This is a genomic window from Bordetella genomosp. 12 (genome assembly GCF_002261355.1).
Lineage (GTDB): Bacteria > Pseudomonadota > Gammaproteobacteria > Burkholderiales > Burkholderiaceae_B > Bordetella.
The window spans coordinates 1,369,220-1,424,918 of record NZ_NEVU01000003.1; the positions used below are offsets into that span (position 1 = coordinate 1,369,220).

Annotated in this window: 54 protein-coding genes (2 of these 54 cut by a window edge); 35 read left to right on the forward strand and 19 right to left on the reverse strand. The window is 66.6% G+C overall.

Going from position 1 to position 55,699, the window contains the following annotated elements; genetic code table 11:
* The 3 genes in view from CAL22_RS18360 to CAL22_RS18370 are tightly spaced (at most 22 nt apart) and all read left to right on the forward strand, a layout consistent with a single transcriptional unit that may run on beyond the window.
* Window positions 1–1,027: the 3' portion of a FecCD family ABC transporter permease gene (locus tag CAL22_RS18360; protein WP_094815665.1), read on the forward strand. 5 nt of this gene lie to the left of the window's left edge; 1,027 of the gene's 1,032 nt are visible here — the last part of the coding sequence; its start codon lies beyond the left edge, outside the window; it ends in the stop codon at window positions 1,025–1,027.
* A 22-nt stretch (window positions 1,028–1,049) separates the two neighbouring features.
* Window positions 1,050–1,499: an azurin gene (gene azu / locus CAL22_RS18365; RefSeq protein WP_094815666.1), complete on the forward strand. Its 450-nt coding sequence runs from the start codon at window positions 1,050–1,052 to the stop codon at window positions 1,497–1,499.
* A 7-nt stretch (window positions 1,500–1,506) separates the two neighbouring features.
* A complete protein-coding gene (locus CAL22_RS18370) occupies window positions 1,507–2,268 on the forward strand; it encodes an ABC transporter ATP-binding protein (RefSeq protein WP_094815667.1) in 762 nt (253 codons plus the stop codon).
* A 4-nt stretch (window positions 2,269–2,272) separates the two neighbouring features.
* Here the strand turns inward: CAL22_RS18370 and CAL22_RS18375 are convergent, their stop codons facing one another.
* The 3 genes from CAL22_RS18375 to CAL22_RS18385 all read right to left on the reverse strand — a co-directional run bounded on the left by CAL22_RS18375 (window position 2,273) and on the right by CAL22_RS18385 (window position 4,659).
* Complete coding sequence (locus CAL22_RS18375) at window positions 2,273–3,247, reverse strand: Bug family tripartite tricarboxylate transporter substrate binding protein (protein WP_244193940.1); 975 nt, start codon at window positions 3,245–3,247, stop codon at window positions 2,273–2,275.
* 96 nt (window positions 3,248–3,343) lie between these two features.
* The gene (locus CAL22_RS18380) at window positions 3,344–4,249 is read right to left on the reverse strand and encodes an NAD(P)-dependent oxidoreductase (RefSeq protein WP_094815669.1); all 906 of its coding nucleotides are present in this window, start codon (window positions 4,247–4,249) and stop codon (window positions 3,344–3,346) included.
* Entirely contained in the window at window positions 4,246–4,659 is a 414-nt protein-coding gene (locus tag CAL22_RS18385) for a carboxymuconolactone decarboxylase family protein (protein ID WP_094815670.1), read from the reverse strand. Before CAL22_RS18385 ends, CAL22_RS18380 begins: the two co-directional genes overlap by 4 nt.
* Before the next feature lie 258 nt (window positions 4,660–4,917).
* Here CAL22_RS18385 and CAL22_RS18390 point away from each other — a divergent pair, with 258 nt between their 5' ends.
* Complete coding sequence (locus CAL22_RS18390; RefSeq protein WP_094815671.1) at window positions 4,918–5,673, forward strand: GntR family transcriptional regulator; 756 nt, start codon at window positions 4,918–4,920, stop codon at window positions 5,671–5,673.
* Between the two features lie 30 nt (window positions 5,674–5,703).
* Here the strand turns inward: CAL22_RS18390 and CAL22_RS18395 are convergent, their stop codons facing one another.
* Entirely contained in the window at window positions 5,704–6,348 is a 645-nt protein-coding gene (locus tag CAL22_RS18395; protein WP_094815672.1) for an FMN-binding negative transcriptional regulator, read from the reverse strand.
* Window positions 6,349–6,566: 218 nt separating this feature from the next.
* Window positions 6,567–8,876, reverse strand: coding sequence for an acyl-CoA dehydrogenase (locus CAL22_RS18400; RefSeq protein WP_094815673.1), 2,310 nt, complete (start codon window positions 8,874–8,876; stop codon window positions 6,567–6,569).
* A 178-nt stretch (window positions 8,877–9,054) separates the two neighbouring features.
* Here CAL22_RS18400 and CAL22_RS18405 point away from each other — a divergent pair, with 178 nt between their 5' ends.
* The 8 genes from CAL22_RS18405 (at window position 9,055) to CAL22_RS18440 (ending at window position 17,299) form a co-directional block, all read left to right on the forward strand.
* Window positions 9,055–9,999 carry a Bug family tripartite tricarboxylate transporter substrate binding protein gene (locus tag CAL22_RS18405; RefSeq protein ID WP_094815674.1) on the forward strand — a complete coding sequence of 315 codons (945 nt, stop codon included), beginning with the start codon at window positions 9,055–9,057 and terminating at the stop codon, window positions 9,997–9,999.
* On the forward strand, window positions 9,996–10,931 hold the full coding sequence (locus CAL22_RS18410; RefSeq protein ID WP_094815675.1) for a LysR family transcriptional regulator: 936 nt from the start codon (window positions 9,996–9,998) through the stop codon (window positions 10,929–10,931). Before CAL22_RS18405 ends, CAL22_RS18410 begins: the two co-directional genes overlap by 4 nt.
* Window positions 10,932–10,975: 44 nt before the next feature.
* Window positions 10,976–11,932 (forward strand): Bug family tripartite tricarboxylate transporter substrate binding protein, encoded by a 957-nt coding sequence (locus CAL22_RS18415; protein ID WP_094815676.1) that lies wholly within the window; start codon window positions 10,976–10,978, stop codon window positions 11,930–11,932.
* A gap of 14 nt (window positions 11,933–11,946) precedes the next feature.
* Entirely contained in the window at window positions 11,947–13,167 is a 1,221-nt protein-coding gene (locus CAL22_RS18420) for a CaiB/BaiF CoA transferase family protein (RefSeq protein WP_094815677.1), read from the forward strand.
* A 16-nt stretch (window positions 13,168–13,183) separates the two neighbouring features.
* A complete protein-coding gene (locus tag CAL22_RS18425) occupies window positions 13,184–13,966 on the forward strand; it encodes an enoyl-CoA hydratase/isomerase family protein (RefSeq protein ID WP_094815678.1) in 783 nt (260 codons plus the stop codon).
* Between the two features lie 197 nt (window positions 13,967–14,163).
* On the forward strand, window positions 14,164–14,751 hold the full coding sequence (locus tag CAL22_RS18430) for a cysteine dioxygenase family protein (RefSeq protein WP_208622027.1): 588 nt from the start codon (window positions 14,164–14,166) through the stop codon (window positions 14,749–14,751).
* The gene (locus CAL22_RS18435) at window positions 14,748–16,346 is read left to right on the forward strand and encodes a rhodanese-like domain-containing protein (protein ID WP_094815679.1); all 1,599 of its coding nucleotides are present in this window, start codon (window positions 14,748–14,750) and stop codon (window positions 16,344–16,346) included. The genes CAL22_RS18430 and CAL22_RS18435 overlap by 4 nt, the downstream gene beginning before the upstream one ends.
* Window positions 16,347–16,429: 83 nt before the next feature.
* Complete coding sequence (locus CAL22_RS18440; RefSeq protein WP_094815680.1) at window positions 16,430–17,299, forward strand: LysR substrate-binding domain-containing protein; 870 nt, start codon at window positions 16,430–16,432, stop codon at window positions 17,297–17,299.
* On the opposite strand, the gene CAL22_RS18445 is transcribed toward CAL22_RS18440, so the two are convergent.
* The 3 genes from CAL22_RS18445 to hutG all read right to left on the reverse strand — a co-directional run bounded on the left by CAL22_RS18445 (window position 17,296) and on the right by hutG (window position 20,125).
* A complete protein-coding gene (locus CAL22_RS18445; protein ID WP_208622028.1) occupies window positions 17,296–18,423 on the reverse strand; it encodes a metallophosphoesterase in 1,128 nt (375 codons plus the stop codon). The genes CAL22_RS18440 and CAL22_RS18445 overlap by 4 nt on opposite strands.
* Window positions 18,424–18,510: 87 nt before the next feature.
* Window positions 18,511–19,212, reverse strand: coding sequence for a glutathione S-transferase N-terminal domain-containing protein (locus CAL22_RS18450; RefSeq protein ID WP_094815682.1), 702 nt, complete (start codon window positions 19,210–19,212; stop codon window positions 18,511–18,513).
* Window positions 19,213–19,333: 121 nt separating this feature from the next.
* Window positions 19,334–20,125 carry an N-formylglutamate deformylase gene (gene hutG, locus CAL22_RS18455; RefSeq protein ID WP_094815683.1) on the reverse strand — a complete coding sequence of 264 codons (792 nt, stop codon included), beginning with the start codon at window positions 20,123–20,125 and terminating at the stop codon, window positions 19,334–19,336.
* Between the two features lie 316 nt (window positions 20,126–20,441).
* Between hutG and CAL22_RS18460 the strand changes: the two genes are divergently transcribed.
* From CAL22_RS18460 to CAL22_RS18475, 4 genes are read left to right on the forward strand one after another with little or no spacing between them, the layout of a single operon-like run.
* Window positions 20,442–21,302 carry an ABC transporter substrate-binding protein gene (locus tag CAL22_RS18460; RefSeq protein WP_094815685.1) on the forward strand — a complete coding sequence of 287 codons (861 nt, stop codon included), beginning with the start codon at window positions 20,442–20,444 and terminating at the stop codon, window positions 21,300–21,302.
* 14 nt (window positions 21,303–21,316) lie between these two features.
* Window positions 21,317–22,249, forward strand: a complete 933-nt coding sequence (locus tag CAL22_RS18465; RefSeq protein ID WP_094815686.1) for an NAD(P)-dependent oxidoreductase — start codon at window positions 21,317–21,319, stop codon at window positions 22,247–22,249.
* The gene (locus CAL22_RS18470; protein ID WP_094815687.1) at window positions 22,246–23,226 is read left to right on the forward strand and encodes a PhnD/SsuA/transferrin family substrate-binding protein; all 981 of its coding nucleotides are present in this window, start codon (window positions 22,246–22,248) and stop codon (window positions 23,224–23,226) included. Before CAL22_RS18465 ends, CAL22_RS18470 begins: the two co-directional genes overlap by 4 nt.
* A gap of 19 nt (window positions 23,227–23,245) precedes the next feature.
* Entirely contained in the window at window positions 23,246–24,034 is a 789-nt protein-coding gene (locus CAL22_RS18475; protein ID WP_094815688.1) for a class II aldolase/adducin family protein, read from the forward strand.
* 83 nt (window positions 24,035–24,117) lie between these two features.
* Here CAL22_RS18475 and CAL22_RS18480 read toward each other — a convergent pair whose 3' ends face one another.
* The 5 genes from CAL22_RS18480 to CAL22_RS18500 all read right to left on the reverse strand — a co-directional run bounded on the left by CAL22_RS18480 (window position 24,118) and on the right by CAL22_RS18500 (window position 28,473).
* A complete protein-coding gene (locus tag CAL22_RS18480) occupies window positions 24,118–24,864 on the reverse strand; it encodes an ABC transporter ATP-binding protein (RefSeq protein WP_094815689.1) in 747 nt (248 codons plus the stop codon).
* On the reverse strand, window positions 24,861–25,679 hold the full coding sequence (locus CAL22_RS18485; RefSeq protein ID WP_094815690.1) for an ABC transporter permease: 819 nt from the start codon (window positions 25,677–25,679) through the stop codon (window positions 24,861–24,863). The genes CAL22_RS18480 and CAL22_RS18485 overlap by 4 nt, the downstream gene beginning before the upstream one ends.
* On the reverse strand, window positions 25,680–26,651 hold the full coding sequence (locus CAL22_RS18490; protein ID WP_094815691.1) for an ABC transporter substrate-binding protein: 972 nt from the start codon (window positions 26,649–26,651) through the stop codon (window positions 25,680–25,682).
* Between the two features lie 41 nt (window positions 26,652–26,692).
* Window positions 26,693–27,613 (reverse strand): TauD/TfdA dioxygenase family protein, encoded by a 921-nt coding sequence (locus CAL22_RS18495; RefSeq protein WP_094815692.1) that lies wholly within the window; start codon window positions 27,611–27,613, stop codon window positions 26,693–26,695.
* 65 nt (window positions 27,614–27,678) lie between these two features.
* Window positions 27,679–28,473: a sulfurtransferase gene (locus CAL22_RS18500; RefSeq protein ID WP_094815693.1), complete on the reverse strand. Its 795-nt coding sequence runs from the start codon at window positions 28,471–28,473 to the stop codon at window positions 27,679–27,681.
* A gap of 158 nt (window positions 28,474–28,631) precedes the next feature.
* Between CAL22_RS18500 and CAL22_RS18505 the strand changes: the two genes are divergently transcribed.
* Complete coding sequence (locus CAL22_RS18505; RefSeq protein ID WP_094815694.1) at window positions 28,632–30,065, forward strand: MFS transporter; 1,434 nt, start codon at window positions 28,632–28,634, stop codon at window positions 30,063–30,065.
* A complete protein-coding gene (locus CAL22_RS18510) occupies window positions 30,062–30,613 on the forward strand; it encodes a MarR family winged helix-turn-helix transcriptional regulator (RefSeq protein ID WP_094815695.1) in 552 nt (183 codons plus the stop codon). The genes CAL22_RS18505 and CAL22_RS18510 overlap by 4 nt, the downstream gene beginning before the upstream one ends.
* A 6-nt stretch (window positions 30,614–30,619) precedes the next feature.
* On the opposite strand, the gene CAL22_RS18515 is transcribed toward CAL22_RS18510, so the two are convergent.
* Window positions 30,620–31,354 (reverse strand): nitroreductase, encoded by a 735-nt coding sequence (locus CAL22_RS18515; protein WP_432264320.1) that lies wholly within the window; start codon window positions 31,352–31,354, stop codon window positions 30,620–30,622.
* A gap of 342 nt (window positions 31,355–31,696) precedes the next feature.
* On the opposite strand from CAL22_RS18515, the gene CAL22_RS18520 reads away from it, so the two are divergent.
* Complete coding sequence (locus CAL22_RS18520; protein ID WP_094815696.1) at window positions 31,697–32,659, forward strand: Bug family tripartite tricarboxylate transporter substrate binding protein; 963 nt, start codon at window positions 31,697–31,699, stop codon at window positions 32,657–32,659.
* A 48-nt stretch (window positions 32,660–32,707) separates the two neighbouring features.
* Here CAL22_RS18520 and CAL22_RS18525 read toward each other — a convergent pair whose 3' ends face one another.
* Window positions 32,708–33,499 carry a flavin reductase family protein gene (locus CAL22_RS18525; RefSeq protein WP_094815697.1) on the reverse strand — a complete coding sequence of 264 codons (792 nt, stop codon included), beginning with the start codon at window positions 33,497–33,499 and terminating at the stop codon, window positions 32,708–32,710.
* 10 nt (window positions 33,500–33,509) lie between these two features.
* On the reverse strand, window positions 33,510–34,574 hold the full coding sequence (locus CAL22_RS18530) for an LLM class flavin-dependent oxidoreductase (protein WP_094815698.1): 1,065 nt from the start codon (window positions 34,572–34,574) through the stop codon (window positions 33,510–33,512).
* Between the two features lie 103 nt (window positions 34,575–34,677).
* Between CAL22_RS18530 and CAL22_RS18535 the strand changes: the two genes are divergently transcribed.
* Window positions 34,678–35,622, forward strand: coding sequence for a LysR family transcriptional regulator (locus CAL22_RS18535; RefSeq protein WP_094815699.1), 945 nt, complete (start codon window positions 34,678–34,680; stop codon window positions 35,620–35,622).
* A gap of 7 nt (window positions 35,623–35,629) precedes the next feature.
* Here CAL22_RS18535 and CAL22_RS18540 read toward each other — a convergent pair whose 3' ends face one another.
* On the reverse strand, window positions 35,630–36,508 hold the full coding sequence (locus CAL22_RS18540; RefSeq protein WP_094815700.1) for an SMP-30/gluconolactonase/LRE family protein: 879 nt from the start codon (window positions 36,506–36,508) through the stop codon (window positions 35,630–35,632).
* Window positions 36,509–36,762: 254 nt separating this feature from the next.
* On the opposite strand from CAL22_RS18540, the gene CAL22_RS18545 reads away from it, so the two are divergent.
* From CAL22_RS18545 to CAL22_RS18575, 7 genes are read left to right on the forward strand one after another with little or no spacing between them, the layout of a single operon-like run.
* The gene (locus CAL22_RS18545; protein WP_094815701.1) at window positions 36,763–37,533 is read left to right on the forward strand and encodes an enoyl-CoA hydratase/isomerase family protein; all 771 of its coding nucleotides are present in this window, start codon (window positions 36,763–36,765) and stop codon (window positions 37,531–37,533) included.
* A gap of 2 nt (window positions 37,534–37,535) precedes the next feature.
* A complete protein-coding gene (locus tag CAL22_RS18550) occupies window positions 37,536–39,668 on the forward strand; it encodes an acetate--CoA ligase family protein (protein WP_094815702.1) in 2,133 nt (710 codons plus the stop codon).
* Window positions 39,669–39,676: 8 nt separating this feature from the next.
* Window positions 39,677–40,882, forward strand: a complete 1,206-nt coding sequence (locus CAL22_RS18555) for an acyl-CoA dehydrogenase family protein (RefSeq protein WP_094815703.1) — start codon at window positions 39,677–39,679, stop codon at window positions 40,880–40,882.
* Window positions 40,879–41,823, forward strand: a complete 945-nt coding sequence (locus tag CAL22_RS18560; protein ID WP_094815704.1) for an acyl-CoA dehydrogenase family protein — start codon at window positions 40,879–40,881, stop codon at window positions 41,821–41,823. Before CAL22_RS18555 ends, CAL22_RS18560 begins: the two co-directional genes overlap by 4 nt.
* Before the next feature lie 4 nt (window positions 41,824–41,827).
* Window positions 41,828–42,592 (forward strand): SDR family NAD(P)-dependent oxidoreductase, encoded by a 765-nt coding sequence (locus tag CAL22_RS18565; RefSeq protein WP_094815705.1) that lies wholly within the window; start codon window positions 41,828–41,830, stop codon window positions 42,590–42,592.
* A complete protein-coding gene (locus CAL22_RS18570; protein ID WP_094815706.1) occupies window positions 42,592–43,755 on the forward strand; it encodes an SDR family NAD(P)-dependent oxidoreductase in 1,164 nt (387 codons plus the stop codon). Before CAL22_RS18565 ends, CAL22_RS18570 begins: the two co-directional genes overlap by 1 nt.
* A complete protein-coding gene (locus CAL22_RS18575; RefSeq protein WP_094815707.1) occupies window positions 43,752–44,471 on the forward strand; it encodes a carboxymuconolactone decarboxylase family protein in 720 nt (239 codons plus the stop codon). The genes CAL22_RS18570 and CAL22_RS18575 overlap by 4 nt, the downstream gene beginning before the upstream one ends.
* Window positions 44,472–44,498: 27 nt before the next feature.
* Here CAL22_RS18575 and CAL22_RS18580 read toward each other — a convergent pair whose 3' ends face one another.
* Window positions 44,499–45,467, reverse strand: coding sequence for a tripartite tricarboxylate transporter substrate binding protein (locus CAL22_RS18580; RefSeq protein WP_094815708.1), 969 nt, complete (start codon window positions 45,465–45,467; stop codon window positions 44,499–44,501).
* Window positions 45,468–45,632: 165 nt separating this feature from the next.
* Here CAL22_RS18580 and CAL22_RS18585 point away from each other — a divergent pair, with 165 nt between their 5' ends.
* From CAL22_RS18585 to CAL22_RS18595, 3 genes are all read left to right on the forward strand, one after another.
* Window positions 45,633–46,619 (forward strand): Bug family tripartite tricarboxylate transporter substrate binding protein, encoded by a 987-nt coding sequence (locus CAL22_RS18585; RefSeq protein ID WP_094815709.1) that lies wholly within the window; start codon window positions 45,633–45,635, stop codon window positions 46,617–46,619.
* Window positions 46,620–46,691: 72 nt separating this feature from the next.
* On the forward strand, window positions 46,692–47,477 hold the full coding sequence (locus CAL22_RS18590; protein ID WP_094815710.1) for an SDR family NAD(P)-dependent oxidoreductase: 786 nt from the start codon (window positions 46,692–46,694) through the stop codon (window positions 47,475–47,477).
* 169 nt (window positions 47,478–47,646) lie between these two features.
* Window positions 47,647–49,776 carry an esterase/lipase family protein gene (locus CAL22_RS18595; RefSeq protein ID WP_143276998.1) on the forward strand — a complete coding sequence of 710 codons (2,130 nt, stop codon included), beginning with the start codon at window positions 47,647–47,649 and terminating at the stop codon, window positions 49,774–49,776.
* A gap of 79 nt (window positions 49,777–49,855) precedes the next feature.
* On the opposite strand, the gene CAL22_RS18600 is transcribed toward CAL22_RS18595, so the two are convergent.
* The gene (locus tag CAL22_RS18600) at window positions 49,856–50,368 is read right to left on the reverse strand and encodes a DUF1269 domain-containing protein (protein ID WP_094815711.1); all 513 of its coding nucleotides are present in this window, start codon (window positions 50,366–50,368) and stop codon (window positions 49,856–49,858) included.
* Window positions 50,369–50,867: 499 nt separating this feature from the next.
* Between CAL22_RS18600 and CAL22_RS18605 the strand changes: the two genes are divergently transcribed.
* The 5 genes from CAL22_RS18605 to CAL22_RS18625 form a co-directional block, all read left to right on the forward strand.
* Entirely contained in the window at window positions 50,868–51,770 is a 903-nt protein-coding gene (locus tag CAL22_RS18605; protein WP_094815712.1) for a LysR family transcriptional regulator, read from the forward strand.
* Between the two features lie 107 nt (window positions 51,771–51,877).
* Window positions 51,878–53,206: an arylsulfatase gene (locus CAL22_RS18610; protein WP_094815713.1), complete on the forward strand. Its 1,329-nt coding sequence runs from the start codon at window positions 51,878–51,880 to the stop codon at window positions 53,204–53,206.
* A complete protein-coding gene (locus CAL22_RS18615) occupies window positions 53,203–54,435 on the forward strand; it encodes an aromatic amino acid transaminase (RefSeq protein ID WP_094815714.1) in 1,233 nt (410 codons plus the stop codon). Before CAL22_RS18610 ends, CAL22_RS18615 begins: the two co-directional genes overlap by 4 nt.
* A gap of 34 nt (window positions 54,436–54,469) precedes the next feature.
* Window positions 54,470–55,456: a Bug family tripartite tricarboxylate transporter substrate binding protein gene (locus tag CAL22_RS18620; RefSeq protein WP_094815715.1), complete on the forward strand. Its 987-nt coding sequence runs from the start codon at window positions 54,470–54,472 to the stop codon at window positions 55,454–55,456.
* A 9-nt stretch (window positions 55,457–55,465) separates the two neighbouring features.
* Window positions 55,466–55,699 carry the 5' portion of a phosphosulfolactate synthase gene (locus CAL22_RS18625; protein WP_094815716.1) on the forward strand. It continues 582 nt past the right edge of the window, so 234 of the gene's 816 nt are visible here — the first part of the coding sequence; its start codon is at window positions 55,466–55,468; its stop codon lies beyond the right edge, outside the window.

Below are 55,699 nucleotides of genomic sequence, written 5' to 3' on the forward strand. Positions count from 1 at the left end.
CGCCACGATTGCGCACTATCGCCACACCCAGCGCCGCCGTCTCGCCCTGACGCTATCGCTGGCGCTGGCCATCCTGGCCGCCCTGCTGCTGGACATGGCTACCGGCCCGTCGGGGCTGAGCCTGAATGCGCTGGCCAGCACCCTGTTGCATCCCGGACAGGCCGACGCCGCGACCCGTGTGATCGTCTGGGACTTCCGGCTGCCCTATGCCTTGACCGCCGCGCTGGTCGGCATGTGCCTGGGGCTGGGCGGCGCCGAAATGCAGACCGTGCTGGATAACCCCCTGGCCAGCCCCTACACCCTGGGCGTGTCGGCCGCGGCGGCCTTCGGCGCGGCGCTGGCCATCACGCTGGACTGGCATCTGCCGCTGCTGCCGCCGGCGCTGACGGTCTCGGTGTGCGCCTTCGCGGCCGCGCTGCTGTCCGTGCTGGTGCTCGAACGCGTGGCGCGCGGCGGCAGCACGCTGGGCGTCGTGCTCTTTGGCATTGCCCTGGTCTACAGCTTCCAGGCGCTCATCATGCTGCTGCAGTTCGTCGCCACCGAAGAAGCCTTGCAGGGCATTGTGTTCTGGACCATGGGCAGCCTGGCGCGCGCCAGTTGGCTGTCGACCGCCGTGCTGGCCCTGGCTCTGGCGCTCGCCGCGCCGTTTTCGGCGCGCGATGCCTGGAAACTGACGGCCTTGCGCCTGGGCGAAGAGCGCGCCGCCAGCCTGGGCGTGGACATAGGCCGGCTGCGTCTGGGCAGCCTGCTGCGCGTGAGCGCCCTGGCCGCGCTGGCGGTGTCCTTTGTGGGCACGGTGGGCTTCGTCGGCCTGGTCGCGCCGCATATCGCCCGCGTGCTGGCCGGCGAAGACCACCGCTACTACCTGCCGGCCAGCGCCCTGGCCGGCGCGCTGATCATGTCTTTGGCCTCGGTGGCCTCCAAGACGCTGCTGCCCGGCGTACTCGTGCCGATCGGCATCGTCACCGCCCTGGTGGGCATTCCGTTTTTTCTCACCATCGTCGTGCGCGCCATGCGGCGTGGCTGACGTCTTGTCTTCTGGAGCAAGCATGAAAGCACTGATCCTCGGCCTGACGGCCCTCTGCCTGAGCGGCGCGGCGCATGCCGGCGATGCCTGCAGCATCGATGTCGAAGGCCGCCCGGGCAAGAAGTTCTCGCCCGACCACATCGCGGTGCCCGCGCAATGCGAGTTCTTCACCGTGCGCCTGGTGCACGTGGGCCACAACAGCAAGGAAAAGGCCGGGCACAACTGGGTGCTCACGCGCAGCGAAGACACCGATGCCGTCATGCTCGACGGCATGCGTGCCGGCCCGGCGAGCGATTGGCTGGCCCCGGGCGATGCGCGCATCCTGGCCAAGACGCCCATGCTCGGCGGCCAGGAAACCGCCACGGTGACCTTCCCCGTCAAGCGTCTGGCGGCGGGGCAGTCCTATACCTATTACTGCTCCTTCCCGGCCCACGCCGAGAAGATGCGCGGCACGCTGGTATTGGGCAACTGAGCCGCCCATGCTGCACATCCAGGGCCTGAGCGCCCGCTACGGTTCGCGGCCGGTGCTGCATGAGGTCAGCGCAGCCGGTTTGCAACCCGGCCGTCTGAGCGCCTTGCTCGGCCCCAACGGCAGCGGCAAGTCCACCTTGCTGCGCGCGCTGGCCGGCCTGCTTCCCGCGCAGGGACACCTGAGCCTGGATGGGCAGGACCTGGCGCGGCTGCCGCCGGCCGTGCGCAGGCAACGCCTGGTGTACATGCCGCAGGCATTGCCCCGGGCGGTGCGCTTGTCGGTCTTCGAGGCCGTGCTCATTGCCTGCGGACAGCGCCGGCAAGCGGAGGCGCCGCAGCGCGTGGCGGCGCTGCTCGAACACCTTGGCATCGCCGCGCTGGCCGACCGCACGCTGGATGCCTTGTCGGGCGGCCAGTTGCAGTTGGTGGCGCTGGCCCAGGCCTTGTTGCGCCGGCCCCGGGTGCTGCTGCTCGATGAGCCGCTCTCGGCGCTGGATTTGAACTTCCAGTTTCACGTGATGGACCTGCTCAAACGGGAAACGCGCGAGCATGGTCTCATCACCCTGGTGGTTCTGCATGACCTGAACATCGCCTTGCGCCACGCCGATCATGCCCTGATGCTGCGCGCCGGGGCACTGCTGGCCGAAGGCGCGCCGCGCGAGGTCATCCAACCCGAGGTGCTGGAGCGCGCCTATGGCGTGCGCGCCAGCCTGCAGGGGCAAGCCAGGCCCTATCTCTATATCGAAGGCCTGGCCCGCACGCCCCTGTGACCCCTTAGTTGACGGTGACGTTGGCCACGCGGATCAGCTCCTCGTAGCGCGGCACATCGCGGGCGATCAGCGCCTGGAACGCCGCGGCGCCCTCCTGTTGCGGCGTGGGAGCCTGCGCGGCGAGCTTGTCCAGCGATTCACGCACCGCGGGATCCTTCAACGCAGCGGCCAAAGCCGTTTCCAGACGCTTGACCACGGCAGCCGGCGTGCCCGCCGGCGCGGCGATGCCGTTCCACACACTCATATCGAAAGCCGGCACGCCGGCTTCGGCGAAGGTCGGCACATCGGGCATCTGCGGCAGACGCGCCGGGCTGGCCACGGCCAGCGCGCGCACCCGGCCGCCCTCGTGCAGGGGAATCATGGTGACCGTCTGGTCGATCACCGCATCCACCGTACCGGCCATGAGATCGGAGATGGCGGGCCCGGCCCCCCGGTACGGAATCTGCATGCCTTGGCTTTGCGTGACATGCAGGAAGTTGGCCGCGGCAATGTGGCTGGTGGATCCCGAGCCGGCATTGCCGACGTTCAGAGAGTTGGGCTTGGCATGCAGGCGGGAGACAAACTCCGGCAACGTCTGGATGCCGCTGGCCTTGCTCACCGACAGCACCATGGGCACCGTGGCCACCAGACCCACGCCCACCATGTCGCGGCGCGGATCGAAATTCGATTTGGGATAGAGCGACGGCGCGATCGCCAGAGAACCCATGTTGCCGAACGTGATGGTGTAGCCGTCGGGCGTGGCGCGCGTGACCTTCTGGTTGCCGATCATCGTGCCGCCGCCGCCGAGGTTCTCGACCACGACGGTCTGACCCAGGTTCTTGCTCATGGCGTTGGCCACGATGCGGGCCAATCCGTCGGTGGAACCGCCCGGGGCATAGGGCACGACCATGGAGATCGCGCGGGTGGGATAGTCCTGGGCGCTGGCGCCCGTCGATGCGAAGGCCATGCAGGCCGCTGCCAACCAGATTGCTTTCATCATTGTCTCCAGGGCGCAGAACGCCCTCCATCCTTGGGACGGATATCGTTGTCGGTAGGTAGGTAGGTAGGTAGGCGGCGGGGCGAGCCCCGCCTGCCATCAGGCTTTGGGCTTGAGCTCGACGCCGGCCAGGTCTTCGGACAGCCGCGCCACGGCGGTGTGGTCCTGCCCCTGGCCCAGCGACTTGCCCGCCGAGGCCCACATCTGGCGGCACAAGGCCGCGAACGGCGTCGGCGTGCCGGTGTCATCGGCCATGCCCAGCGCAATGCCCAGGTCTTTGACCATCAGATCCAGGCCGAAACCGGAATTAAAGGCCCGCGACAGCACGAACTGCTTGAACTTCTTTTGCGTGGAATTGTTCATGCCGGTGGAGGCATTGAGCACGTCCACGATGACCTCGGGATCCAGCCCGAACTGCTGGCCGATCAGCATGGCTTCGACGCCGATCAGAAAGCCGCCGGCCGACACGAGGTTGTTCAGGGCTTTCATGGCATGCGCGCTGCCCACCGCGCCGGTGTGCAGCACGGAGCTGCCCATGGCCTGCAATAGCGGGCGCAGGCGCTCCAGCGTGGCGGCTTCACCGCCGAACATGATGGCCAGCTCGCCGGTGCGCGCGCGCGGCACGCCGCCCGATACCGGCGCGTCGACCAGCTCGCCGCCGGCCGCCGCTACGCGCTGGGCGAGCTGTTGCGTCTGCGCCGGTACGCCGGAGCTCATCTCGACGATGACCGCGCCGGGCTGCAGCCCGGCCAGGACGCCCTGGGCCCCGCTCAAGACCTGCTCGACGATGGCGCTGGTGGGCAACATGGTGACGATGATGTCGCTCTGGCGCGCCAGCGCCGCGCAGTCGGCCGCCGCCTGCCCGCCGACCTCGGCCGCAAAGCGGTCTGCCTGACCCGCAGCCGCGTCAAAGACCGTGAGCGCAAAACCGGCCTGATGCAGCTGGCTTGCCATGGGCCAGCCCATGCTGCCCACGCCGATGAAACCTACGCGAGGCGCGCTCATGCCTGTTGCGCCTTGAAGGCGCCCTCTTCTTCCAGCACTTGATTGGCGACCTTGAACGCGTCCAGACCGGCCGGGATGCCGCAGTACACCGTCGCGTGCAGCAGGATCTCCTTGATCTCTTCGGCGCTCACGCCATTGGTGAGCGCGCCCTTGACGTGCAGCTTGATTTCGGCCGGGCGGTTCAGCGCGGTGAGCATGGCCAGATTGAGCATGCTGCGCGTTTTTTTCTCCAGACCCGGGCGGCCCCAGGCATAGCCCCAGCACCACTCGGTGGTGATGCGCTGAAACGCCATCATGAAGTCATTGGCGCGGGCCAGCGACCCGTCGACATACTCCGTGCCCAGCACTTCGCGGCGCAGTTCCAGCCCTTGATCAAAGAGCGCTTGGACGGGGTTTTGCTTGTCTGCCATGGAAAATCCTCCTCAGGTCGTGGCGGCCGGGCCGTTTGGCGGCATCTCCGGCCTCATGGTTGTCGTGATTCACCGTCATATTGTCAGACAATCTTATTGACAGTCAATAGTGCAAAAACCATAATCCCGACATGGGCTCGGCCGCCGGGGGGATGCGCGCTGCCGGGCAAGGCGCCCGCCGTCCCTGCCGGGCGTGAGCGTGCGACGGGATATAGTTCGGCCTTATTCGTGCGCGGCCGCTGCCCGGCCCGCCATGACATGTATGCCGAGGAAACCATGGCCCGCCCGTCCGATACCGTTTTCGAGAAACCCAGCACATTGCGCTCGCGCGTCGAGGAATACTTGCGCACCGCCATCATGCAGGGGCGTATCAAAGGCGGCGACCGATTGCGCGAGCATGAACTGTGCGAGCAGCTGAGCATCAGCCGCCCCACCTTGCGTGAGGCCCTGCGCACGCTGGAAGCCGAGCGCCTGATCACCATCGAACCGCATCGCGGCCCGACCGTGGTGCGCATCACGGCCAAGGCCGCACGCGACCTCTATGCCTTGCGCGCCCTGCTTGAAGGGTATGCGGCGCATGAGTTCGCGCGGCTGGCCAGCGAGGCCGACATGGAACGTCTGCGACTAGCGGTGGCCGCCTTGCGCGAGCAAGCCGGCAAGGGCGATCAGGCCGGCCTGCTCACGGCCAAGCGCGAGTTCTATGACGTGCTGCTCGACGGCTGTGACAACGCGCTGGTCAAGGACATGCTGCCGGGCCTGTTGTCGCGCATCAATCTCTTGCGGGCCACGTCGTTTGGCAGCCCGCAGCGCCTGCCGCAAAGCCTGACCGAGATCGATCGCATCTTTGCCTGCATCAAAGCCCGCGACCCGGAAGGCGCGCAAGCCGCGGCGCGCGATCACATCGTCAACGCCGAGCGCACTGCGCTGGATGTCTTGCGCCGGCAAGAGGCCGAAACGGCGCAGCAAGAGGCCGAGCTCGCTGCCGAGGCCCCGCGCCCGGGCGCGGCGAGGTAACGCCGTGGCGGGTGCGGCCCGCCAGACAAACTAGTCGCCGCGCGTCTTGGCCTGCGCACAGGCCTGCATCACTTCGCCCAGACCAGGCGCGCCACGCTCGATCAATTGCCGCGCCGCGCCCTCGATATCGCGGGCCGCTTTGTTCTGGCTCAGCTTGAACTTGCCTTCGAGCGAGGTGAGCGTGATCTCGATGCCGACCACGGCGCGCAACATGCCATCGATGAAGTCCGGCGCGCTGTCGGTCATTTTCCAGGGCCGCGGCTCCGCGGCCTCGTGCTGGCGTGTCAGCCGGGCGACGACGCCGCGCACGAAACGCGCATCGTCCTTGATCGCGAGCCGTCCGCGCGCGTGCACCACGCGGTAGTTCCAGGTGGGCACCTGCTTGTGCGCCTCGTGCTTGCTGGGATACCAGTTGGGCGAGATATAAGCCTGCTCGGCCCGGAACACCACCAATACCTCATCGCCATCGGCCGCCTCTTGCCAGAGCGGATTGGCGCGCGCGACGTGCGCATTGAGCACCCCCAGGCCGCCGGCGCTCTCGTCCAGCTCGAACGGGATATGGTTGGCATCCAGCCCCGCGGCGCCGTGCGTGATGAGCACCCCCAACGGAAACTCCCGGATCAAGGCGACGAGCGCAGCGCGATCCTCGATGTTGAAGTGGGCGGGGATATACATAAGTGCGGTCCGGGACAAGAAGGCCCTTATTTTGCGCGGCAGGCGGCGCAAACGATAGGGCCAGCCCCGGCCTTTTGGCAGGAGCCAGAGCCGGACGCGGCTCACGCCGCATCGCCGCCGCGACAGGAGGCGCCTGCCCGCGCGCCGCGCCGTCCCGGGTCAGGGAGCAGGGCGGCATCCCCTGCCGCCGCGGGCAGGGGCGCGACGGGCTGGCGTGCTCAAAGCCCGAGCACGGCCTTGGCCACGATATTGCGCTGGATTTCGTTGGAACCGCCGTAGATGGTGGTCACCAAAGACTGCAAAAAGGGCGCGCCGGGAATGAGTTGCGTGCCGTCGGCCATGGGCACGCCGCTCCAGGTGCCGCCAGCCTCGTCGGCCCACCGCACGATCTCGCGCGCGATGCCGACGTAAGTCTCGGTGGCCAGGACTTTCAGGCCGGAGACCGAGGCGGGCAGCAGCTCGCCGCGCCGCACCACATCGGCAAACAGGCCATAAAGCGCTTCCAGTTCGGCCACCTGTCCCAGCAGGCCGGCGTACGCCTGACTGAACTCGGGCAGCTCGAACAAGGACTGGCTGTGCGCCAATTGCTCCAGATGGTGCAGCGCCTGCCGCGATTGCTGCGGACTGCCCGCAAAGACGCGCTCGTAACCCAGCAGATCCTTCGCGATCGCCCAGCCCTGGTTCAGGCCGCCGACCAGGTTCTCGGCCGGCACAGCGACGTTCTCGAAGAAGACTTCGCAGAACTCCTGTTCGCCGATGATGTTGGTGATCGGGCGGATGGTCACGCCCGGCGTGGCCAGATCAATGAGCAAAAAGCTGATGCCTGCCTGCGGCTTGCCGCTGGTGTCGGTGCGCACCAGCGCGAAAATATGATTGGCGTCATGCGCCAGCGTGGTCCAGATCTTCTGGCCGTTGACGATGAACTGATCGCCCTCGCGCCGCGCCTCGGTGCGCAGCGACGCCAGATCCGACCCGGCATTGGGTTCGGAGTACCCCTGGCACCAGATATCCTGCCCGGAGAGGATGCGCGGCAGATAGCGCGCCTTTTGCTCGGCGGTGCCATGTTGGATCAACACCGGCCCCAGATTGATGATGCCCTGATCGGGCAGCCGCGCCGCTCCCCAGCCTTCCATCTCTTCGAAGAAGATGAGCAGTTTGGCCGGCGACAGCGCCATGCCGCCATGCTCGCGCGGCCATGCCGGCGCCAGCCAGCCATGCCGCGACAGGGTCAGATACCAGTCGCGCACTTCGGCCAGCCGCAAGCGGCGCGGCACATGCCGCAGGGCCTGGGGATAATGCTGCCGCAGAAAACCGCGCACCCGCTGGCGGAAGGCCTCGTCGCTCATGGCGTTGTAGTCGTCGCCGAGCGCGACAGGCCCGTCCTGCACCGTGTCGCGTTGCGGCCGCAATGCGTAGTAGCGCGCCAGCAGTGTCCGCGGGCTGCCCAGCCAGCTGGCGGTCTGCAGCGCGCGCTTGAGATACAGCCCGATGTCGTACTCGTCGGTGTAGCCGATGGCCCCGTGCAACTGCACCGCCTCGCGGCACAGGGCGATCACGCGCTCGGCGATCCGGGCTTTGGCCAGCGCCGCCTGGCGGCCCAGGGACTGCGGAAACCGCTGCGCCTGGCGATAGCTGTCGGCCAGCAACGCCCCGCAGACCTGCACACTGACGTAGGCGTCCACCATGCGGTGCTGAATGGCCTGATTGGCGCCGATCGGGCGGCCGAACTGCACCCGCGTTTTCAGATAGTCCAACGTCAGGGTATAGACCCGGCGGGCAATGCCATAGAGCTCGCTGCATTGCAGCAGCCGGGCGGTCTCCAGCGCGCGGGCGCACACCACATCGACTTCGGCGCCTTCGCCCAGCATGCGCGAGCCGGGGATCACGGTGTCCAGATGCAGCGAGCACAGCATACTGCCGTCGACCCGCAGCTCATTCTCGACCCGCACGCCGGGATCGTCCGGGCGTACCCAGACCAGCGTCGGTGACTCGCCCAGGCGCGCGTGCACCAGCCAGCCGGCCGCGCCCGCCGGCGCCACCCAGCGTTTGGCGCCGATCAGATGGATGCGGTCGCCCTCGCGCGCCACCGAGGTCGACACCGAGTTGGGCAGCAGTTCACCGGGCTCTTCCTGCCAGGCCAGCCCCACCACCGTCTCCCCGCTGATCACACTTTGCAGCAGCTCGGCGGCCAGCGGATGCGCGGCAAAGGCCGGCAGCACGAGGGCGGGCAAGGCGCCGGCGCCCAGATAGGGTTCGGGCACCGGGGCCTCGCCCACCGCCGTAGCCATCGCGCCCAGCACTTCCATATCCAGCCCCAGGCCGCCCAGCGGCTCGGGCACCGTGGCCGACGTCCAGCCGGCCTCGGCCAGCCGGCGCCAGGTGTCCGCCTCCCAGCCCGGGCAGGTGGCGCGCAGAGCGCGCAACCGCTTCATGGGCGAGACCTGCGCCAGGATGCCTGCGGCGGCCTCCATGAATTCGGCCTGCCGCGGCAGCGGCCCGAACAGCGAGTAAGCGTCGAATACCTTCATCGTGATCCTTGGTCATGAGGACATGCCTGCAATGGGCCAAATTCTAGGTTTGGCGCGGCCGCTGGTTCATAACGCAACGCTGAGAGCAGCTATTAGCGAATCCCTGTGATGCGGGCCAAATTTCCTTCCTAGAATGCGTCTACACCAAGAAGCGCCCCCCAAAGGCGAGGAGACATCCATGCAGGTTATGAAGTGCTGGCTGGCGGCCGCTGCCCTGACCGCCGCGTCCCTGGCGCATGCCGCCGACCCCGAGCGTATCGTCGTGCCCTACGCGGTCGGCGGAATCACCGATCTGTATGGCCGCGTGCTGGCCGAGAAGCTGCAGGCCGGCCAGTCTCACCCCATCCTGGTGGACAACCGCCCGGGCGGCGGCGGCGCCATCGGCACCGCCTTTGTGTCCAAAAGCGCCGGCGACGGCAAGGTGCTGTTGCTGGGCAGCGTCGGCACCGCCACCAACCCGGCCATGATCAAGGCGCTGCCCTACGATCCCAAGGACCTGCAGCCCGTGGCCCAGGTCGCCATCAGCCCGCTGGTGCTGTATGTGCGCGCCGATCTCGCCGACACGCTGCCCAAGCTGGTGGATTACGCGCGCCAATCGCCAGGCCGGCTGTCCTTCGCCAACTCCGGCGTGGGTTCCAGCCCGAATCTGGCCGCCGCGCTCTTTGCCCGTGAGCTGGGCCTGAAGGTCACGCATGTGGCCTATCGGGGCACCTCGGCGGCGATCAACGATCTCCTGGGCGGCCAGGTCGACGCGTATTTCGACACCCCGCAAGCCATGAACCACGTGACCACCGGGCGCATCCGCGCGCTGGCCGTCGCCGGCCCGCAGCGCCTGCCCCAGGCGCCGGACGTGCCCACGCTGGACGAACTCGGCACCCCCAATGTGCACGCCTCGAGCTGGTGGGGCATCTTCGTATCCGCCAAGACACCGCCCGCCGAGGTCCAGGCCCTGCAGCAGAAACTCGCCAAGGTCGTCGCCGATCCGGCCGTGCAGCAACGGGCCAACGAAATGGGCGCCATCGCCGTCTACCGCGACCAGGCGGCATTCCAATCCTTCTTCGATAGCGAAGTGCAGCGCTGGAGCGCCATCATCGCGGCCGAGCATCTCTCCGCACAACCATGAGCACAAGCCAAGACGGCGCCGGCTGGGACCTGCGCGCGCTGCGTATTTTTTCGCTGGTGGCGCGGCATGGCAGCATCACCAAAGTCGCCATCGATCTGGGCGTGAGCCAGCCGGCGGTCAGCCGTTATCTGTCCATGCTGGAAAAGCAATGCGGCGGCTATCTGTTCACGCGCAACGGGCGTGGCGTGAGCCTGACCGAACTCGGCAAACAGGTGCTGCCCATGGCCGAACAGGTACTGGCCAGCGCCGACGACCTCAATGATGTGGTCGCCGCCGCGCAGGGCCGGGTGACCGGGCTGGTGCGCATCGGCACCCTGCCCTCCCTGAGCGAAGCGCTCATCATTCCGCTCATCCTGCGCGTGCAACGGGAGCACCCGGGCATCCAGCTGCAGATCGTCGAAAGCGCGGCCGGCCAGATCGAGAGCTGGCTGCAACGCCGCGAAATCGATATCGGCCTGCCCTACCGCAGCCACGATGCCCTGGGCAATGACGAGGACGTGCTGCTGCGGCTGCCGTCGTATCTCATCGGCCCGCCGGGCGATCGCATCACGGCCGCCCCCCAGGTGCCCTTCGCGCGGCTCGACGGCCTGCCGCTGGTGCTCTCGCGCAAGCCGTCGTCGGTGCGCATGATGCTCGACGAAATGGGCCGCCGGCACAACATCGAGATCCGCCTGCTGGTGGAGGCCGACTCGGGCTTCATCCAGAAGCAGATGGCCGTCAAGCGCGCCGGCTACACCGTCTTGCCGTGGCATGTGGTGGCCGCCGAAGTCGGGCGCGGCGAGCTGCAGGCCGCCGAGATCGTCGAGCCCTCGGTGCTGCGCATCGTTTCGCTGATGCTGACCGATCGCCCCACCCAGGCCGTCAAGGTGGTCGCCACCTTGCTGCGCGATATGGCCCGGGAAGCCACGCCCCGACTCGCCGTCCGACCCTGACAACAAACAGCCCGCCGCGCGGGCAAGCACACGAGGAGACTTTCATGAAACGCGTACTTCCGGCCGCTTTGCTGGCCCTGGCCGCATGGTTCCAACCCGCCATGGCCGCCTACCCCGATAAACCCATCAGGCTGGTCGTGCCCTTCGCGCCTGGCGGCGGCGCGGACCTGACCGCGCGCGTGGTGGCCGAGAGCCTGAGCAAACGCCTGGGTCAGCCCGTGGTGGTCGAGAACAAGGCCGGCGCCGGCGGCGTGATCGGCGCCGGCGCCGTGGCCCGTTCCGACCCCGACGGCTACACCCTGCTCTACACGACGCCGGGCCAGCAGATGACGCTGCCCTATCTCATGAAGAACATGCCTTACGACCCGGCGGACCTGCGCCCGGTGTCGCAGGTGTCGCTGGCGCCCAGCGTGCTCGTGGTCAACGACAAACTGGGCGTCAAGACGCTCGATGAGCTCATCGCGCTGGCCAAGAAACGCCCGGGCGAACTGAACTTCGTGTCGGCCGGCATCGGCGCCTCCAGCCACCTCAACGGCGAGCTGCTGCAGATTCTGGCCGGCATCAAGCTGCAGCACGTCCCGTACAAAGGCACGGGCGAAGCGGTCAAGGACCTGGTCGCCGGCAATGGCGATCTGGCCATCGACACAGTCGGCATCTATACCTCCTTCATCAAGGACAAGCGGCTGATTCCGCTGGGTGTGACCACCACCAGCGAGATCGCCATCCTGCCCGGCGTGCCGCCCATGTCGCGCTCGCTGCCCGGCTATGACGCTTCGCCGGTCAATTACATCTCGGTGCCCAAGGCCACGCCGGAGGCCGTCGTGCAGAAACTGGCCAGCGCCATCCAGGCCAGCATCGCCGAGCCTCAGGTCAAAGCCAAGATGCTCGATCAGGGCATCCTCGCCATCTCCAACACCCCCGAAGAAATGGCCGAACTGCTGAAGAAAGAGCAGGCGCGCTGGCGCGAGGTCATCAATCAAGCCGGCATCGCCGAACAGTAGTCCCTGGAGTCTCCATGCCTCATCCGCTTTCTCACATCCGCGTCCTCGACCTGAGCCGGGTACTGGCCGGCCCCTGGGCCAGCCAGACCCTGGCCGACCTGGGCGCCACCGTCACCAAGATCGAACAGCCCGAAGTCGGCGACGATACCCGCGCCTGGGGGCCGCCTTTCCTGAAGCGCGAGGACGGCTCGCGCACGGGGGAATCGGGCTATTACCTCATCTGCAACCGCGGCAAGCGCTCGGTGACGGTCAACCTCAAGTCGCCCAAGGGCCAGGCCCTCATCCGCCGCATGGCGCGCGAGGCGGACGTGGTGCTGGAGAACTTCAAGGTCGGCACACTGGACCGCCTGGGTCTGGGCTATGAAGACTTGAAGCGCGAAAACCCGCGCCTGATCTATTGTTCGGTCACGGGCTTCGGGCAGACCGGACCACGCGCGCAACAACCGGCGTATGACTTCATGATCCAGGCCATGAGCGGCCTGATGAGCATCACCGGCGAGTCCGACGATCGTCCCGGCGGCGGCCCCATGAAGATCGGTGTGCCCATGGTGGATCTGATCACCGGGCTGTACGCGGCCACCGGCATTCTGGCCGCGCTGGCGCGGCGCGAAGTCAGCGGAGAAGGCGAGCATGTGGATATGGCCATGCTGGACGTAGGCGTCACCCTGCTGGCCAACCAGGCCATGAACTACATGCTGTCGGATCAGGTTCCGCAGCGCCGGGGGAACCGCCATCCCAACATCCAGCCGCAGCGCGTCTATCAGTGCCGCGACGGGCGCATCATCCTGGCCATCGGCTCCGATTCGCAATTCGTCAAACTGTGCCGGGTGCTGGGCCATCCCGAGATGGCGCAGGACGAGCGATTCCGCAGCAACGCCGGGCGGGTGACCAATCTGAGCGAACTGGACCCCTGGCTGGACGAGCAACTCATCCGCCACGACAAAGCGCCGCTGCTGGCGGCCCTGGAGGCCGAGGGCGTGCCGTCGGCGCCCATCAACACCATCGCCGACGTCCTGCAGGACCCGCAGGTGCAGCACCGCGAAATGCGCTTCGACGTGCCTCACCCGGACGGAATGTCCATGCCCCAGGTGCGCAGTCCCATGCGTTTCCGCAACACCAGCCTGCGCCTGGATCAGGGCCCGCCCACGCTGGGCCAGCACACCGACGAAGTGCTGACCGAGCTCGGCCTGTCGCCCACGGACATCGCGCAGTTGCGCGCCGAACAAACCATCTGAAATCAGGAAACCCTTGATGCCTGCCTATGATTTCTCCACCTTGCGCATCGCGCAAGAAGGCCATGTCGCCACCGTGTGGCTGGCCAACCCGCCGGTCAACGCCGTGAACACCGCCCTCATCCAGGAGCTCACGCTGGCGCTGGACATGTTTGGCGAAGACCCCGACGTGCGGTGCGTCATCCTCACCGGCGAAGGCAAGGTGTTCTGCGCCGGCGCCGATCTGAAGGGCCGCGCGCAGATGCTGGCCGAGCCGGCCGGCCTGCCGCAACACTCCCGGCGCACCCGCGAGCTGTTCCATGCCCTGCGCGAGTGCCCCAAGCCGGTGATCGCCGCGCTCAACGGCCCGGCATTGGGCGCGGGGCTGGGTATCGCGGCCAGCTGCGACATCCTGATCGCCGCCGATACCGCTTGCCTGGCGCTGCCAGAGGTCGATGTCGGACTGCTGGGCGGCGTCAAGCACGCGCAGCGTCTGTTCGGCCACTCGCGCCTGCGCCGCATGATGCTCACCGGCATGCGCGTCTCGGCTCAGGAGCTGTATCGGCTGGGCGTGGTCGAGGCCTGCGTACCGGCCGCGGAACTGCTGGCCGCCGCCGGCGACATCGCCCGGCAGATTGCCAGCAAGAGCCCGATCTCGGTACAGCTGATGATCCAGACGGCCAATGCCATCGAGGACATGAGCCTGCGCGATGGCTATCGCTATGAACAGGACATGACCGCCCAGGTGGCCAAGACCGAGGATGCGCAGGAAGCCCGGCGCGCCTTTCTGGAAAAGCGCGCCCCGGTTTTCACCGGCCGCTGACCCCGCCGCCGGGCGCGCCCGGCCTCGGGATTTACCCTCAGACAGCGCGCGGGCGGCCCGGGCCACGCGCGCCGCGGCGCTCGGGCGGCGGGCAATTCATTAGCAACGCTTATGGGTTGCCCTGCAATCCTAATTTGAATCCCCCGCCCAAGCTCTTTAAGGTGGGCGCCTGTTCCCCTTGAGCGCAGGAGCCGCCCATGCAGCACGCCCACCCGGCCGACGGAGAGATCCGGGCGGCCATCACCGAGATCAAGACCCTGCTCGACCAGCAGGGCGAGAGCCGCGCCACCCTGGCCACCGCCCTGGACAAGCTCATCGCTCTGGCTGCGCGCAAGGACTGGTGGGATGCGACGCGCTACGCGCCGCCGCAGGCCGGTGAGCTGCAGGCACGCTACCTCATCCATGCCGATCCCGATCAGCGTTACGCGCTTTATCTGAACGTCATGCGCCCGGGCAAAAAAATCGTGCCGCACAACCACACCACCTGGGCCTGCATCGCCGCCGTCGAAGGCGTGGAACTGAACTACACCTATGACCGCCAGGACGACGGCAGCCAACCCGGCCGCGCCCACCTGGTCCAGACCGGCACCGTGGTCGTGGCGCCGGGCAGCGGCATCGCACTCATGCCCGAAGATATCCACGCGGTTCATATCGAAGGCCAGGATGTCATCCGGCACTTGCATATGTATGGGCGTGCGCTGGAGACGCTGGACCGGCGCGTCGCCTTCGATCTGGCGCAAGGCACCTGCCAGCCCATGGCGATCGGTGTGCAAACGCGCCAATGACGCCTAACCCGCAGCCCGAGGCACCGGCCCGGCCGACGACCGCGCAGGCCAGCATCGCGCGCGTCACCCCGGACACGCTCAAAACCTGGCTGCACGACGGCCAGGAGCTCGCGCTGCTGGACGTCCGCGAACATGGCCAGTATGGGCAGGCGCATCTGTTCTACGCCGTCAACACGCCCTACAGCCAGCTCGAGTTCGAAGCCGGCCGACTGGTGCCGCGCCGCGGCACGCGCCTGGTCGTCTACGACCAGAACGACGGTCTGGCCGAGCGCGCCGCGCGCGCACTGCGCGCACAGGGGTACGGACGGCTCGCCGTGCTCGACGGCGGCCTGCCGGCTTGGCAACGACAGGGCTACGCGGTCTTTGCCGGCGTCAACCTCCCCAGCAAAACCTTTGGCGAACTGGTCGAACAGCATCTCCATACGCCCACCATGAGCGCCGATGAACTGCACCAGCGGCAGGCCCGGGGAGACAAGCTCGTACTGCTGGATGGCCGGCCTTATGCCGAGTATCAGAAGATGAGCCTTCCGGCGGCGATCTGCTGCCCTAATGGTGAACTGGCGCTGCGCATCGACTCGCTCGTCCCGGATACCGCCACCCCCATCGTGATCCACTGCGCGGGCCGCACGCGCAGCATCATCGGCGCGCAGACCCTCATCAACCTCGGTCTGCCTAACCCCATTTACGCCCTGGAGAACGGCACCCAGGGATGGTTTTTGCGCGACTATGCGCTCGAACACGGCCAGACCCGCCGCCATCCGGCGGCCCCTTCACCGGTGCAAACCCGCCACGCCCGGCAACGCGCCCTGGCGCTTGCCCGACGCCACGGCGTGCCGCTCATCTCACCCGCCGCCTTGCGTGCGCTGCAGGCCGACCCGGCGCGCACGACCTACGTCCTGGATGTGCGCACGGCGCAGGAGTTTGCCGACGGGACCTGGGCCGGCGCCGAGCATGCGCCAGGCGGGCAACTGGTACAGGCCACCGATCAATTCGTCGGCACCCGTGGCGCCCGTCTGGTGCTCGTCGACGGCGAAGAAGTCCGGGCCCCCGTCGTGGCGAGCTGGCTGCGCCAACTCGGTTGGGAGGCCTGCGCCCTGCAGGCCGGGCCGCTCGCGGCCGCGCCGCGCGCCCTCCCGCCGCCGGTCCCCGGGCTGCCGCGCATCGACAGCGTCCAGGCGCGCGCACGCCTGGACGAGGGCCGCAGCTTCATCGACCTGCGCCCCAGCATGCACTACCGTCAGAGCCATATCGCCACCGCGCAATGGCGGATCCGCAGCCGGGGTGAGCCATTGGCCCCGGGCGCTGTCCTCATCGCCAGCGACGCGCGTGTGGCCGCGCTGTATGTCGGCGAGCACGGCCGCTCCGATGACGCCGAACTGCTGCTGGACACCCCCGATCAATGGCGAGCCGCCGGCCTGCCCATACAAAGCACTCCGGCCATGCCGCCCGACGAGGCCTGCATCGATTTCCTCTTCTTCGTGCACGACCGGCACAGCGGCAATAAAGCTGCGGCCAGGCAATATCTGCAATGGGAAATGGAGCTTGTGCGGCAGATCGATGCCCAAGAGCGCGCCGCTTTCCGCATCCAGGCCTGAGCGCGCGGCCCGGCAGGCTGGCGGCGCACGCGGCCGAATTGCGCTAAGGTCGGCCCTGCACCGTCCCAACATCGAGAACCGCCATGCGCAACCTGGACCTCGACCTGCTGCGCACGCTGGTCGCCATTGCCGAACACGAGTCGTTTTCCCAGGCCGCCGACAGCCTGCACAAGACGCAATCGGCCATCACCCAGCAAATGCAGCGGCTCGAACAGCTCATCGACCTGCCGCTGTTCGAAAAACGCGGCCGCAACAAGCGCCTGTCCTCGCACGGTGAAAAGCTCGTCACCTACGCCAGGCATATGCTGGCCATCAATGACGAAGCGCTGCGCGCTCTGCAGGACAGCCTGCTCGAAGGCGAATTGCGCCTGGGCGCGCCGCACGATGTCGCCGACAGCATTCTGCCCAGCCTGCTCACGCATGTGGCGCGCACGTTCCCGCGCATCAAGCTCGAAATCCGCGTCGACCGCAGCCCGCATCTGATGACGGCCCTGCGCAACGGCGAGCTGGATCTGACCGTCTCCACGCGTTTCGATCCCGAGTTCGATGGCGTGGTGTTGCGCACCTCGCCCACCGTATGGCTGTGCTCAGCCGATTACGTTCACGATCACCACGCCGCCGTGCCGCTGGTGCTGGCCGACGAGCCCAGCATTTTTCGGCGCCTGGCGCTCAATGCGCTGGAGCAGTCGCAAGTCCGTTGGCAGACGAACTACGTCGCCCCCAACCTGGTCGGCATCAAGGCGGCGCTGCGCGCCGGGCTGGGCATTACGGCGCGCAGCGTCGAACTGCTGGGCCCGGACATGCGTGTCCTGGGCGAAAAAGACGGCCTGCCCCCGCTGCCCGACGTGAATTACTTCCTCTGGAAACGCCGCGACCTCATTCATCCGCTGACGCGGCATGTCTATGACATGCTTAAAACTCAGTTGCGCCTGTCGGCCAACGACGCCGCCTAAGGCGCCTCACGCAAGGTGAACACGGTGATTTCCGACGGGCGTCCAAGACGCAGCGGAAACCCGGGCCACAGGCCGGCGCCGTTGCTCACATAGAGCTGGCCGCCATCCACGCCATACAGGCCCGACACAAAGCCCCCGTTAAAGCGCGCCACCAGCCTGTCCATGCCGAGGATATGCCCGCCATGCGTGTGCCCGGACAGCTGCAGATCCGCGCCGGCGGCGCGATTGGCCCGCGCCGCGCCCGGCCGGTGATCCAGCAGCAAGACCGGGGCGTGCGCGGGGCGGCCGGCCAGCGCCTGGACGACATCCGGCCCCGGCGCATCGCGCGTGGGCGCCACCTGATCGGTCACGCCGGCCACCACCAGGGCCGACGGCCCGCGCCGCAGCACCACATGCTCGTTCATCAGCATGCGCACGCCTTGCTGGCCAAAGACGTCCAGCCACTGCGGATAGCCCTGGTAATAATCATGGTTGCCGGTCACGCCGAACACCCCATCGGGCGCGGCCAGGCCGGCCAGTGCCGGATAATCCTGCGCACGCGCCTCGGGGGTGCCGTCGACCAGATCCCCCGAAATCACGATGACATCGGGCCGCGCGGCGTTGGTGCGTTCTACCACCTGCGCCAACCACGGGCCGGGCAGCAGGCGGCTGGTGTGCAAATCGGTCAGATGGGCGACGCGGTAGCCGTCGAACGCCGGCGCCAGACCCGGAATGGCCAGTTCTTCATGCCGCAACTGCGGCTGGCCCGTGCCCTGCCACACGCCGATGCCGGACAGCGCCAAACACACCAGCGCCAGGCCGTGGGCCCAGGGGCCGGGGCGCCGCCGCAACAGGCCCGCGTGACGGGTCAGCAGCCATTGCAGCACGCCGGCCACATCCCTGATCAGCAGCAGGCAGGCCAGCATCATCAGCGCGCCGAACACGGTCGCCAACACCATGATGGCCGCGCGCGGGATTTCGGGCGAGGCGATCGTGCCAAAGACGCGGCTCACCAGCCAATGGTGCTCGATGAACACTAGCAGGACGGCCGACAGCAGCCAGCGAGCGCCCAGGCCGATCTGCAGGCGGCTGATGTAGCGCCAGACGAGGTAGAGGCCAACCAGGCCGGGAACGAGCGGAAACACCTTGATCCTCTCCAGAAATGCACGCTGCCTCCAGGCGGGCGGCAGCGCAGGGTGGCCCGGGGGAGGGCCGCCTGCCGGCGGCCTGCCTCAGGCCGCCGGGATACTCAGGCCGCGCTCGACCGCGGGCCGCGCCACAAAGGCGTCCAGCACGCGCTGCACCTGGGTAAACCGCTCGAACTGCACCAGCTCGCCGGCGCCATAGAAGCCGATCAGATTGCGCACCCACGGAAAAATCGCGATATCGGCGATGGTGTACTGATCGCCCATCACCCACTGGCGGCCCTGCAGACGCTGATCCAGCACGCCGAGCAAGCGGGCGGACTCGGCCACATAGCGGTCGCGCGGACGTTTGTCTTCATAGTCCTTGCCGGCAAACTTGTGGAAGAAACCGAGTTGGCCGAACATCGGGCCGACACCGCCCATCTGGAACATCAACCACTGCAAGGTTTCGAATCGGCCCGCCGCGTCGGCCGGCAGCAGGCTGCCCGTCTTGCTGGCCAGATACACCAGGATCGCGCCCGACTCGAACAAGCCCAGCGGCTTGCCGTCAGGGCCGTGCGGATCGAGGATGGCCGGGATTTTGTTATTCGGGCTCAGCGACAGAAACTCGGCGGAGAACTGATCCTGCGTATCGAAACTCACGCGATGCGCCTCGTAGGGCAGCCCCGTCTCCTCGAGCATGATGGATACTTTCACGCCGTTGGGCGTGGGCAGCGAATACAACTGAATGCGGTCCGGATGCAGGGCGGGCCACTTGCGGGTGATGGGGAAGGCGTCCAGGGCGCTCATGCGTGATCTCCAGGTGAAGGATGGCCAACATGCTAGCGCATGGCGCGGCCGTGCGCCTGGCCGGCGACGAGCAAAAAAAGGACTGCCGCGCAGTCCTTTTTGCTTCAGCCAGGGCGTGGCCTCAGAGCTTTTCGAACGCCTTGCTCACCAGCGCCTCGACGAGCGCGCCCACCCGGGCCGCCTCGGCGTCCACCCAGGGATAGGGATAGTGCTCGGCCATATAGGTGGACTGGCACATCTCCAGCTGCACCGCATGGATGTGATCGGCCGGGTTGCCATAGTGCCGGGTGATATAGCCGCCCTTGAAGCGGCCATTGATCGCCCAGGTGTAATCCTGCTGGGCGCCAAGCTGCTGTTCGATGGCCTCCTGAATCGCCGGCGCCGCGCTGGCGCCACTGGAGGTACCGATATTCAGATCGGGCAGCTTGCCCTCGAACAGACGCGGGATGACGCTGGCGATGGAGTGCCCCTCCCAGAGCATGACCTTGCCATGCTGCGCGCGCAGCCGGTCGATTTCGGCGCGCAACTGGTCGTGATAGGGCTGCCAGTACTGCCGCCGCCGCGCCTCGCGCTCGTCCTCGGTCACGCTGTCGCGGCCGTCCAGATAAAGCGGCTGGCCATCAAAGGTATGCGTGGGGCACAGGCCGGTCTTAGCCTGGCCGGGGTAGAGGCTTTCATCATTGGGCGGGCGATTGAGATCCACCACGTAGCGCGAGTAGCGCGCCCACAGAAAGGAAGCGCCCAGCTTCTTGCCAAAGGCATAGAGGCGGTCCAGGTGCCAGTCCGTGTCGCCCGACCGCAGGCCGAGTTCCGTCATGAGCGGCTTTTGCGCCTCGGGGATCAGACTGCCCAGATGGGGAATGGAAATCAGCAGCGGCGCGGTACCGGCTTCGAAATGAAAAATGTCGCTCATGAATGCTCTTTGGGATCCCTGCGGGCAGGGCTTATACGAAAAAATCCTGCACCCATGATACTAAAACCGGTCATCGCGCCCGTTTCTCTCAATAAGTGAGAATCATCAGCCGCGAGCGCGCCGCGCTGGTTCTACGCCCCCCGGACGCAGCGGCTTATTAGGTCATGAGCAAAAGGTATTGGCCCGGCTTCGCCTGCCGCTCCTAGACTGCATAACTAGACAGTGCGCTAACTATTTATCGTTAGCCTGCTGATTATCCTGTCGCGCCGCGCACGCGGGCGCGCTCGGCCTCATCGACCTTTTCTCGCCTACCGTCATGACCCAACTGCATACCTTGCGCCTGGCGCCGAATGTCCCGGTTTTCGATCTCCCCATCACGGTGGCCCTGGAGCACGGGCTGTTCGAACAACGCGGCCTGCGCGTCGAGTTCGTCGATCGACACGACCCGCTGACCTCCAGCAAGGACGCCTTCGCGCGCCAGAAAGAATCGCTCTACGAGTGCGGCAAGGCCGACGCCTACAACCTGTGCGAGTGGGCCGGCCTGGACCGCTCCGACCGCAGCGGGCGCGGCAGCCGCGTGTTTGCCTTGCGGCCCGCCGTCGTGGCGCAGGTCATCCTGTCTTTCGATCCGGAGATCCAGGAGCTGCGCGACCTGGCGGGAGTTCCCATCGGTATCAACGAATTCACGGGCTCTCACTACACCGCGCTGCAATTCCTGGACGGCGCGCTGCCACGCGAGCAGGTCGTGCTCGAACACGTGGGCGAACCCTATGTCCGCTATGAGCAGCTCAAGGCCGGTACCTTGCGCGCGGCCTCGCTGATGGAGCCCTATGTCAGCCTGGCGCTCAAAGAAGGCGCGCACATCATCGGCGCGAACTTCTATCGCGGCGCGGAGGTAATTTCCCCCGACTTGCCGCTGGACCTGCGCCAGGCCTATCTGGCTGCCGTCAACGAGGCCTCGGCGCTCATCCAGGCCGACCGCGGCCGCTACAAGCACCACCTCATCACCGAGCCCATCCGCGGCCGAATCCAAGCGCACGAAATCGGCGACCAGTTCTTCCGTTATGCGCCCAGCCGGCCCATGGACGAAGACCGCTTCGCCTTCACCGCACAATGGATGGGCAGTTGGGGGCTGGATCTGCAACGCGCCCAGTATCAGGACCTCGTCGTCCTTTAACCGCGGGCACTCCCATGCAGATCGCAAGTCAACTGGAGCCCGACTTCAACGCGGCTCTGGCGCAAGCGCTCGGCCTGCCGGTGCTGGCCGTGCCGCGCGGCGTGCCTCAGCACCTGCCGGCCACGGTGGCCCTTCTGGTGGCCGCGCCCATGGACGCGGACCAACCGCCACCGGCGGGCTGGCCCTTCGGCCTGGAATGGGTGCAGCTGGTCACTTCCGGCACCGACAAGCATCCGCGATGGCTGTCTCAAAGCCTGCCGACGGCCACGGCGCGCGGCGTCGCGGCCAATCAGATCGCCGAATATGCCTTGGCCGCCATGCTCTATCAGGCCAAAAGCCTGGCCGACCTCTGGGTGCAGAGTCCCGCGGACTGGCAGGCGCGCGCGCTAGGCAGCCTGGCCGGGAGCACCGTCGGCGTGGTCGGGCTGGGCGCCATCGGCAGCGCGCTGGCGCGCAGACTGCTGGCCCTGGATGTCCGGGTCATCGCCTTGCGCGCGCGCCCGCTGCCCTCGCCCGTACCCGGGGTCGACATCCAGACCGACCTGGGCGCCCTGCTGGCCGCCTGTGACCATGTCGTGCTGGCCGCGCCGGCCACCGCGGCTACCCGGCACCTGCTCAATCGCGACACCTTGGCCCGGGCCAAACCGGGCCTGCATATCGTCAACGTGGCCAGGGGTGAACTGATCGACGACCAGGCATTGCTGTGGGCGCTGGAACAAGGCCTTGTCGCGGCCGCCACCCTGGACGCCACAGACCCCGAACCACTGCCGCCGGGGCACCCCTATTACACCCATCCCCGCGTGCGCTTGAGCCCCCACACGGCCGCCATCGGCCGCATTTCGCGTCTGGCGCTGGCGCACAAGACCGCCCAGAACCATCGCCGCTGGCTGGCGGGCCAAGGGCTGCTGGACCGCGTCGGCGCCCACCCTGACACCCCTGCATCATGACCCCAATGCCGCGGCGTCGCCGCCTTCTGAAAAGTGCCGCCCTGATCGGCGCCCTGCCGCTATTGCGCCTGGCCCGAGCCCAGACGCCCCTGCGCATCGCCCTGCCTTCGCCCGGGACTGCCGGCTCCGTGTGGCGGCCCATGCTGGAGCGCCTGCGGGTCGCTGACCTGCCGGCCCTGCAATGGACCGTGTCGGACCCCGGCAAAATGCAAGTGCAACTGATCGCGGGCTCCCTGGATGTGGGCTTTTTCGGCCCCATCGGGCTGGCGGCGCTGCGTGCGCGCGGCAACGACATCCTGCTGTTCGGCCCCGGCACCCACAATCACTCGGTCTGGCTGGTCAAGGCCGACAGCCCTTATCAACGGCCCGCCGATCTGATCGGCCACAAGATCGCCACCCAGCCGGAAACCGCCGAAACCTATCAACAGGCACGCACGGCCGCGTCGCTGGCCGGTCTGGACCTGAAACGCGATTTCCAGGTCTTGCACGGCTCCCCGCTGGCCAATGTTGCGCTGTTCGAGCGCGGCGACGTGGATGCGGTCATCGTGCTCGAGCCCACCGCCACCCGCCTGGTCGCGCAAGGCGCGCGGCAGATCGGCCGGGTGGGCGATATGTGGCGCCAGGCCAGCGGCGATGCCAGCGATCCTTTCCTCGTCGGTCTGGCGGCCCAGCGCAGTTGGCTCGACGCAAACCGCCAGACCGCCACGCGCCTGGCGCGCGCTTTTGCTCAAGCCAATGCGGCCATCACGCGCCAACCCGACGTCTTGCGTGAGATCCACGCCGAGATCGGCATCAAAGCCCAGGAGAAGGCCGCCCTCGATCTGGTCGCCGGGCGGATGCGCGACACCTACTCCAGCCGCTGGGACCCCGACGTCTGGCGCGGCATGGACCGCCAGATCGCCGCCGCGGTGTCGGTGGGCATTCTCGATCAACAAGCCCGGACATCGCCCGTCTACGACGGCGTGGCGCTGTCCTGAAACCAAGGCATGCACCCCTATGAGCACTGCAATCGTCACCCGAGCCGACACCGATGACGTCCAGCGCCATGTCGGCCAGGCCGAATGGGCCGTGCGCGTCGAACTGGCCGCCGCTTATCGCCTGGCCGCCCGCTTCGGATGGACCGACCACATCTTCACCCACTTCTCCGCGCGCGTGCCCGGCGTGCACGACCACTTTCTAATCAACCCTTACGGCCTGACCTTCGACGAGGTCAGCGCCTCGAATCTGGTGCGCATCGACATCGAGGGCAAGGTGCTCTATGACCCGCTGGGGCGAGGCCACAATCTGGCCGGCTATGTCATCCACGGCGCCATCCACAGCGCCAGGCCGGATCTGACCTGCATCCTCCACACCCACACCACCCCGGGCGTGGCCGTCTCCGCCCAGGAAACCGGCCTGCTCACCTATCTCTCGCAACAGGCCGCGCGCTTTCATGGGCAGATCGCGTACCACGACTACGAAGGCTTCGCCTTCAATCGGGAAGAACAGGCCAGATTGATCCGCGACATCGGCGACAAGCGCATCCTCATCCTGCGCAACCACGGCCTGTTGACCGCCGGCGCCAGCATCGGCGAAGCCTTTCATCATCTGTACTTTCTGGAGCGCTCCTGCGCCATCCAGATTGCCGCCCAGGCGGGCGGCAATCCCTTGCGCCAGCCGCCCGACGCCATCGTCGCCGAAGCCGCCGCCGTCTACTGGCGCGGCGTGGGCGGCACCTACACCGACCGCACCTGGCAAGCCTTCCTGCGCGATCTTCAGCGCCACGACAGCACCTTCCAACTTTGAGGACTGCGCCGCACACGTGACACCGCCGCGCTGCCAGGCGCGGCGGTGTCACGAAGCTGCGTCGCTCTCCGACGGCCCCGCCCTCAGTGCTGCAACGCCTGCATCACCTGGCGGTGCACCTCGAACAAGGCCGGATCGTCGGGGTCGCGCGGACGGGGGACGTTTACATCGATGATGCGCACGATCTCGGCCGGCGAACCGCCCATGACGGCGATGCGATCCGCCAGGAAGGCGGCCTCCAGCATGTTGTGCGTCACGAGTACGCCGGTCGGCCGCGGCCCTGCGCCGGACAGCCACATGGCCTGCAGCAGTTGCCGCAGGCGGCGTGCGGTCAGTTCGTCCAGCGCACTGAAGGGTTCATCGAGCAGCAGCACATCCGGCTGCACCGCGAAGGCCCGCGCGATGGATACGCGCTGCCGCTGGCCGCCGGACAGAAACTGCGGATAGGCTTGCGCATGATCCGGCAGCTCCACCCGCTGCAACAGTTGACGTACGGTGGTGGCCGCATCGCGCTTGTCCTGCCCGGACAGCACGATGCCGATGTTCTCCGCCACGCTCAGCCAGTCCAGCAGGCGCGGCTGCTGGAACACCACCCCGAGGTTGATCCCCGCGAAGGGCCGGTCGAATTGCACTTCGCCGCGCGAAGGCTGATCCAGGCCGGCGATCAGGTTGAGCAGCGTGGACTTGCCGCAGCCGGACGGCCCCACCAGGGCCAGCAGCTCGCCGGCCCGGATGTCGAGGTCCACCTGGGTAAGCACGGTGCGCTCGCCCGCATTGCCCAGCGGCGGATAACGCTTGCCGATCCCGCGCAGACGTATTGTGCTGCTCATCGCCCACTCCCGCGTTTCCAACGATTGGCATGAATTTCCAGCGGCCGAAAGACACCATGCTCGATGACCAGCATGGCCAGCCAGAAGGCCAGCGTCCAGGCAATCACCCCTTCGACGTCCTGCGTGCTGAACTTGGAGTTGAGCTGATACCCCACCCCATTGGACATCCCGAAGATCTCCACCAGCACGATGACTTTCCACGCGATCGAGAACCCGACCCGGCAACCCGAGACGATGAAGCTGTAGAGCAGCGGCAACCACACTTTGCGCAACACCAGCGCGGGCGGCAGGCGGAACACCTTGATCATCTCCACGCGCTCCTGCTCCAGTGACCGCACTCCCTGGTGCACCGAGATCACCATGGCCGGCAAGACCCCCAAGGCCACCGCCACCACGGGCGAAGCCAGCGACACGCCGAACCAGATCACGCACAGCAAGGCCCAGACAAGCCCGGGCACCGTCAGGCCCAGGATGACGCCCGGCTCGAAGAATCGCTCGGCCACGCGCGAGACGGCGGTCAGGATGCCGATGGGCAGCGCCAGCAGCAGCGCCAGCAGGAAACCCAGCGACATCCGCATGAACGTCACGCCTATCTCGGTGAAGGCAAAGCCGGTGCGCACGATCTCGACCAGCTCGCGCAGGATGGCGGCACAGCCCGGCACCAGCGGCGAATGCGCCCATACCGCCATGATTTCCCACGCGCCGGTGAGCAACACAAAAAAGGCCAGGGGCGGCAGAACCCTGCCCGCGACGGCGCGCCAGGGCCACCGGCGCGCCGGTACGCTGCCCCGCAAAACGGCGTTATCGGTTGTCATTCAGGCCTTCACGTAAAGTTTGCGCGCTGGCGCGGCATCCAGCAGGCCAAGTTGCACCGCCACGGCGATCTGCTTGTCGATCGTGGCGAACACACTCTCATCCCATTTGCTGGCGTAGGTCGGCGCCAGCCGCTGCGGCAGCAGATCGATGGCCTGGCGCTCGTCGGCCTTGATACCCAGATCGGCAGCGATGGGTTTGAGGCTGTCCGGGTGCTGGGCGATCGTGGTGCCGATACGCTCGAACAGCGTGGCCAGCTTGGCCGCCGTTGCCCGATTCTGGTCGTACCAAGCCCGGCTGGCGGCCAGGCCCACCAGGAAGGGGTCGTCGGTCTGGCCGGTGGCCTGTTTCCAGAGGTCCGCCACGCGGGCGATCTCTCGCGCGCCCCGGCCCACCAGCCGCGTGGCCGTCGGCTCCAGCGTGATGATGCCGTCCACATCCCCGCGTTCGAACAAGGCCAGATTCGCGGTGGGCGAGCCAAAGATGACTTGCAGATCTTTCTTCAGATCCAGCCCCGAGAGCGAGGCCGCGATACGGGCCTGCTGATAGGTTTCGCTCGTCTCCGCCGTCGTGGCGATGCGCTTGCCTTTCAGGTCATTGGGCGACTGAAAGCCGCTGTCGCCACGCACGATCCAGCGCCCATGGTTGTTCAGCGCCGGGCCAAACAGCACGATGTCGCTGCCCCGGTTGGCCAGCGTGGCCAGGCCCACGGCGCCGAACACGCCCACATCGAGCGAGCCTGCGCTCAGTTGCACCTGCATCTTGCCCGGGTCGGCGGTCACCCATTCCAGCGCGATACCCAGGTCCTGATCGAGTTTGTAGCGCTCGACAATGGGCCGCCAGGCCGACCCGGCGCTGCCCGCCGACGGCAAGGTAATGCGGATTTTCTTGTTGTCCTGCGCCCAGGCGGCGCCCGGCAGCAGGCCAGCGGCGGCCACGCCGCCTGTCAATTGAAGGAAATGTCTGCGATTCATGGTCTTTCTACGTCTAAGGGGCGGATCAATGGCCGTTGGGGTCAGCTGGGCAATACCAGGGCGCGGTGCATCACGCGGCGCTGGGCGCCGAAATCCGGCACGCCGCGGTGCTGTACTGTGCGGTTATCCCAGATCAGGGCGGTGCCGTTCTCCCAGCGGTGGCGCGTCTGCACTTCCGGCGCGCTCAGGGCATCGAACAGCACATCCAGCAGCGCCTGACTGGTGCGCCGGCTCACGCCCAGGATGCGATGCGTGTACAGCTCGTTGACAAAGATCTGCTTGCGGCCGGTCTCGGGATGCTTGCGGATGAGCGGCACCTCGATGGGCGGATACTTGCGACGCTGCTCGGCGCGCGCCTCCAGATCGTGATAAGCCAGGGTCAGATAGCCCATGGTGTCGGCATCATGCACGGCGGTAAGCGTCTCCAGATAGGCCGCCAGCAAGGGGTCGAGCAGCTCGTAGGCGGCCGTGGCGTTGGCGAACAGCGTGTCGCCGCCCAGCGCCGGCATGACCTCGCCCAGCAAGGCCGTATACGGTGGCGAGGTGGGCTGAAACACCTGATCCATATGCCAGATGTAGTTCATGCGCGTCTTCTTGGTCGACGCATCGATGGTGTTGAGCTGGCCGCTCTTGCCGGTCTCCGGGGTGTAGGGGGTATTCATGAGCTTGGCTTTGCCAAACAGCGACACCAGGCGTTCGAAGTGCTCCACCTCGACCGTTCCCGGTTCAAAGCTCAGAAAACCGTAGCGCAGCAACGCCTCATAGAGCTGCGCGCGGACGGCCGGCGTCAGCGCCTCCTGGCCGTCGATACGCAGGCCGCTGACCTTGGCGCCGACGGTGGGCGAATAGGGCGTCACCGTAATGCCCTCGACGCGCGATGCATCGGTGGGGTAACGGGACATATCCAGAATCTTCGGCTGGATCCGGTCGATTTTGTCGTTGTCGACGACGATGCCGTACATGATGTGCTTGCGTCCTTGCGATCGATAGGCCTGAGGCCGGCTATGAGGGGCGTGTGCGCCGCGCGCTAGGCGGTCTCAACCGGATAGTGTTCGGCGGTGCCCCACTCGTTCCAGGAAGCCGGGTACACCGCCGTCGCCGTGTGGCCGGCCAACTGCAGCGCCACGAAGGTGCGCGCCGCGCGCCCGCCGCCGCCGCAATAGACAATGGCGCGCTCGTCGGCCCCGGCGATCGCCTGGGCGGCCCGCGCCACTTGCGCAGCGGGCGCATAGCGTCCATCGGCGGCGAGTTCCTGCGCGGTATCCCAGAAGCGGGCTCCCGGCACACGGCCCTTGCGGCCCGCGTTGCTGCGCTGCCCCGCATACTCTTCCTGGCTGCGGGCATCGACGATGCGCGCGGCCCCCGACCGGGTTGCCTCGAGGACCTCCTGCGCGGTGGCCAGATAGGCTGCCTGCGGCCGCACGACATAGGCGCTTGCGCGCACGGCAGGCGCGGCCTGCTCACGCGTCCCGGCCCAGGCCGCGACGCCGCCGTCGAGCAAGCGAATGTGTTCCTGTCCGGCATAGGCCAGGGCCCAGGCGACACGGGCCGCGTTGACCTCGTTGCCCGCGCCCGCCACCACGACCTGATCCGCCGCCGACAAGCCGATGGCCGAAAGGCTCCAGGCCAGCACCGCGTGCAAGCGCGCCAGCGCCGCCGCGTCGGTCTGCGTCAGCGCAAACAGCGCCGGGTCCAGGTGCCGCGCGCCGGGGATATGTCCGGCCCAATACTCTGCCGCGGGGCGGGTATCGATGACCACCACGCCGGGCTCATTGATGTGGGCCGCCAGCCACTGCGGCTGTGCCAGCTCAAATAACGCCATTGCCTTGCTCCAATACGGATGGGTATTGCAGGCATCCTATCGTCAGCAAGCTAACTATCAAACGCACATTAATTTGTTAGCTTATTTACTATTTCTACTTTTGCGGACCGTCTTGCGGGCGCAGAATACTGAACTTCACCGCCCTATCCTGTAGACCCATGCCCAGCTCCATCCGCGACGCGGCCGCCAGCGCACCGGTGCGCGACACCCGCTACCGCCCCTTGTCCATTCTGGTGGGCGCGGCCTATTTCATGGAGCAGCTCGACGCCACCATCATCAGCCCCGTCATCCCCGACATCGCCCGCGATTTCGGTGTGGCGCCGCTGAGCCTTAACTTGACGATGACCATTTACCTGCTCTGCTCACTGGTCTTCGTACCGCTGAGCGGGCTGGTGGCGGCACGCTACGGCACGCGCACCGTCTTTAGCAGCGCGGTGGCCCTGTTCACCGCCAGCTCGATCCTGTGCGCGCTGGCCACCAGCCTGCCTGCGCTGGCGCTGTGCCGGGGCCTGCAAGGCGTGGCCGCAGCCATGATGGTGCCGGTGGGCCGAACCGCCATCGTTCACACCACGACCAAGGCGCAACTGGTGGAGGCGCTGGCCTGGTTCATCACGCCCGCCATGGTGGGCCCCATGCTGGGCCCGCCCCTGGGCGGCCTGCTGTCGGCCTACCTCTCCTGGCATTGGGTGTTTCTCATCAACGTGCCCGTGGGCCTGGCCGGTCTTTGGGCCGCACGCTCCATCATGCCGCAACTGCATCACCGCGCCGACCTGCGCTTTGACCTCAAGGAGTGGCTGCTGGCCACCCTGGCGCTGGCGTTGCTGATTGTGCTCATCGAAAAGGCGCGCCACGGCGCCGAGCCCGCCTTGCTGGCCGGTCTGGCCCTGGCGTTTGGCCTGTGCGCGTGGTGTTATGTCCGGCGCTTTCGGGGGCTGCCCGCCCCCATGCTGGATTTCCGCCTGTTGCGCCTGCCGACCTTCGCGGCAGGCTTTTGGGGCGGCTCGCTCGTGCGTGTCGGCTACGGCGCCCTGCCCTTTCTCTTGCCGCTGATGCTGCAACTGGGCCTGGGATACACCGCCCTGCAAAGCGGCATCGTGCTGCTGATCAGCGGGTCTATCGCTTTTTTCACCAAAACGCAGACCAGCCGCGTACTGCGCCGCTGGGGCTTTCGCGCCGTGCTTTGCTACAACGGCGCGGCGTGCGCGCTCGCGCTGGCCGGCTGTGCGCTCTTCGCGCTGCCGCACTGGGGACTGGCCGGGATCACGGCGTTTGTCTCGATGGCCAGTTTCTTTCGTGCCGTGCAGTTCAATGCCCTGACGGCCGTCTCCTACGCCGACCAGCCGCGCGAGAAAGTCGCCTCGGCCACCACGCTGAACACCATGGCCTGGCAACTGGCCATCATGCTTGGCATCTCGCTGTCCGCCCTGATCGTGCAGTGGTCTGCTAACCTAGGCGCCCGCGGCGCGCCGGCGGCGGTGGATTTTTCGGTGGCCTTCGTCATCCTGGCCATGTTTGCCGGCGCCGCCATCCCCTGCTATCGCGCGCTGCCCGAGCGGGCCGGATCGGAGCTCAGCGGCCATCGCCCATCATGACGCTGGCGACCCACCCGGAGCCCGGCGGCCGCCCCACCTCCAGCTCCGTACCGAGTCCCATGCCCGATCCCGCCATCGAACGTCTCCCTCAGCTCTACTCTCGCCCGGGTTTTCTGCTGCGCCGCGCGCACCAGATCTACGTCGCGATCTTCGAGGAAAACTTCGCGCGTCTCGGCATCTCGCCCGCGCAATACTCCGTCATGATCGCCCTGCATGATCTGCAAGGCATCAATCAGGGCGAACTGGCCAAAGCCATCGGCATGAACAAGGTCACCGTTTCTCAGATCGTCCAGGCCCTGGAGACACGCGGCTGGGTGTCGCGCAAACAATCCGACCCGGACCGCCGCCGTCTGCGGCTTACGCTGACCCCGGCAGGCAAAAAGGCTCTGAACCAGACCGCCGAGATGGCCGAAGCCACCTATGCCGAACAGATGGCCCCCTTATCGGCCGCCGAGCGCCAACGCCTGATGAAACTGCTGCAGCGCATCGTCACCGATCTCGAACCGCGGGCGCGCACCCCGTTCGAACCCGTCACCGCGCAGGGCTGAGCCAGCTCAGTCCAGCCACGTCGTATAGGCGGCCGGATCCACGCGGTCGGGCCGGAAGGTATTGACCGGCGCCCCCTCGTCCGCGGACCCCAGGGCCAGCGCGCACACCAGACGCTCGTCGTGCGCGCCCAGATGCGGCAGCACAATCGAGGCGAATGGATTCCAGGCGGCCTGGATGCAGGTATGCAGCCCCTCGGCCCGCGCCGCGATCATGACGTTTTGCACGAACATGGCCGTGTCGACCAGCGCCCCTTCGGCCATCAGACTGTCATTGGTGAAGAACAGCCCGGCCGGCGCGCCGAAGAATTCGTAGTTGCGTTGCATCTGCGCATGCATGCGCGGCCGGTCACCCTTGGCGATGTTCAGCACACCGTACAAGCCCAGCCCGCAAGCGCGCCGCCGCTCGATATACGGTGACACCCATTCGCTGGGATAGTACTGATAGGCCTCGCGATACTGCCCGGCCGCGGCCGGATCGGCGGCCATGGCGTCATGCGCGGCGCACACCTTGCGCGACAAGGCATCGCGGCTGGCGCCCTGCACCACATAGACCTTCCAGGGCTGAATGTTCGACCCGGACGGCGCCCAGCTGGCTACCCGCAGAATGCGTTCGAGCGCATCACGCGGCACGGGGGTGGAAAGGAACTCACGGCAGCAAAATCGGCTCTCGATCGCGGCCTGCACACTGGCAGGATCGGCCACGACAGTGCTCACGGCCGGCGCCTGCAAAGCGGCGCGCATCAGGGCGGTATCTGCGGTCATCATCGTCTCGGTTTACGAATGGGCGCCGGCCAGGCCGGCAGGCGGAGTCAGCGGGCTACTCTCGCACATCGACCGGCAGACGTCGATGCGCCTGCGCCGCCGCGCGGCAATGTCCACGCAGCGGCCACACTCCGGCGATTTACGCAGAACTGTTCTGCGCAAAATGCAGGTAATCTCCCCTTCCGATAAAACTTACCATTGTGTAGACCATCATGGACGGCCGCATTGGCCGCCGCCCCAGAGACGCACGCCTGACGATGAGCAGGCCGGATCCGCCCCCCGAGGCGGACAGACAGGGCGCCAGGGTTCAGGAGACATCGTATGTACATGCCTACGCGCCGCGGCTTCCTCGCGGCCGGCGCCTTGATGGCGCTCAGCCGGCCATTGCGCGCCGCGCCAAAACCGGTCACGCTCATCGTGCCCTACGCGGCAGGCGGCCCTAACGATAACTTTGCGCGGCTGCTGGCCGAAGGCATGGGTGAACAGACCGGCCGCGCCTTCATCGTCGAGAATCGTCCTGGCGCCAACGGCATCATCGGCGCCAGCCAGGTGGCGCGTGCCGCGCCGGACGGATCAACCTTGTTGATGGGCGGCTCCGGGCCCATTTCGCTGAACATCCTGCTGCGCCCGGCGCTGCAGTACGGCTTCGACAGCTTTGCCTCCGTCGCCATGCTGTTTGACGGCCCCCTGACCATCACCGTGCCGCCGCAAATGGGCGTGAGCTCGCTGCCCGAACTGGTCGCCTACGCCCGGCGACAGGGCCGCCCGCTGACCTACGGATCGCTCGGGCCGGGCAGCGTCACCGACCTTTATGGCCTGATCCTGTCGCGAACGCTCGGCATCCCGCTCACCGCGGTCCCGTATAAAAGCACGCCCACCAGCCTTATCGACCTGATCACCGGGCGCAACGATCTGTCCTTCATGACGCCGATCGCGCTGGCCGATCATCAGAAAGCTGGTGCCGTGAAAATTCTCGGCCTGACCACGGATCACCGCGACCCGGCGCTGCCGCAGGTGCCGTGCGTCACCGAACTGGGCTACCCCCAGTTGAAGGCCAGCTACTGGACGGCGCTGCATGCCCCGAAAGGAACGCCTGCCGCCCTCGTTCAGGCGTATGCGGAGGCGGCCGTCAAAACCGTACAGACGCCCGCCTTCCGGCAGATGCTGCTGACCAACGGCCAGACCGAGAAAGCCGCCGGCCCCCAGGCGCTGCAGGCGCAACTGGAGGCCGATCGTCTGTATTGGGGCAAGGTCATCCGCGACAACCACATCGTGCTTGATTGAGCGGATGGCAGCGCGCCGGGCTGCGGCGCATGCCGGCCCGGCCTTGCCTTATTGCAGGCGCGAAATCCGGTGCGTGGCCGAGTTGAAGTTGATCACCGGCTGCGCCTGGCGGCAGGCCGTCTTGCGGATTTTGCCGACGATGAGGTCGTGCGTGCCGAGCGCTTCGGTGCACACGATGTCGCACTCGATGCTGGCCAGGGCGTCCGCCAGCACCGGCAAGCCTTGTTCCGTGCGGACCCAACCGCCGCTGGCGAAACGTGCGCTGCCCTGCGGCTGGCGCAGGAAGGCCTGCATCACGTCGTCATGATCCTCACCCAGCACGTTGGCCACGAAACGCCCGTTGCGCAATAGCGCCTCGCGCGCCGACGAAGTCTGCTGCACGAAGAACCCAACCATGGGCGGTTCGGCCGAGATCGAGGTCAAGCTGGACACGATCATCCCGGCCACCTCCTCGCCGTCGCCGGTGCTCACCGCGCTGATGCCGGCCGGCAGGGCGCGCATGGCGGCCTTGAAGTCGTCGATCGATACGACCTCGTCGCGCTCGTTGATCACCATGTGCGCGCGGATGTCGCCGCGGTCATCGACCCAGCCATGCCTGGCCGCATAATCGACCATGGCGGAAAAGCCCGCCTCCCATTGCGGGTCGCCCGCGTGCTGCGACAGAAAACGCAGCACGGATGGCGCCAGACGTAAGTGGCGTTCGTCTTCGCGCCGGCCCACGCGGGCGATGGCCTGCTCCAGCCGCTCGCGCGGCTGCGGATCGGCCAGCACATCCAGACGCCGGAAATCATTTGGATGACGCAGGGTGATGGCCCCCGCGTTACTCAGGTAGATCTGCATAGCTCCCTCCTCAGGCGAGCGCGGCCGTGCTGCCGATTTCCTTGCGGATGGCGGGGATGATCCGGTCGCCCCAGAGTTCTATCTGACGCAGCATGGTCTTCTGATCGAAATCCCCAAGCTGCGTTTGCAGGGCGATATGTTTGGGACGCAGGATGCTGATCTCCTCGAGCATCTTGTCTATCACCTCGTTGACCGAACCCACCGGCAGATTCTTGCGCAGTTGTTCAAAGGTCGGGTCGGTCTCGGAGGGCACCTCCTTGACCATGTAGCCGTCATCGCTCTGCGCGCGCCGATATTTCAGGCTCTCGGAGATACGGCGCTGAAAGCGTGCGCAATCCAGATAGGCATCGATCTCGGCATTGTTGTCGGAGGCATAGCCGCAGCGCAGGAATCCGAACTTCACGTCCCGATCCAGATCCTTGCCATTGTCGCTGGCGACTTTTTCCAGCCGGCCGCGCAAGGCCGCGATCGCCTCATTGCCATTGAGCAAGGCGGTCACGAAAAGGTTGTGATCCTCGCGCACCCCGCGGCCCAGCGTCACCGGATTGCCCGAGGTGATCCAGATCGGCGGCATGGGATCCTGCAAACAGCGCACGGCAATCGAGCTCGGCGGGATGCTCAGGTACTGGCCCTGGTGCTCGAAGATCTTCTGTTTCAGGCCCTTGGGGATCACATCCAGGAACTCGTTGAAAATCGCACCCGAGTCCGCGATCTGCACGCCGAAGCGTTCGAACTCGAACTCCTGATAGCCCGAACCCACTCCCAGCTCCAGCCGGCCATTCGATACCGTGTCCACGAAACCCACCTCGGCCAGAAAGCGCGCGGGATGGTAGAGCGGCAGGATGCACACCGCCGTGCCCAGGCGGATGCGCTGCGTCTTGGCCGCGGCATGCGCCACCGTCATCAACGGCGACGGCGAGAGCGAGTAGTTATTGAAATGGTGCTCGGCGTACCATGCGGTATCGAAGCCCGCCTGCTCGGCCACCACGGTCTGTTCGATGGAGTTGTTAATGACTTGCTTGGAGGACTGGTGGTAACCTCGTTGCTGCGCCAGGATGAATACGCCGAATTCCATAATGTCTCCTCAATAGCGGATTTTGAGGAAATTCTAGAGTCGGGCAGCCCCTGGCCGGAATACAAGAAAAGCGGCGATCTGTGCTGCGAAAAGTGGAGGAATGATGGACAGGCTGCGCGCGATGGAGCTGTTTCTGTCGATATCGAAAACGGAGAGCTTCTCCGAAACCGCGCGGCAGTTTGGTGTATCGGCCACCTCGGTATCGCGCATGATCACCGAGTTCGAGACCGAACTGAACGTCAAGCTTTTGCTGCGTTCCACCCGCCAGGTGGTGCTGACCGAAGCCGGGCAGGAGTATGCGAGCCAGCTCGAGGGCATTCTCTGGAACATCAACGAAGCCCACCGCAACATCACCGAGATCCGCTCGGCGCCCAAGGGCATTCTGCGGGTCCACTCGCGGATGATGTTCGGCCTGGGCGTGCTGCCGCCGCTGGTGGCGGAGTTTCGCCAGCAGTATCCCGACATCCATATCGAACTGGTGCTCTCCGAAGCCAAGACGGACCTGCGCCGCAACAACTTCGACATTGATTTCCGCATCTCGCCGCCCGTGGAGGCCGGCCTGAAGCGGCGCATCCTGTTCAAGAGCGAGCGGCATCTGGTGGCGTCGCCGGCTTACCTGGCCCGACGCGGCATGCCCGAGCAGCCCGCCGACATCGCCGATCATGCCTGTCTGGCTTATTTGTTGCCCGGCGAGCAGTACTGTTGGCGATTCAAGCGCGACGACCGCATCGACGAGGTCCCGGTCAGGCCCCGCCATGTCAGCAACAACGGCGTGGCGCTGCTGGAGCTGGCGCGCCTGGGCGAAGGCATTGCCTTGCTGGATGACTACACCGTGCAGAACGACATCGCGCGCGGATCTTTGGCGCGGATATTCCCGGAATACCGCGTCACCAACACGACGTTCGAAGAAGGGATGTACGCCACCATCCTGGACACGGCCATGATCCCTGCCAAGATCAGGCTGTTTCTGGATTTCGTGGCCGAGCACGTCTCGGGCCCGGCATTGCGATTTTCCGCCTATAAGGCCAGCGCGGCCAGCGCCGATTAAGGCAGGCTCAGAGGCGGATCCGGCAGCGCGGCCGCGCTGCGCCCCGCACACCGCTGCCACGCACCCGTAGCAACGCGCCGTCCAGCGGCCCATCTGCGGCCAGGCGTCCGCTGTCGCTGATGGATGTCACGTAGATGTCGTCCAGATCCGCCCCACCAAAACACAAGGAAGCGGGATGCCGCAAGGGCAGATCGATGCGCGCGTCGAGCCGACCTTGGCGGTCAAAACGCGCGATCGCCCCGGCGTGCACCAGCGCCGTCCACAAGCCGCCCTCGGCGTCAAAACAGCATCCGTCCGGCGCTGAGCCCAGGGCTTGCGTGTCAACGAATACCTCCTGCTCGCGCAGCCCGCCGTCGTCTCCCACCTGGAAGCGGAATATTTTGCGCTGCGAACTATCGCAGACATAGAGGTGAGATCCGGACGGATCCATCCCCGGCCCGTTGACCACGCCGAGCCCGCGGGCCAGCAAGGCCAGCCCGCCCTGGCGATCCAGGCGGTAGAGACCGCCCAGAGGCGGCTCCTGCGGCTCGCGATAAATATGCATGGTGCCTGCGACAAAGCTGCCGTCGGGCATCGCAGCCCCGTCGTTCAGGCGCAGATTGGGGTGGCTGTCGCCAATGCTCGCCAGCTCGCACAGGCTGCCCGCGTGCAGATCCAAGAGCGCAAAAGACGCCTTCAATGCGACCACGAGAGCATCGTCGCCATTCAGGGCAAATGAGCCGAGCGGCGCGGGCAATTGCCACTGGCGCGCCGCGCCGCTGTCCGGATCGAGCGCCAGGATAAGTCCGGCGCGGCAATCCGCCATCCACAATTGCCCCTGTTTTTCATCCCATACCGGGCACTCGCCCAGGGCGGTGCGTACCGTGCCGATTCTTGCGATCTGCATCTGTCGATAGTCTCCTGACCATAGGCATGGTAGCGGCTCGCCGCGCCGCGGAATAGAGCGATTTCCTGCAGAACACAACCAACATTTATGGCGTAAATACTGCGCATATCGCGTCCATATAATCCAAAAAAAACGGCGTCCCGGCCTGCAAGGGCAGACCGCGCCGGCCAATATGACCCGAGGAGACTCACGATGCAGCATGCCAACGGCGCCGTCCGCGCCCCCGTTTTTTTCGTGTTGAGCGAGGTGCTGGCATGAGCGATTCCGCCGTCAAGTTCGAAGTCGACGGTGGCGTGGCGCTGGTCACCCTGAACCGTCCGCCGGTCAATGCGCTGAACCGCGAGACACGCCGCCGCCTGGTGGCCATCTTCGACGAAGTGTCGGAACGCGAAGACATCCGCTGCGCGGTGCTGACCGGCAGCGGCAGCGTGTTCTGCGCGGGAGCCGATCTGAAGGACCGGCCCGCGGCCGACATCGCCGGCGACTTCCTGGAGCACAACCGCATCACCCGTGAAACGGGCAATGCCATCCGCGAGTGCAGCAAACCCGTGATCGCCGCGGTCAACGGCGCGGCGCTGGGAGCCGGATTGGGCCTGATGGCTGCCTGCGACATCATGTACGCCTCCGACAACGCCACCTTCGGCATGCCGGAAATCAACGTCGGCCTGGCTGGCGGGGCATCCATGCTGCGCACCTTGTTCGGCCGCTCGACGCTGCGCCGCATGTTTTTCACCGGACAACGGCTGAGCGCGCAGGACTTGCTGCGCCGCAATGTCCTGGAAGACGTGTTTCCCGCCGAGGAATTGCTTCCCGCCGCGCTGGCGCTGGCGCACGAGATCGCCGCCAAGGCTCCCTTGGCCGTGGTGTACGCCAAACGGGCCGCCAATATGGTCGATCTGATGCCGCAGCGCGATGCCTACCGCTTCGAGCAAGACTTCACCATGGCACTGGCCAAGACCGAAGACGCCCGCGAAGCACGCATGGCTTTCCTCGAAAAGCGCGCACCGCAATTCAAGGGACGTTGAACATGAGCGCATCGATGCCACGCCCCGGCCTGGGGCTGCAGCACTTTTTCCAGGCGCAGGGGATCGCCGTGATCGGCGCCTCCGATGACGTCACCAAGATTGGCGGACGTCCCGTGCATATGCTGATCAAGTACGGCTATGCCGGACCGATCTACCCCGTGAACCCCAAGGCGGGAACGATCCAGGGGCTGACTGCCTACCCGAGCGTGCGCGATACCCCGACGGCGCCCCAACTGGCGATCCTCGCCGTCCCGGCCGCGGCCACGCCCGCGGCGCTGCGCGATTGCGCCGCGCGCGGTGTCAAAGCGGCCATCGTCCTGTCCTCGGGCTTTGTCGAGGCCGGACCTGAAGGCGCGGCGCTGCAAGCCGAACTGGTGCAAATCGCCCATGCCAGCGGTATGCGCGTGCTGGGCCCGAATTGCCTGGGCGCGGTCAACGTCGCCGATCGCCTGATCGGTTCCTTCTCGATCGCGCTCGAAGAGAATATGCCGCCTGCCGGTCAGGTCGGCATCGTCTCGCAATCGGGCAACGTCGGCAGTCACACCATGCAAAGCGTCGCCCGCCGCGGCATGGGGGTGAGTCGCTTCATCGCGACCGGAAACGAGGCCGACGTGGACGTGGCAGATGGCATCGCCGCCCTGGCCGAAGACCCCGCCACGCGCATCATCCTGTGCTGCATGGAGACTTGCCGCCACGCCGGCAAACTCATCGCCGCCCTGCGCATGGCTCGCGAACAGGGCAAGCCCGTCATCGTTCTCAAGATCGGCTCCACCGAAAAGGGTCAGGCCGCCGCCGCCTCGCACACCGGTGCGCTGACAGGCTCGGACGCCGTCATCGATGCAGTATTCCGCCGCCACGGCGTGCTGCGCGTTCGGTCGGTGGAGGCATTGATCGACATCGGTCACGCCGCCTCGCTGCTGATGCCCAACCGTCTGCCGCGCACCGACGCCGTCACCCTGGTCGCCGCCTCGGGCGGTTTCGGCATCATGATGGCCGACGCCATGAGCGAAGCCGGCCTGACCTTGCCCGCGCTGGCGGCCCACACGCAACAGCGCATCCGCGAGGCAGTGCCCACGGCCAGCACCGGCAATCCGGTCGATGCCTCGGCGCAGATGTCCAGCCGGCCTGACATCCTGCACAAGATGCTGACCGCACTGCTGGACGACCCCGCCGAAGGCGCGCTGATCCTGTTCATGTCGCTGTCGCTGTACAGCACCCGGTTGCGGGGCATTTATCTTCAGGCCTTGGCTCAGGTGCGCGCCAGCCATCCGGATCGGCTGCTGATGATCATCAGCCAGGGGCCGGCAGACGCGGTCGAACAGATCACCGCGCTGGGTATCCCGGTGTTCGCCAGCATCGATGCGGCCGCCACCGGCGTGGCCGGCCTGCTGCGTCTGAACCAAAGGCTGGGCGCGGCCATCCCCCGCGACGCCGAGAGCGCCGCGCAGGGGATCGACGCCGCCGTGTTTCGCAATGAGTTCGAAGCCAAGCGCGCTCTCGCCCGCGCGGGCATCGATGTGCCCCATGAAGTCATCGTCCACGATGCCGCCGCCGCGGTGAGCGCGGCCGAAGCGATCGGATACCCGGTGGTGCTGAAAATCGCCTCGGAGGACATCGCCCATAAAACCGAGGCCGGCGGCGTGGCCCTCAACCTTGCCGACGCGCCGTCGGTGCGCAGTGCCTACGCGCGCGTGCTGGACAACGCGGCCCGCTACGCGCCCGACGCGCGTATCGACGGTGTGCTCGTCGCGCCCATGCTGCGAGGCGGCACGGAGATGATCGCCGGCGTGTCTCAGGATCCGGTCTTCGGCCCGGTCGTGATGGTGGGCATGGGCGGCATTTACGCCGAAGTGCTCAAGGACGTGGCCGTCCAGACCGCCCCCGTCAGCGAACAGGAAGCCCTGGCGATGATCCGCTCGCTCAAGATGTTCGCCATCCTCGATGGCGCACGCGGGCAGCCCAAGGCCGATATCGAGGCGGCCGCGCGCACGGTCGCCCGGCTGTCCGAGTTCGCCTACCAGCACCGCGACGACATCGCCGAAATCGACATGAACCCCATCTTGCTGCGGGCCCAGGGCCAGGGCGCGGTCGTACTCGACGCCCTGATGATCCCGCGCGCCGCTGCCGTACTCTGAGGACACGCATGCACTTCGATCAACACGTCGCGGTACCGGACCCGGCCGCCGGACCCGAGGTCTACCGTCAGCACGCACGCACGTGGTTGCGGGCCCATCTGCCCGACTTCATGCGCGCCGACAATCCCGCCTGGCGCACGCCTTCGCTGGAGGAAAGCAGCGCCTGGGAAGCCGCCATGTATCACGCCGGATTGGCGGGCATGACGTGGCCCAAAGCCTATGGCGGGCATGGCCTGAGCCTGCGCGAGCATCTGGCCGTCAACAAGGAGATCGGCGCCCTGCCCATGCCTGAAAGCGTGAGCTCCATCGGCAAAGAACTGGCCGGCCCCATCATCATGGCGGTAGGCACCGAGGCGCAGAAACAGGCCTTTTTGCCCAATATCCTGGCCATGACACAGTACTGGTGCCAAGGTTTCTCCGAGCCGGACGCCGGCTCGGACCTCGCACGTTTGCGCACCAAGGCCGTGGAGGACAACGGTCAGTGGCGTATCAACGGACAGAAAATCTGGACCAGCGGCGCGGCCAAGGCGCACTACTGCCTGCTGTTGACCCGCACCGGTACAGTCGCCGACAAGCACCGGGGCCTGCTCATGTTTGCGGTGCCCATGGACACCCCGGGCATTCGCGTCGTGCCCATCAAGTCCATCGACGGAAAATCTTCTTTTGCCGAAGTGTTCTTCGATGATGTCGTCGTGCCCGACAGCGCACGGCTGGGCGCGCCCGACGAGGGTTGGAGCGCGGCCATCCGCGTGCTGTCCATCGAGCGGGCCACCAATCGCATGTATCGTCCTTGGCGTTTCGAGTGCGAGCTGCGGCAACTGATTACGGCCTGCAAATCCGACAGCCAGCTGGCCCACCATCTGGAAGATGGTTATTTCCAGCGCCGTGTCGCAGACCTGTTGGGCGAGATCGATGGTCTCAAAGGCCTGGTTGAACTGACCGTCGAGCGCATGATGCGCGGCGAGACCATCGGCGCACGCGGCTCGCTCACCAAACTTTACTGGTCGGAATGCCATCAAGCCTTCGCCGGGCTGGCGCTGGCCACGCTTTCACAGGTCGGCCCGCACTCCAGCCCGCTGGCTCGCAGAGCCCAGGCCGCATTCACCAACGCCTACCTGTTCGCGCGCGCCGAAACCATCTACGCCGGCACCACGGAAGTGCAGCTCGATGTCATCGCGCAGCGCGTCATGAATCTCCCCAAGGATCTGACATGAGCAGCGACGACCTGCATCCCGAAGAATTCGCCCAGGCCGCCCATGCGGCCATCACCGATGCCATGACGCGCCCGGACCACCGTGCCATGGCCGCGGTGCTCGCGCAAGCCGGCCTGTACGGGGTCATGGCCGCCGAAGATGACGGCGGACTGGGCCTGGACCTGGCCTTTGCCCTGCCCATCGCTCACGCGGCCGGCCATCTGCACCTGCCTTTGCCGCTGGCCGAGCAGATCCTGCTGGCGCACGCTTTGACGGGTACGCCTCAGGCAGCCGCGCTGGCAGGCGCGCAGCAACTGGCGGGCATCGCCTGGCAAGGCAGCGTGCAAAGCGGTCATGCGCGGCTGGACCATGGCCCCGCCGATTGGGTGCTGGTCGCCGATGGCGACGGCGCCAGCCTGCTGGACATCACGGGAGCCACGAGCGAGGAACAGTCCGCCCTGGATCCGGAGCAGCCCCAACGCTGGCTCTCGCTGCAAGGCGCGCCGGTGCTGGCGCGTCTGGATGCGGCGGCCTGGGCCGGATTGCAGCACCGCGCCCGGATTCTGCTGGCCGAATTCGCCAACGGCGCGGCCGAGGGTGCGCTGCAGGCAGCGGCCAGTTATATGGCCACCCGCGTCCAGTTCGGGCGGCCCCTGTCCGCCAAACAGGCCGTGCGCCATCTCCTGGCGCGCATGCGCCTGCTGCAGGACGTCTCCCGTGCGGCCATCCGCCGCGCCACGCTCACCGATGAGTTTGGCGCACCGCGCGACGCCCGCCCGGCGCTGACCGGCGCGCTCGGCAATGCCGCCTACGTTATCGAGAAGGCCATTCATCTGCATGGCGGCATGGGCTTTACCTGGGAGCTTGCGCTGCACCGGGCGCTGCGCGCCGTGCGCAGACTGGACGCCGCCTTTGCCGGCTTATCGCGCGAGACCGGCCGCGCCTACATTCAATCGGTATGACACCATGACCCTGCAACAGGACCTGAGCGCCCGCGTGGCGCTGGTTACCGGCGCCGGTGCCGGCATCGGCCGCGCCACGGCGAGCCTGCTGGCCGCGCGCGGCGCCATCGTCGGCGTCAACGATCTCAAACAAGAGCTGGTCGACGCGACGGTACACAGTATTACCGCCGCCGGCGGGCGCGCCTTCGCCGTCACGCAGAACGTCGCCACGCGCGAGGGCATCACCCAGGCCGTTAAGGCAGCGGCCGACCAGGGGGGCCGCTTCGACATCCTGGTCAACAACGCCGCGTGGGTGCGCTACCAGAGCGCGCCCGAGATTCAGCCCGATACCCTGGACCGCATGCTGGATATCGGTTTCAAGGCGGTGATCTGGGGCATCCAGGCTGCGGCCGCCGTGATGGACCCGGCCCGCGGCGGCGCCATCGTCAATGTCGCTTCCACGGCAGCCTTGAAATCCGCTCCCAACTCCATCGTCTATTCGGGTATCAAAGCCGGCATTCTCGGCATCACCCGGGCCGCGGCGGCCGAGCTCGGCGCGCAGCACATACGCGTCAACGCAGTGTGTCCGTCAGCGGTGCCAACCGAAGGCACGCAACGCAACCGCAATGCCGAGCGCGATGCTCGCCGCGTGGCCAGCACCCCGCTGGGCCGCCTGGGCAATGTCGAAGACATCGCCAGCGGCATCGTGTTTCTGGCCAGCGACGAAGCCCGCTTCATTACCGCCCAGGGGCTGGTGATCGACGGCGGCATCACCTTCACCACGCTGTGATGCGCACGGCCCTGCTGACCGGAGCGGCCAGCGGCATCGGCCGCGCCGCGGCGCGCCAACTGGCGGCCGACGGCTGGCGTTGCGTGCTGGTCGACCGCAATGCACAAGCCTTGCAGGCCGTCAGCGACGAACTTGGCGCCGCCCACCTGCCGCGTGTGGCCGACCTCACCGATGCCGCGCAGATCGCCGCGCTGGCGCACGGTATGCCCGCGCTCGATGCCCTCATCAACAATGCCGGCATGACCGATAGCAGCAACCTGCCCGTCGTGACGCAAGACCCTGACGGCTGGCGGCGCCTGCTCGAACTCAACCTGCACGCTCCCGCGCGTCTGGTGCAAGCCTTGCGCGCCGCCTTGCGGCCCGGCGCGCGGATCATCAACGTGGCCTCCGGCGCCGGCCTGCGCGCCATCCCCTGGCGCGGCGCGTACAGCCCCAGCAAAGCAGGCCTGATCGCTCAGACCCGGGCCATGGCGGCGGCATTGCCTGACTATCGTTTCACCGTGCTGTGCCCGGGTTTCGTCCGCACGGAACTGGTGGCCAGCCTGATCGCGTCGGGCCGGCTGGATCCGGCGCGCGCGGTGGCCAAGATCCCGCTCGGCCGTCTCGGCGAGCCTCAGGATATCGCTTGCGCCCTGCGTTTTCTGGCCAGCGACGAGGCCGCGGCGCTGCCGGCCGACATGCTGGCCGTGGATGGCGGGTCGTCGATTTTCGGGGGTAGCCAGGCCTACGGCCCCACTCCGCATGCGCCGCTGGCGTGGGATACGCCGCTGGACCTGCGGGTGCATGGCCCCTGGGATGGGCCGCCAGCGGACGGCACGCCGGGTTACCCGGCGATCCTGGATACCCGCGCGCTGGCCAGCCCGCCCGGCCAACGCCTCGATGCCATCGTGCAGGCGGCGCAGCAAGCCGCGCTGACCGGTCCCGGCAGTCTCACGATCCTGTTGCCGCAGGATGCGCAACCGGACTGGCAAGCCGCAGGCGAACGCGCGGCGGCCCGCATGCTGATCGCCACCCTGGCCTGCGAATGGGGCCCCCTCGCGGCGCGCGTCAATGCCATCGAAGTCCCGCCAGGCGGCGACCCGCAGCGCTATCTCCCCCTGCTGCGCTTCATGGCCGGCGCGCAGGCGCAGTACCTCACCGGCCAGACACTGGGCAGCCCATGACGGATCCCGACACCCTCAAAGCGAACTTCATCGCCGCGCGCGGCTATTGGCGCCCCTGGAATGAAGCCTTGTTGCACGGCAATCCGGCTTTCATCGAACGGTATGCCGCCTACGCGGGTCATCCGGCGCGCACCGGCCCCTTATCGGCACGCATGGTCGAACTGATCTATCTCGCCCTGGATGCCTCCGCCACCCATCTCTATGAGGCAGGGCTGACGACGCATCTGCGCCTGGCGCGGCAAGCGGGCGCCAGCGAGGCCGACCTGTTCGACGTGCTGCACCGGGTCACGCTGCAAGGGTTGAGCGCCGTCTTTCAGGCCGCGGACCTGCTGCACGAGGCCGCGCCCCTGCCCCCCCTGGAGGCCGGCCACCCGCTGCAGGCTCGCATCGCTGCCGCCTGCCCCGAGCAGGCCGGCAGTTTGCGCCGGCTGGCGGCGGCCGACCCGGGCTACGTGACCGCGCTGCTGGATTTTCTCGAACTGGGACGGCCTCAGGGCGGCCTGCAGCCGCGCGAATGCCTGTTGATCGACCTCGCTTTGCACGCCTGCTTCACCCACGCCGATCTGCCCGCGACCCACGCGCTGATCCAGCAGGGCGTGGCGCGCGGCATCGGCCGCGCCGCCATGCTGCAGGCCCTGCAATTGGGCGCCCACCTCGCGGTTCACGGCGCCGCCTTGGGCGCCGTCGTCTTCTCCCGGCAAGGCCCGCAGTCCTGATTCAGCCGCGCGGCCCGGCGCCGGGTTTCAGGGCTGCGCCTGGCGGCTTGCGGCCGTTGCGAACGTCTGCGCCAAGTCCAGCATGTCGCGCTTATAGTCATCCAGGCTGCCGCGGTACGCCTCGAGATACAGATCGTGGCGCGCCTTCTTCAAGGCCGGCGAATCCACCGCCTGGCGCACGGCGGCCGACAGTTTTTCGCGAACCGCGGCGTCCATGCCGCTGCGCACCGCCACGCTATAGCTGCTGTGAAACACCATGTCGGGCACCCCCAAGTCCGCGAAGGTCTTCACCCCCGGTATCTGGCTTACGCTGCCGGGACGTCCGGTGTAGGCCAGCACCTTGACCCGGGGATTGTCCTTGACGCTTTGCGTCGTGCCGATCGTAGTGAAGTAAGCGTCGATCTGGCCGCCCAGAATGGCTCCCACTCCCTCGGCGCCCCCTTTGAAGGGAATAGAGCGATACTTAACGCCCAGGCCCGCGGCAACCCGCTCGGCCAGTGTGGAGTAGGTTCCCACCCCCAGGTCGGCCGTGCCGATGTCCAGCTCCCGCTTCAGGCCTTTGAGGTCCGATAGCTGCGTCCAGCCGCGATCCGCTGGCACGATGAAGGCATAACTGCTCTGGCCCAGCGCAGCGAGGATGTCGAAGTCCGTGAATTCATAAGCCGCGCTCGGCGTCATGATTTTGGCGCTGTAGAAACCCTCGGCGTGCACCAGCAGCGTGTAGCCATCGGCGGGCCGGCTCTTGACCGCCTGAATGCCGATAGCCGAGCCGGCGCCAGGCCGGTTTTCCACCACCACCGGTTGGCCCAGAATCTTACCCAGCTCCTGCGCGAACGCGCGCGAAATCCCGTCCGTCGCCGCCCCGGGCGGATAGGGGACGACCAGACGCAGCGGCTTGTCCGGATAATCGGCCGGGGCCGCGCTGGCGGCGATGGCATAAAGGGTGCAGAAGGCCGCGCTGCCCAGCAGCAAACGGCGCCGTATGGCCTGAGTCATGGATAGTCTTCTTCAGTTGTCCCCGAACCCAGTGTATCGATCGGCGCGCGCGCGATTCCCTCATCTGCACGCAGTTCTGATCTGCGGTTTCAGCTATAGGCAATTCAGCCGGGCTACCTAGAATTTAGGGGTTTCATATAACTCGAAAATTCGGGAGACAACGCAATGCCCCATTCCCTTTTGACACGGCGCGCCGTGCTGCTGGCCGGCCTGATGCTGAGCCTGGGCTCGCAAGCCTTTGCCGCGCAGGAGAGCTGGCCGCAGCGGCCGATCCGCATGGTGGTCGCCGGGTCGCCGGGCGCGGGCGGCGATATCTTTGCGCGTTTGATCTCCACGCCCCTGGCCCAGGCGCTCAAGCAGCCGGTGGTCGTGGAGACCAAGCCCGGCGCCAATGGCATGATCGCCGCCGACAACGTGGTTCGCTCGGCCAACGATGGCTACACCCTGCTCTTCGCACCCTCGTCGACCATCCTGCTCAACCCCGTCGTATTGCCTTCTCTGCCCTACGACACCGAAAAAGATCTGGTGCCGGTGGCCCAGGTCGGCGCCGCCGGCATCCTGCTCGTGGCCAACCCCAGCACGGGCTTCAAGAACCTGGCCGACATGGTGGCCTACGCCAAAGCCAATCCGGGCAAGCTGGCCTATGGCTCATGGGGCACGGGCTCTTCCGGCCATCTGGCGATGGAAGGCATCAAGGCACGCTACGGTCTGGACATGCCGCATGTCCCTTACAAGCAACTCGTCACCGAGAGCACCGATCTGATCGCCAACAACATCAGCGTGGGCTTCATGGACATCGCTTCGCCCATCCCGCACATGCGTGCCGGCAAGCTGGTGGCCCTGGGCCAGACGGGCTCGCGCCGCTGGCCGGCCACGATGGATGTCCCCACGCTGGCCGAGCAAGGCTACAAGTTCGAAGCCGATGGCTGGTACGGCGTGTTCGCGCCGGCGGGCACTGCGCCGGAAATCATCGAGCGCCTCAACGCCGAGATCTACCGTGCGCAACACGACCCGGAAGTCCAGGAAAAAATCGAAGGGCAGAACATGATCGTCCCGCCTGACGCGACCGCACAGGAGTTCGCCGCCTCGATCAAACGCGATGCCACGATCTGGCAAGACCTGGCCAAGCTATCGGATCTGAAGAACAAGTAAGCACACGCCCCGCCGCGCTGCCTGTTCGGGCAACGCGCGCTCCCCCCACCTTGTCCGCTTGAAGGGTTCTGCATGGACACCGTTGGCTCCACCGTCTTTTCCCCCTCCGCTCTGCTGGGCCGCGTGGCTGTCGTGACAGGCGCCACCGGTGGCATTGGTCAGGCCATCTGCCAGCAACTGCACACCATGGGCGCCCAGGTCGTGCACGTGGACATCCATGCCGCCGAGCCCCCTGCCACCACGGCCGGCCGGATCGATCTGCGATGCGACATCGCCGATCCGGACTCCGTGGCGCAGATGGCCCAACAGGTCCGCAGCCGCCTGGGCCGCTGCGATATCCTAGTCAATAACGCCGCGGTCAGCGCGCCACCGACCGCGCTGGAAGACTTCCTCATCGATCTGTGGGACAGGATCATGCGCGTCAACCTGCGCGGCGCCTTGCTGTGCGCGCAAGCGCTGTTCCCGCTCCTGCGCGAGCAGCCGGCCGGCAGTATCGTCAACGTCGCGTCGATTTCCGCCCACGCGCCCACCCGGGTCGGCGCCTATGGCACCGCCAAGGCCGGCTTGCAGGCGCTGACCCGCCAGATGGCCGTCGAATGGGGGCCGCTGGGTATTCGGGCCAACGCCATCAGCCCCGGGATGATCCGTACGCCCTTATCCGAGGCGCACTATCGCGATGACGCCGTGCTCCAGAAGCGCCATGCCAGCATCCCGGCGCGCCGCACCGGGTGGCCCCAAGACATCGCCGGCGCGGTGGCGTTTCTGGCCAGCGACGCCGCGCTTTATGTCAATGGCGAGGATATCGTCGTCGACGGCGGTTTTCTCAAAGCCTCGCTGAGTAATCTGTACCGCGCCTGACCCGCCGCGGCCACGCGCGTTTGGGCCGCGGCCTTCATTAGCTATATCCCCCCGGGCCTGCCTCAGGCAAACTATCACCGCCGGTCGAATAATAGAACCGGCAGGGTGTTCTGCTGTTGCGCGTAAATAAGGTTGATGATTAGCCCTTTACTCACAGGCCTCTCGCTCCATGGGATTTCGCATAATTGGTGCCGCTTTACCCAAAGCCGTCTTGTGCAGCGTTTTTCTGTTTCTGGTCAGCGGTTGTTCGCTCTTGCAGGAGTTTCAGCCCGCGGTGGCGATAGAGCCCATCCCGCCCAGTGAATATATCCGCCATCAGCGCGGCGACGTGCTGGCCACCGGCAAGCTGAGCGGCCCCACCACGCAGGCGCTTCAGGTCACCGGACTGGATATCGGGGCCTGCAAATCCAGCCAGGATCCGGCCTGCATCCCGGGCCTGGAAGCGGCCTCCGGGCTCTCCTCCGAGCGCCGCCTCGCCGCCCTGGCGGAACTGGCCCTGCAGCGGGCCATCCCCACCACCGAAGCCCATGCATCGGTCACGCCGGCGCAGGCCATCGATCTCTGGATGGATGTGGCCCGTTACGCCTATGCTTACCTCTTCTTCACGGACAAGTCCTCGCAGGATCGCGCCTTCGAAGACCGGCAGACCCAGGTCCGGGACTGGTACAACTATGCGGTCCAGCAAACCCTGCTGGCCCTGTTTGCCGAGATGAACCGCAGCGCGACGGTCGTCACCGCCGGACAGCAGCGGGTCGCGGTGGGCGATTGGAACATCCTGTTCGACATCAAAGTGCGCCTGCCTGGCGACCGTGGCATGCCCAATGAGCTGCTGCCGGCCTCATCCCTGTCGTTCAAGGGTGTGCGCAATACCTACCGCCGCGATGGCCTGGGCGCCGAGCTGGTCGCGCTGGTCGACAGCACGCCCGTCGTGCTGACCTCGTCCACCGACGCCGCCACGCCCCCGCCCCCGAACAACCCGCGTGCCGCCACGCGCACGCCGATGTGGAGCGAGATGCCCTCGCCCAACATCACCGCCCTGGTTCACTTCAACGGCGGCGACCTCGACAGCGTGCTGCGCTCGCAGGACGTGCGCATCAGCGTGCACGACCCGCTCGTCGAAAGCGAAGTCCCGGTCAACGGACAGCTCGTGCCGCTGGCCGGCAACTTCACGGCGGGCTATGGCGTGTGGCTGGCCAATTCCGGCTTCAATCGCCAATCGCTGCTCAGCCTGTTCGGGCGCGAACAGGGCATCGCGCAGCCCCACCTGTACATGATGCAGCCCTTCGATCCCAAGCGGCGCATCATTCTGCTCATCCACGGGCTGGCCAGCAGCCCCGAGGCCTGGGTCAACGTCGCCAACGAGGTCCTCAGCGACGACAGTCTGCGCAGCGAGTACCAGGTGTGGCAGATGTATTACCCGACCAATATGCCGGTGCTGGTCAACCATCTCGCTATCCGCGAATTGTTGACCGACGCCTTGCACCAGCTGGACCCCCACGGCAACAGCCGCGCCGCCCAGGGCATCGTCGTCATTGGCCACAGCATGGGCGGGCTCATCAGCCGGCTGCTCATCTCCTCTTCGGGCGATCAACTGCTGGACTGGGCGCGCGACAAGCAGGGCATCGCCCCGGAACTGCTGAGCCAGACCTCCCCGAGCCTGCGGCCCATGCTGGACTTCAAGCCCTTTCCCGGTGTCGAACGCGCCATCTTCATCGCCTCACCCCATCGCGGCACTTCCGTTGCCGCCGGCGGGCTGGCGCACTGGGTCTCGGGTTTTATCCGCCTGCCCATCACCTTGCTCGAAGGGCTCGACGGCAAGCTGCAGGCCCAGACCGGAAAGTCCTCCGACGGCGTCTCGCGCCTGGTCGCCGCCGTGCCCAACAGCATCGACAACCTGAGCGAACACGACAGCTTCGTCATCGCCGCATCGGACCTGCCGATCAACCCGGATGTGTGCTACCACTCGATCATTGCGCGCCGCTCGCCCGACGGCTCGCTGGCCAATACTGACGACGGCCTCGTGCCCTACGCCAGCTCGCATCTTGCGGGCGCGGAATCCGAAAAAATCATCGTCTCGGGGCATAGCGTGCAACAGAGCGCCGCGGCCATCATCGAGATCCGCCGCATCCTGCACGAAGATATCGAAGACTACCGCCGCCATCCGCAACGTCACAACGTGGTGTGCGCGCCCCCTGCCCAGGCAGCCTCCAGCGACGCCAAGCTCGGCGGCCTGGCCCCAGCGGCCGCCCCCGGCCAGATCACGCCGCTGCGCGGCGTTGCGGCCCGCTTAAGCCCATGAAAAAAACCGGGCACTCGCATTACGAGTGTCCGGCTTTTGCTTTGCAGAGCGGGCGGGTCAATCGCCCGCCTGCAAGGGCTTAGGCCCGGCTGCTGGAGAAAAACTTCTCCAGCTTGGCCTTGACGGCATCCCACTTCTTGTCGCGCTCGGCCTTGCGCTCGGCCTTCTTGCCAGCGCGAATCGCGTCTTCTGCCGCGTCAGCGGCAGCTTCGGCGGCAGCCACCGAACTGGCCACTTCATCGAACAACTCGTCATAGCGCACCCGCAGCGCGCGGCCGCCGGAGCTCTTGACGAACGCATCGAGCAGGCTCGGATCGACTTCTTCGACGTCGGCGATCAAAGCGGTGGTTCCGGGAAGGATTTGCGCGCTCAAGGAGCTCAGCAGCAGATCATCTCCCGTGGCGGCGTCGGCATCGGCCAAGGAGCCGAACAGCGCGCCGCCCGAAAAGCCGAGCAGGATCCCGACCGGGCCGCCAAGAATACCCACAACCGCGCCGATCACCGAACCGGTGGCTGCGCCCGTGCCGAAAATGCTGTTGGCGCCTTCGCGCACGGAGATGTGGCCGGAGGCGTCGCGTTGCACGACTGCCATTTGGTTGATCGTGGCGGGGGAAGATGAGGACAAATCGGTAAACGCCTTGTAGGCGCGCGATTCATCGTCCCACGTAATCGCAACAACATTTCTTGTCATGCCAAGTACCCCTATTGAGAACAACCGGACAGGAAACAAAGCCTCTCAACAAGCACCACAGCCAGCCATGCCGCACCGCAGCACTCACTGATGTAAACAAAAATTGCGTACTGACAATCAGCCGGCGAGGTCGAGCGCCAGGCCCGACGCTCGCAATGGGAATGAGAATTTAAGTCGATCAGCGCGCGCAGTGTCAATTGCGGCAATCAAATAATCTTTCGGCAAGTTGAAACAAAACCATTCTTAATCAGATAAAAATATCAAGACACTGCGCAACGTAATAGCCGTATTTATTCGAATAAATCGGGTGGTAATTCCGCCGCCCTCCCGCCACCTCACCACCCCTGCTGCGGGCGCGCCGCAGTATGCTTGTCCGTGCGCCAATACATGCCGGACAGGAATGAACTTCTCACGCAACGATATCGCCGCCTTTCTTGAAGTGGTGCGCGCCGGCAGTGTCAGCCGCGCGGCCGACAATATCGGCGTCACGCAGCCCTCGGTGTCCAAGGCCTTACGACGCCTCGAAGACGAGGCCGGCGTGACCCTGCTCGAACGCGGTGTGCATGGCGCCAAACTCACCAACGAAGGCCAGTTGTTCCACGAAACGGCGCGCCGCTATGAGGCGCAGCACCATGAACTGGTGCGCACGGCCACGGAACTGCGCGCCCGGCATTCGGGCCTGCTGCGTATAGGCATCACCAGCCCCGGCGAAAGCGTCGTGGTCCACAGTATGTCCGAGCTGGTCCGCCGCCGGCCGGGCGTGCGGCTGCAACTGCGCATCGGCAAATCCGACGAGCTCAATGCCGCCGTCGAAGACGGCCTGCTGGATCTGGCCGTGGCGCCCACTTACCCGGGACAACACTGGAGCTGCACTCAGCTGACCCTGGCCGAGGAGGACTCGCGCCTGGTGGCCCGTGTCCACCATCCCCTGGCGCAGAAAGCCAACCTGCAACTGTGCGACCTGGCCCCCTATGCCTGGGTCATGGCCTCGCAGCACAGCGCCGCCCGGCAATTGCTCAACGGCATTTTTCAAAGCCATAACGAGCCGGTGCCCCGCGTGGCGCTTGAAGTCGACTACATGTCCGAAGCGTCGCTGGGATTGCTGGCCTCCACCGACCTGCTCGCGCTGGTGCGCAGCCCTTTGCTGCGCGGCTGGCTGGGCCGCGTCGTGCCGCTGCCCCTGGCACAACTGCACATCAAGCGCTCGCTGGTGCTGCTGACCCGCCCGGAAGCGGAATGGTCACACCTGATGGTCGAATTCCGTGGCGTGCTGCTGGCGGCGATGGCGCCACCGCACAGGTAGTTTCCCGATATATGCCCACCAGGCATGTTTTGCAGTTCAATTGAGCATGGCTGACGGCGGCTTCTGGCGCGACGCTGCGGGTTCCGGAACTCCACAAGCTTTGCGCCATGACTCAACCCAACATCGTCCTTATCGTTGCCGACAATCTAGGCTGGGGCGAACTCGGCTGCTACGGCGGCGGGGCCCTGCGCGGGGCCCCCACTCCCCGCATCGACCAACTGGCCCGCGAGGGTCTGCTGCTGCAGAACTTCAACGTCGAGAGCGACTGTGTGCCCACGCGGTCGGCCTTGATGACCGGCCGCCACCCCATCCGTACGGGCAGCCTGCAGTCGGTGCCTCCGGGTCTGCCGCAAGGTCTGACCCGCTGGGAAGTCACCCTGCCGCAGTTGCTGTCGGCGCAGGGCTATGCCACGGCGCACTTCGGCAAATGGCATTTGGGCGACATCGAGGGCCGCTATCCCAGTGACCGCGGCTTCGACGAATGGTATGGCATCCCCCGAACCACCGACGAAAGCCAATTCACTTCCAGCGTGGGCTATGACCCGCTGGTGGCGGAGCTGCCTTACATCATGGAGGGCAAGGCGGGAGAGCCCTCGCGCAAGGTCAAGCTGTACGACCTGGAGTCGCGGCGCGGCATCGACGCCGACCTGGTCGACAAGAGCCGCGCCTTCATCGAACGCCACACCCAGGCAGGCAAGCCCTTCTTTCTGTATCTGCCCTTGGTGCACCTGCACTTTCCCACCCTGCCGCACCCGGATTTCGCGGGCAGCACCGGCAACGGCGATTTCGCGGACTCCATGGCCGAGATGGATCACCGGGTCGGGCAGATCGTCGATGAGGTCGCGCGCCTGGGCATCGCCGAGAACACCGTGTTCATCTTCTGCAGCGACAACGGCCCCGAGTTCCGCGCTCCGTTCCGCGGCACCGCCGGGCCGTGGCGCGGCACCTACCATACCGCCATGGAAGGCAGCCTGCGGGTGCCCTTCATTGCACGCTGGCCCGGCAATATCGCACCGGGCCGCATCAGCAATGAGATCCTCCACGTCACCGACATCTTCGCCACCCTGGCCAAACTGGGCGGCGCTCCGGTGCCCGAGGACCGCCCCATCGACGGCGTCGACCAGAGCGCGTTTCTGTTCGGCAACGCCGAGAAATCGGCGCGAGAAGGTTTCATCTTCTATATCAAGCAGGAAATGCGCGCGCTCAAATGGCGCGACTGGAAGCTGCATTTTTACTGGGAGCCCGAGGTCAACGAGGGCAAGGGCAAACTGGAATCGCCCTATCTGTTCAACCTGACGCGCGACCCCAAGGAGGAGACCGATGTGCTGGTCTTCAATACCTGGGTGCTCGGCCCCATGCTGCGCATGGTCAAGGCCTTCAACGAAAGCGTCGAGGCCTTCCCCAACACCCGGCCAGGCGCCAAGGACCCCCTATGAGCGCCTCGCCCTTCGCCCATGTGCCGCCCTTCGCGGGCGATCCCATTCTGTCCTTGAACGAAGACTTCGGGCGAGATCCCCGGCCTGACAAGGTCAATCTTGGCATCGGTGTCTATCTCGACGAGCACGGCATCCTGCCCCAGTTGGCGGCGGTCCGCGAAGCGGAATGCCGCGTCTTCCAACGCGGCGGAGCCAAACCCTATCTGCCCATGAGCGGCGCGCCCGACTATCGCCACCTGGCGCAGGAACTGGCCTTTGGCGCCGACGCCGCTGTGCTGCGGCAAGGCCGCGTCGCGACCATCCAGACGCTGGGCGGTTCGGGCGCGCTGCGCATCGGTGCGGACTTTCTCAAGGCCAGCCACCCTGCGAGCGGCGCCTGGGTCAGCGACCCGACCTGGGAGAACCATTACGGCTTGCTGGGCGGCTGCGGCATCGAGGTCCAGCCTTACCCTTATTACGACCCCGCTACCGGCGGCATCGCCCTGGACCGGATGCTGCACACCCTGTCGGCCCTGCCCGCGCGCAGCATCGTCGTGCTGCACGCCTGCTGCCACAACCCCACCGGGGTCGATCCGAGCCCAGCCGAGTGGGAAGCGATCTGCCAGGTCATCGCCGATCGCGGACTCATCGCCTTCGTGGACATGGCCTACCAAGGCTTCGGGCGGGGCATGGACGAAGATGCCAGGGTGCCGCGCATGCTGGCCCAGGCGGGCGCCAGCTTCCTGCTGGCTTGCAGTTTCTCCAAGAATCTGTCGCTGTACGGCGAGCGCTGCGGCGCCCTGCATGTCGTCTGCGGCTCGGCCGACGAAGCCGTCCGCGTGCAGGGGCAATTGCAGGCGGCCGTGCGCCGCAACTACTCCAACCCGCCGACCCAGGGCGCCGCACTCATCGCCACCGTTCTGGCCGACGAGGCGCTCAGAGCGAGCTGGCTGGCCGAACTCTCGGCCATGCGCGAGCGTATCGCCGACATGCGCGTCAGGCTGCGGGCCGCGCTGCAAGCCCTGCTGCCCGCCGCAGACTACGGTTATCTCACCCGGCAGCAAGGCCTGTTCAGCTACACCGGGCTGAGCCCTGAGCACGTGGACAGGCTGCGCCAGGACAGCGCCATCTACCTGCTGCGCTCCGGTCGCATGTGCATGGCCGGGCTGACCCCCGCCAACCTGCCTCATGTGGCCCGCGCCATCGCCGCCACCGTCGCCCAACCCCAACCCGCCCCGCAGGCGGCATAGCCTGGCCTTGAACCTTCACTGCATGAGGATGTCCATGAACCCGCTCACCTGCCGTCTCTCCCGCCGCACGGCCGCCTGTGTTCTGCTGGCCTGCCTGACGGGTGCCGCCACGCACGCGGTAGCGCAATCCGCCGCCGGCACCTATCCGAATAAGTCCATCGCCTGGGTTGTCGGCTGGCCGCCGGGCGGCAGCGCCGATACCGCCACACGCCTGATCGCGCACCGTCTCGAACAGATGCTGGGCCAGCCCGTCGTGGTGGAAAACCGCCAAGGCGCCGCTGGCGTCATCGCCCTGAACTACGCCGCGAAAGCCCCGGCCGATGGCTACACCCTGGTGACCGTTCCCGGCCCGGTGCTCACCGCCACACCCGCGCCCCTCATCGGCAGGGAGCTGGCCGCCGTGGCCATGATGGGCAAAGGCCCTGCCGTACTGTTCGGCACCAAGGCAGAACCGCTGCCCGACACCGTGCCCGAGCTGATCACCGCGCTCAAGGCCAAGCCGCAACACTTCAATTACGTCTCTTCCGGCAACGGCACCGCCCAACACCTGGCGGGCGAACTCTTCAACCAGATGGCCGGCACCCGCATCAACCACATCCCCTATAAAGGCGGCACTCAGGCCGTCACGGACGTGATCGGCGGCCAGGTCAATCTCGGCGTGCTCGGTATCACTTCGGTGCTGCCGCATATCCAGGCCGGCAAGCTCAAGCCCTATGCCGTCACCACCGCCACCCGCTCCAAGAACCTGCCTGATGTGCCTGCGCTGGCCGAAACCCTGCCCGGTTTCGAGGCAACGCAATGGTTTGTCGTGGCCAGTCCGGCCGGCACGCCAACCGACCGCATCGACAAGCTCAACGCTGCCATCGGCGCCATTCTGAAAGAGCCGGAGATCGCGGCCGGCTTCGCCCGGGTCGGCATCGATCCCGAAGCGGCCACGCCCGCGCAGACCGCTGAATTCGTGACCCAGGACTTGCAGCGCTGGAAGCAGCTCGTCGACACCGCGCATCTCAACATCGACTGATTAACCGCCATGATCACCACCGCATTCCAAGACTTCAGCATCCCCGAGCGTCAGGCCAAACCGCGCACCCGCGGCCTGGCCATGATGATCGATTGGGGCATGGGCCTGGCCCGCCAGACCGACACCGTCGAATCCGCCGGCGAGTACATCGACTTCGCCAAAATCGCCGCCGGCATCGCCCGCTTCATGCCGGCGGACCTGCTGCGGGCCAAGCTGGCGCAGTACGCCCAGCACGGCATATCC

Coding starts and splice junctions, on each gene's coding strand:
- CAL22_RS18485 (WP_094815690.1), bottom strand. CDS start 25,679: ATGACAACCGATAACGCCGTTTTGCGGGGCAGCGTACCGGCGCGCCGG.
- CAL22_RS18480 (WP_094815689.1), bottom strand. CDS start 24,864: ATGAGCAGCACAATACGTCTGCGCGGGATCGGCAAGCGTTATCCGCCG.
- azu (WP_094815666.1), top strand. CDS start 1,050: ATGAAAGCACTGATCCTCGGCCTGACGGCCCTCTGCCTGAGCGGCGCG.
- CAL22_RS18495 (WP_094815692.1), bottom strand. CDS start 27,613: ATGTACGGCATCGTCGTCGACAACGACAAAATCGACCGGATCCAGCCG.
- CAL22_RS18540 (WP_094815700.1), bottom strand. CDS start 36,508: ATGCAGATCGCAAGAATCGGCACGGTACGCACCGCCCTGGGCGAGTGC.
- hutG (WP_094815683.1), bottom strand. CDS start 20,125: ATGAGCGACATTTTTCATTTCGAAGCCGGTACCGCGCCGCTGCTGATT.
- CAL22_RS18435 (WP_094815679.1), top strand. CDS start 14,748: ATGACGCCTAACCCGCAGCCCGAGGCACCGGCCCGGCCGACGACCGCG.
- CAL22_RS18555 (WP_094815703.1), top strand. CDS start 39,677: ATGCACTTCGATCAACACGTCGCGGTACCGGACCCGGCCGCCGGACCC.
- CAL22_RS18585 (WP_094815709.1), top strand. CDS start 45,633: ATGCCCCATTCCCTTTTGACACGGCGCGCCGTGCTGCTGGCCGGCCTG.
- CAL22_RS18430 (WP_208622027.1), top strand. CDS start 14,164: ATGCAGCACGCCCACCCGGCCGACGGAGAGATCCGGGCGGCCATCACC.
- CAL22_RS18410 (WP_094815675.1), top strand. CDS start 9,996: ATGAGCACAAGCCAAGACGGCGCCGGCTGGGACCTGCGCGCGCTGCGT.
- CAL22_RS18500 (WP_094815693.1), bottom strand. CDS start 28,473: ATGGCGTTATTTGAGCTGGCACAGCCGCAGTGGCTGGCGGCCCACATC.
- CAL22_RS18450 (WP_094815682.1), bottom strand. CDS start 19,212: ATGAGCGCCCTGGACGCCTTCCCCATCACCCGCAAGTGGCCCGCCCTG.
- CAL22_RS18390 (WP_094815671.1), top strand. CDS start 4,918: ATGTATGCCGAGGAAACCATGGCCCGCCCGTCCGATACCGTTTTCGAG.
- CAL22_RS18370 (WP_094815667.1), top strand. CDS start 1,507: ATGCTGCACATCCAGGGCCTGAGCGCCCGCTACGGTTCGCGGCCGGTG.
- CAL22_RS18475 (WP_094815688.1), top strand. CDS start 23,246: ATGAGCACTGCAATCGTCACCCGAGCCGACACCGATGACGTCCAGCGC.
- CAL22_RS18415 (WP_094815676.1), top strand. CDS start 10,976: ATGAAACGCGTACTTCCGGCCGCTTTGCTGGCCCTGGCCGCATGGTTC.
- CAL22_RS18610 (WP_094815713.1), top strand. CDS start 51,878: ATGACTCAACCCAACATCGTCCTTATCGTTGCCGACAATCTAGGCTGG.
- CAL22_RS18550 (WP_094815702.1), top strand. CDS start 37,536: ATGAGCGCATCGATGCCACGCCCCGGCCTGGGGCTGCAGCACTTTTTC.
- CAL22_RS18505 (WP_094815694.1), top strand. CDS start 28,632: ATGCCCAGCTCCATCCGCGACGCGGCCGCCAGCGCACCGGTGCGCGAC.
- CAL22_RS18595 (WP_143276998.1), top strand. CDS start 47,647: ATGGGATTTCGCATAATTGGTGCCGCTTTACCCAAAGCCGTCTTGTGC.
- CAL22_RS18565 (WP_094815705.1), top strand. CDS start 41,828: ATGACCCTGCAACAGGACCTGAGCGCCCGCGTGGCGCTGGTTACCGGC.
- CAL22_RS18380 (WP_094815669.1), bottom strand. CDS start 4,249: ATGAGCGCGCCTCGCGTAGGTTTCATCGGCGTGGGCAGCATGGGCTGG.
- CAL22_RS18420 (WP_094815677.1), top strand. CDS start 11,947: ATGCCTCATCCGCTTTCTCACATCCGCGTCCTCGACCTGAGCCGGGTA.
- CAL22_RS18535 (WP_094815699.1), top strand. CDS start 34,678: ATGGACAGGCTGCGCGCGATGGAGCTGTTTCTGTCGATATCGAAAACG.
- CAL22_RS18400 (WP_094815673.1), bottom strand. CDS start 8,876: ATGAAGGTATTCGACGCTTACTCGCTGTTCGGGCCGCTGCCGCGGCAG.
- CAL22_RS18530 (WP_094815698.1), bottom strand. CDS start 34,574: ATGGAATTCGGCGTATTCATCCTGGCGCAGCAACGAGGTTACCACCAG.
- CAL22_RS18605 (WP_094815712.1), top strand. CDS start 50,868: ATGAACTTCTCACGCAACGATATCGCCGCCTTTCTTGAAGTGGTGCGC.
- CAL22_RS18465 (WP_094815686.1), top strand. CDS start 21,317: ATGCAGATCGCAAGTCAACTGGAGCCCGACTTCAACGCGGCTCTGGCG.
- CAL22_RS18385 (WP_094815670.1), bottom strand. CDS start 4,659: ATGGCAGACAAGCAAAACCCCGTCCAAGCGCTCTTTGATCAAGGGCTG.
- CAL22_RS18580 (WP_094815708.1), bottom strand. CDS start 45,467: ATGACTCAGGCCATACGGCGCCGTTTGCTGCTGGGCAGCGCGGCCTTC.
- CAL22_RS18440 (WP_094815680.1), top strand. CDS start 16,430: ATGCGCAACCTGGACCTCGACCTGCTGCGCACGCTGGTCGCCATTGCC.
- CAL22_RS18375 (WP_244193940.1), bottom strand. CDS start 3,247: ATGATGAAAGCAATCTGGTTGGCAGCGGCCTGCATGGCCTTCGCATCG.
- CAL22_RS18520 (WP_094815696.1), top strand. CDS start 31,697: ATGTACATGCCTACGCGCCGCGGCTTCCTCGCGGCCGGCGCCTTGATG.
- CAL22_RS18615 (WP_094815714.1), top strand. CDS start 53,203: ATGAGCGCCTCGCCCTTCGCCCATGTGCCGCCCTTCGCGGGCGATCCC.
- CAL22_RS18600 (WP_094815711.1), bottom strand. CDS start 50,368: ATGGCAGTCGTGCAACGCGACGCCTCCGGCCACATCTCCGTGCGCGAA.
- CAL22_RS18515 (WP_432264320.1), bottom strand. CDS start 31,354: ATGCGCGCCGCTTTGCAGGCGCCGGCCGTGAGCACTGTCGTGGCCGAT.
- CAL22_RS18490 (WP_094815691.1), bottom strand. CDS start 26,651: ATGAATCGCAGACATTTCCTTCAATTGACAGGCGGCGTGGCCGCCGCT.
- CAL22_RS18460 (WP_094815685.1), top strand. CDS start 20,442: ATGACCCAACTGCATACCTTGCGCCTGGCGCCGAATGTCCCGGTTTTC.
- CAL22_RS18545 (WP_094815701.1), top strand. CDS start 36,763: ATGAGCGATTCCGCCGTCAAGTTCGAAGTCGACGGTGGCGTGGCGCTG.
- CAL22_RS18405 (WP_094815674.1), top strand. CDS start 9,055: ATGCAGGTTATGAAGTGCTGGCTGGCGGCCGCTGCCCTGACCGCCGCG.
- CAL22_RS18425 (WP_094815678.1), top strand. CDS start 13,184: ATGCCTGCCTATGATTTCTCCACCTTGCGCATCGCGCAAGAAGGCCAT.
- CAL22_RS18575 (WP_094815707.1), top strand. CDS start 43,752: ATGACGGATCCCGACACCCTCAAAGCGAACTTCATCGCCGCGCGCGGC.
- CAL22_RS18590 (WP_094815710.1), top strand. CDS start 46,692: ATGGACACCGTTGGCTCCACCGTCTTTTCCCCCTCCGCTCTGCTGGGC.
- CAL22_RS18510 (WP_094815695.1), top strand. CDS start 30,062: ATGACGCTGGCGACCCACCCGGAGCCCGGCGGCCGCCCCACCTCCAGC.
- CAL22_RS18570 (WP_094815706.1), top strand. CDS start 42,592: ATGCGCACGGCCCTGCTGACCGGAGCGGCCAGCGGCATCGGCCGCGCC.
- CAL22_RS18470 (WP_094815687.1), top strand. CDS start 22,246: ATGACCCCAATGCCGCGGCGTCGCCGCCTTCTGAAAAGTGCCGCCCTG.
- CAL22_RS18560 (WP_094815704.1), top strand. CDS start 40,879: ATGAGCAGCGACGACCTGCATCCCGAAGAATTCGCCCAGGCCGCCCAT.
- CAL22_RS18395 (WP_094815672.1), bottom strand. CDS start 6,348: ATGTATATCCCCGCCCACTTCAACATCGAGGATCGCGCTGCGCTCGTC.
- CAL22_RS18525 (WP_094815697.1), bottom strand. CDS start 33,499: ATGCAGATCTACCTGAGTAACGCGGGGGCCATCACCCTGCGTCATCCA.
- CAL22_RS18620 (WP_094815715.1), top strand. CDS start 54,470: ATGAACCCGCTCACCTGCCGTCTCTCCCGCCGCACGGCCGCCTGTGTT.